The following is a 44,367-nucleotide window of genomic DNA, read 5'->3' on the forward strand; positions in this document are numbered from 1 at the left end:
CGCCGCGTACACCATCGGCTCGTCGATACGGGCCCAGGTCGGGTAGAGCGCCACCAGCCAGTCGAAGAGGTTGTGGTCGGTGGCCAGACCTCGGGTGATCCACTGGTAGAAGTGGTGATGGGTGTTGACCAGGCCGGGGGTGGCGAGGTGCCCGGTCGCGTCGATGCGGCGCACGACGTTCTCCAGGCCCTCGGGGGCCCGCCCGGCGCCGACCGATTCGATGCGGTGACCGGCGAGGACCAGATGGCCGGTCGCGTGCTCGGTGCCGTCGGCGTCTACGGTGGCGATCGCGCAGTTCTCGATGACGGTGCGCGGAGCTGCTGCCATGATGCGTCCTTCTCGCTTCGCGGACTTCGGGTGAGGCACGGCAGGGCCCCGGATGAGTTCGAGTGCCGTGACCGGGGATGGTTTCCCCGGTCACGGGTGCCGAAAGAGGGTGTACGGCAATGCGGGTGACGATCCGTCAGGGAACGTACCGTCAGAGGTTGCTGAGGTCCACCGGGATGGCGGGTTCGCAGCCGTCGCGCAGCACGGTCGCCTCGATGAGGCCGTACGGGCGGTCGGCGGCGAAGTAGACCTCGTTGTCGTTCTTCAGCCCGAACGGCTCCAGATCGACCAGGAAGTGGTGCTTGTTGGGGAGCGAGAAGCGGACCTCGTCCACCTCCGCGCGCTCGTCGATGATCCGCGCGCCCATCCGGTACAGCGTCTGCTGGAGCGAGAGCGAGTAGGTCTCCACGAACGCTTGGAGCAGGTGCCGCCTCACCTCGGCGTACGACGTCTCCCAGTCGGGCATCTCCCTGGCGTCGTCGGTCCAGTTGAAGCGCCAGCGCGCGGAGACCGAGGTGGCGAGGACGCGGTCGCGGGTCTCCTTCAGCGTCGTGTACTTGTCCTTGGCGTAGCCCCAGAACTCGGAGTCGGTGGAGTTCATGACGGTGAGGTCCTTGAGGCCGGAGATCACCTCCCAGCGTTCGCCGTCGTGGAAGACCTGGGTCAGCCGGGTCTCCTGGCCGGTGCGGACGAAGGAGTGCCGGGGGCCGCCGGGGGGCTCACCGGGACCGGCGGGCTCGATCCGCTCCCAGGCGTACTCCTCGATCCGGATGCGCGCGGTACGGATCGCCTCCTGGGAGGTGACGAAGTGCCGGGCGAGGTGGATGCCGAACTGTTCGGCGGAGTCGATGCCGTACTCCTTGGCGAACGCGTACACCGTGTTCTTGGTGGTGTCGGTCGGCAGCACGTTGGTGTTGGAGCCGGAGTAGTGCACGTCCGCCATGTCACCGCTGAGGCTGACGGAGACGTTGAGGTCCTTGATGTGGTGGGTGACGCCGTCCCGCGTGATCCTGACGACCCGGTTCTCCGCCTTGCCGTACTGGTTCTGTCCCAGGATGGTGGGCATCTGTGCTAGCTCCCTCGGTATACGGAGTAGCCGAACGGATTGAGCAGCAGCGGCACGTGATAGTGCTCCCCCGCCGCGACGGCGAAGGTGATCGCCACCTCGGGGAAGAACGCGGGGCCGGTGTCCCGGTTCGCGGGGGCGTCCTGCTGCGCATCATCGGCTTGCGTCCGGCCTTGCGGGTGGTCCGGCTCCTGCCCTTGCGGGTGGTCCTGCTTCCCGCCCTGCGGGGCGTCCCGCTTCCCGCCCTGCCGCCGGTCCTGCGCCTGGTCCTGCTCGAAGTACGCCTCCACGGCGAAATCGAGCCGTACGTGGGTGGTGCCCTCCGGTGGTGCGGGGAGGTCCCTGCACCGGCCGTCGGTGTCGGTCGCGGAGCCGCCCAGGTCGCGCCAGTCGGCGTCCCGTCCGGCGCGGGCGGCGATGCGGACGGCGACGCCCCGGGCGGGGCGGCCCACGGAGGTGTCCAGGATGTGGGTGGACACGGAGGCGGTGCGGGTGGTGCTCATGGGACGGGCGTCCTCTTCCGGGAGTGCGGCGAGCCGGGCCAGGCGGATGCGGTTGATCCTGCCCAGTTCGGTGCGGACGGTGTCCCATTCCCGGTCCGGCGGGTTGCCGAGCCGTTCGCGGACCGCGTCCCGCATCCGCTCGGCGCTCAGACCGGTGGCGCAGATGAGGAAGACATGGCCGAATCTCTCCTGGTAGGCGAGGTTCAGTTCGAGCATTTCCGCCTTCAGCTCGGCGGAGGCACCGGCCATGCCGCGCTGTTCACGGGCGGAGTCCGGGTCGCCGGGCCGGGGGCGGCCGATGGGCGGGTGACCGGCCATCGCCTCGCGCAGATCGGCCGTGGTCAGGGCGGCGGTGGCCGTCTCACCCGCGGCGCAGAGGTCTTCAGCAGTGGCGTAGGGCCGGGCGGCGAGCAGCCGCCGCACCCACTCCGTGGACGCGCAGACCTCGTGGAGCGCGGCGCGGGCCTCGGGTTCCGCCGCGCCGTTGAGCCGGGCCAGGCCCGGTGGCGTGGGAGTCGTGGTCACGTCAGCCTCCGTGGCCGGAAACGGCCGTCGTGCGGATCGGGCTGCCGCCAGCTAACGCCCTGAAAAACGGGGCGTCAACAGTTTGTTGAAAAATCCGTGTAACAAGCGGGGGTCACGGTCACCGAGGGCCGGAAACGGAGCAGCACCGGCCCCGCGCGGTCCCCGGCAACCCTGCACTGCACCCCGCGCGGTCAGTCGCCCTTCTCCCGGTTCAGGTAGTTGTAGACGGTGAAGCGGCTGACCCCGAGCGCGCTCGCCACCGTTTCCACCCCGTGCCGCACCGCGAACGCGCCGCGCGCCTCCAGCGACCGTACGACCTCCTGCTTCGTCCTGCGGTCCAGGTCGGCGAGGGGCCGGCCGTACCGGCGCTGCAACGCGGCCAGGATGTGAGCGAGGGAGTCCGCGAGCTGCGGCAGCCGTACGGCGATCACGTCCGCGCCCTCCCAGGCGAGCACGACATCCTCGGGACCGGCCTCGCCGGGCGGGAGCAGTTGCCCGCCCATCGCGTCCACCAGGGGTTTCACCGCCGCGACGAAGGACTCGTCCCCGGTCACCCGCGACGCTCCCCGGCCGGGTCCTGGACCACGTTGACCTGGAGCGAGATCCGGGTGGCCCCGGCTTCGAGGGTGCGGCGCAGCAGCGCGTCCACGGTGTTCAGGACGCCCTCGGCGCCACCCACCGCCGTGTTGCCGAACGGGCCGACGTCGATCGCGTCAAGGTCGGCGGCCTCGATGACCTCGCGGGCGACGACGGCGTGCGCGGGGGCCTCGTCGAGGTCGAAGGGCTCGGTCGTGAACTCCACTTTCAATCGCACGCGCACAACCTACCGCCCACCGCCTCGACGACCGGCGTATATCGACGGCGATACTCCATCAGGCAGAAGTAGCATTCCACCATGCGGAATGAGATTCCTCGTCACTCCCGACCGGAGGCAGCGCGGTCCGGCGGGGATGCGCGGACCGGCGGCTCGCCGTCGGTTTGTCGATTCTCTTCACCTGAGGCTGCGAGTCCTCGGCCCGTCCCGGCGGGTTCCCCGCTCCCCCGCGTGGCACCCCGGCCGCCGACGCGGGACGCTGGACGCATGAGCACTCCGGCACGGCATCCGCACATCGTCGTCCACGCCCCCGCGCTGGACGGTTCGCGGCGGGTGACCGAGGGGGACGTGACCCTGGGACTGGCCTCGCACCTGGACGACGTGGTGGAGATCCTGCGACTGGCCGATCTGGACCGGGTCGAGGTGGAGGAGACCGATCTGATCGACTGGCAGGGCGGCGGCCCGGAGGAGTGGCCGGGGCTGACCGAGCACGATGTCCGGACGCGCGGCGCCTGACCGCGCCGGGGGCACACAGTCGTCTTTCGCGGGTACTCGGGCGGCGGACGGTCGGAGAGTCGAACGGTGTGGAGGTGGCCACGGTGCGGGTCGGACTGCTGAGGGTCCTGGGAGCGGCGACCGCCGTGTACGGAGGCGCGGTCGCGTACCGCCCGGCGGTGCTGGCCCGCCCGGTGGGGCTGGTGGACGCGGACGGCACCGTGCCGCCCGACACGGCGCTTCTGGTACGGGCCGTGGGCTGGCGGGACGTGACCAGCGGGCTGGCCATGCTGCTGGCCCCCGGCCCGCGCGCGCTCGCCGTCACCACCGTCGTACGCGTCGCCCTGGACGCAGGTGACGGCGTGCTGTTCGGCACCCTGCTGCCCGGCCGCGCCCAGCGGATCAAAGCGGCTGCGGCGGCCGGGAGTTGGGGCGCGCTCGCGCTGGCCGGACTGCTCGGCCGCGCGCGTCGCACCTGAAGCGGGCGGCATCCGCGCCGACGCCCGGCGCGTCGCCTCCCCCGAGCCGGGATGCCGCGGAGGACCACCGGAAGGCAGGTCCTCCGCGCACCGGGCGTTGCCCGGCCCGACGTGGCCTCAACTCCCGTACGTCTGGCGCAACTCCACCTTCCGCACCTTCCCGGACACGGTCATCGGGAAGCCGTCGAGGATCTCCACCCGGCTCGGCACCTTGTAGTGCGCGAGCCGCCCCCGGCAGAACTCCTGGACGTCGGCCAGGGTGGGCGGGGCCGCCGGATCGTGCGGGACGACGCAGGCCAGCACCTCCTCGCCGTACCGCTCGTGCGGCACCCCGACCACCTGGACGTCCCGGATGCCGGGGTGGCCGTAGAGGAACTCCTCGATCTCGCGCGGGTAGACGTTCTCGCCGCCCCGGATGATCATGTCCTTGATGCGGCCGACGATCTCCACATAGCCGTCCTCGCGCATCACCGCGAGGTCCCCGGTGTGCATCCAGCGGCCCGTGTCCACGGCCTCGGCGGTCTTCTCCGGCTCGTCCCAGTAGCCGAGCATGACGCTGTAGCCACGGGTGCACAGCTCACCGGCGGTGCCGCGCTCCACGGTGACCCCGGTGGCCGGGTCCACGACCTTGGCCTCCAGATGCGGCAGGACGCGGCCGACGGTGCCGGTGCGGTGTTCGAGGTCGTCGTCGATGCGGGTCTGGAGGGAGACGGGCGCGGTCTCGGTCATGCCGTAGCAGATGGACACCTCCGCCATGTGCATCTCCGCCACCACCCGCTTCATGACCTCCACCGGGCAGGGCGAGCCCGCCATGATGCCGGTGCGCAGCGTGCTCAGGTCGTACGAGGCGAAGCCGGGGAGGTTCAGCTCCGCGATGAACATGGTGGGCACGCCGTAGAGCGAGGTGCAGCGCTCCGCCTGGACGGCCTCCAGGGTGGCCGTGGGGTCGAAGGAGGGTGCCGGGATCACCATGCAGGCTCCGTGCGAGGTGGCCGCGAGATTTCCCATCACCATGCCGAAGCAGTGGTAGAAGGGAACGGGAACGCAGATGCGGTCCTGTTCGGTGTAGGCAACCAACTCACCAACGAAGTAACCGTTGTTGAGGATGTTGTGGTGCGAGAGCGTCGCGCCCTTGGGGAAGCCCGTCGTGCCCGAGGTGTATTGGATGTTGATGGGGTCGTCGCAGGACAACTCAGCCTGTCGGGCTCTCAGTTCGTCCTCGTGCTCGGGGCGGGCGCGGTCCAGCAGGGCGGCCCAGCCTGGGTCCCCGAAGTACACGGTCTCCCGCAACTCCGGGCACCGGCCGCGCACTTCCTCCACCATCGCCCGGTAGTCGCTGGACTTGTGGTGCGGCGAGGCGAACAGCAGGGTCACACCCGCCTGGTTGAGCACGTACTCCACCTCGTGGGTGCGGTACGCCGGGTTGATGTTGACCAGCACGGCGCCGACGCGGGCGGTGGCGTACTGCACCAGCACCCATTCGGCGCAGTTGACGGCCCAGACGCCGACCCGGTCGCCCTTGGCGATGCCGCTCGCCAGGAGCGCGCACGCCAGCCGGTCGATGTCGGCGGCGAATCGGGCGTAGGTCCAGCGGCGTCCGGTGGGCACGTCCACCAGGGCCTCACGGTCGGGCCAACGGGCCGCTGTGCGGCTGAGGTTGGCGCCGATGGTGTCGCCCAGCAGGGCGGTCGTGCCTGTGCCGTGCGCGTAGGACGGGTCGGGGGTCACCGGTGGTCCTCCTCGCGGTACTCGTGCGCCGAGCCCTGCGCGGTCGCCTCGCGCAGTTCGATGCGGCGGATCTTGCCGGAGACGGTCTTGGGCAGGGCGCCGAACTCCAGCCTGCGGACGCGCTTGTAGGGCGCGAGGACCTGCCGGGAGTGCTCGAAGAGGGCCTTCGCGGTGTCCGGTCCCGGCTCCCAGCCCTCGGCCAGCACCACGTACGCCTTCGGCACCGCGAGCCGCAGTTCGTCCGGCGCGGGCACCACGGCCGCCTCCGCAACCGCCTCGTGCTCCAGCAGCGCGCTCTCCAGCTCGAAGGGGCTGATCTTGTAGTCACTGGCCTTGAACACGTCGTCGGCGCGGCCCACATAGGTGAGGTACCCGTCGGCGTCCCGCGAGGCGATGTCCCCGGTGCGGTAGTAGCCGTCGGCCATCGCCTCGGCCGTGCGCTCGGGGTCGCCGTGGTAGCCGGTCATCAGGCCAACGGGGCGGGCGGAGAGGTCGAGGGCGATCTCGCCCTCGTCGGCGCCGGGCGCGCCGGTGACCGGGTCGAGGAGTTCGACGCGGTAGCCGGGGCTGGGGCGGCCCATCGAGCCGGTCTTGAGCACCTGGCCGGGGCTGTTGGAGACCTGTACGGCGGTCTCGGTCTGCCCGAAGCCGTCCCTGACGGTGACGCCCCAGGCACGGCGGACCTGTTCGACGACCTCGGGGTTGAGCGGCTCACCGGCGGCGACGACCTCGCGCGGGCGGTGCGCGAGACGGCTCAGGTCAGCCTGGATGAGCATCCGCCACACGGTGGGCGGCGCGCAGAACGTGGTGACCCGGGCCCGGTCCATCTCGGCCATCAGCCGGGTCGCGTCGAACCGGGTGTAGTTGTGCAGGAACACGGTCGCCTCCGCGTTCCACGGCGCGAACAGATTCGACCAGGCGTGCTTGGCCCAGCCGGGCGAGGAGATGTTCAGGTGCACGTCACCGGGCTTGAGCCCGATCCAGTACATGGTGGCGAGATGCCCGACCGGGTACGACGTGTGCGTCTGCTCCACCAGTTTGGGGCGGGCGGTGGTGCCCGACGTGAAGTACAGCATCAGCGGGTCGTCCGCGCGGGTGGGCCCGTCCGGGACGAAGTCGGCGGGGGTGGTGTACGCGTCCGCATAGGGTGCCCACCCATGTGCGGGCACCCCACCGACGGCGATCCGGGTGTAGTCGCCGGGCACATCGTCGAACTTGCCGGTGTCCTCGGACCGTACGACCACATGGGCGACGCGACCGCGCTCCACCCGGTCGCGCAGGTCGGCGGGGCCGAGCAGCGGGGTCGCCGGGATGACGACCGCGCGGAGCTTCATCGCCGCGAGGGCGGTCTCCCACAGCTCGGCCTGGTTGCCGAGCATGACCAGGACACGGTCACCGGCCGCGACCCCCAGGGCCCGCAGATGGTTGGCGATCCGGTCGGACCGCTCGGCCAGTTCGGCGAAGGTCAGCCGGGTCTCGCCGCCGTCCTCCTCCACGATGTGCAGCGCGGTGCGGTCGTTGTCCCGCGCGATCACGTCGAACCAGTCCAGCGCCCAGTTGAAGTGCTCGGGGCGCGGCCAGGTGAAGCCCGCGCGGGCGGCTGCGTAGTCCTCGCGGTGCGCCAGCAGGAAGTCCCGTGCGGCGCGGAACTGTTCGGTGGCCGTCGTCATCGGTGTCCTCCGTCGTTCTGCGGTGCGTCGTCCGGCGCGGTGTCCGCGCCCGGTGCGCGCGACCCGTCGGCGCGCACCCGGCTCCGGACCATTGCCGGGCGGCTCCCCCGCATCGTCTAATCCGTGATGCGGGTCTCACTACCCCCGAACGGGGGTGTGGTCCCGCCCCCTGTGTGGCGGGCGGGTACGGACGGCCGTGCCGAAGGAGCGGAACAGTGGCAGCAGAGGCCGTGGCGGCGGCGGAGATCCGGGGTGCGCTGGTCCGGCTGCGGCACGCCACCGGGCTGCCGGTCGCCTTCGGCGGACCGGTCGAGCCGGGTCGGCCGCGCGTCCGGATCAGCGAGCTGAGCGGTACCTCGACGGCCGCGCTGCGCTCGCTCGCGGTGGTGTCGGGCAACGGCCTCGGCGGCAGGGCAGTCGCGCTGGCCCGGCCCTGCGCGGTCACCGACTACGCCGGTTCCCGGCGGATCAGCCACGAGTACGACGCCCCGGTCGCCGCCGAGGGGCTGCGCTCGGTGCTCGCGGTCCCGGTGGTCGTACGGCGCCGGGTGCGCGCGGTGCTGTACGGGGCGCTGCGCTCGGCGGAGCCGCTGGGCGACCGGGTGCTGGGTGCGGCGGTGGCCGCGGCGCGGGACGTGGAACAGGCGCTGGTGGCACGGGAGGAGGCCGGTTCGCTGCTGGCGGCGGCACTGGCGGCGACCGGGGGACCGGAGACCGGCGGGGAGCGGGTGCGGGATGTCGGCGGCGAGCGGGTGCGGGAGGCGCACGCGGCCCTGCGCGCGCTGGCCCCCCGGATCGGTGACCCGGCGCTGCGGTCGGAACTACTCGACGCCTGCGCCCTGTTGGCCGTGCCGCACCCCCCGGCCGCCGCCGTGAGCCTCGCCCCGCGCGAGCTGGACGTGCTGTCCTGGGTGGCGTCTGGTGCCACCAACGCGGCGGTGGCCGACCGGCTGGGACTGCGCCCGGAGACGGTGAAGGGGTATCTGCGCTCCGCGATGCGGAAGCTGGGCGCCCACACACGGGGAGAGGCGGTGAGCGCGGCCCGCCGGTCGGGACTGCTGCCGTAGCGTCCATCGGGGTTGGGGGGGACCACATGGGCGGAGCGCACCTGGACGTAGACCATGTGGGCCCAGCACATGTGGACGCAGTACATGGAGGCCGTAGCCCATGTGGACGCGGCGCACATGGGCGTCGCGCACACGGACGCGAGGCACATGGAGGGAGTGGTTTTCGGCCCCGCCGCTCCCCCTTGTGGCGAGTCCCCGCACGACCGTCAGGAAACCTTCCCATTCCCGATCCGAAACGCCGAATTTACGAATGAGTGAAGGTTTGTTATTTGCCTCACCACCGCTTCCGTCGGCATTCCAGGGATCGTTGCCTAGAATTTGGCCCGAACACGACATGCGAGGGGAACGGTGACCGTGCGACGGGACTTCAGGGAAACTGCCCGATGCCGCACCGACCTGCTCATCGGCCGCGAGGACGTGTTCACCGCGGCCCGCGACGCGCTCGCCTCGGGTGGCAGCGTGCTGCTGCACGGCCCGGCCGGAATAGGGAAATCCACGGTCCTGCGCGCATTGGCCGATGAATACGGCGCCACCGCCCGCACCGTGCTGCGCTGCTCCGCCACCGAGTCCGAATCCCACCTGCCGTTCCTGGCCCTCGCGGACCTGCTCGGCCTGGTCCTCGAAGACGTCGCCCCGAAGCTGCCCGCGGCCCAGCGGACCGCGCTGGAGTCGGCGCTGACCGGCCGTGCCGAGTCCAGCCTGCTCCACGACGGCCTGGCACTGCGTCTCGCCGTCCTGTCCGCGCTGCGGGCGCTCGCCGCCGACGGGCCCGTCCTCCTCGTCGCGGACGATCTCCAGTGGCTGGACCCGGCCAGCGCCGAACTCCTCGGCTTCGCCGCCCGCCGCCTGGAGGGCACCCCCGTCCAACTCCTGTGCGCCACCCGCACGGAGGGCCGGGAGAGCCAGGAGTACGACCGCCATCTGCGCGCCTGTCCACCGGACACCCTCGCGGTCCGGCTCGGTCCGCTGAGCCGCGTACAGACCGCGCGGTTGCTGGAGCACGGCGGGCACGGCGCCCTGCCCCGCTCGACCGTGCGAGACATCCACCGCACCAGCGGCGGCAACCCGCTGTTCGCCCTGGAACTCGGCCGCGCGCTCGCGGAACGCCCCGATCCGCCCCGGCCGGGCGAGCCGCTGCCGGTACCGACCTCACTGCGCGCCCTGGTCCTCAGCCGCCTGGACATGCTCTCCGTGGAGGCCCGCCGCACCCTGCTGGTGGCCAGCGCGGGCGCCCGGCCGACCGCCGCGCTGCTGCACGCGGCCGGGCGGGAGAACGCCGAGGCCGAGTGCGCCCAGGCCGCCGAACTCGGCCTGCTCGCCACCGACCAGGAGGCGCCCGCCGTACGGTTCGCGCACCCGCTGATATCCGCCGCGCTGTACGCCGAGGCACCCGCGCGGGAGCGGCGGGCCGCGCACGCGGCGCTGTCCACGGCCGCCTCCGACCCGATCGAACGCGCCCGGCACCTCGCGCTCGCCGCGACCGGCGCCGACCCGGAGGTGGCCGCCCGGCTCGCGGAGGCGGCGGCACTCGCCCGCGACCGGGGCGCCCCGTCGGTCGCCGCCCACCTGGGCCTGCTGTCCGCCCGGCACACCCCGCCGGGCAGCGCGCCGAGCGCCGACGAGCGGCGGTTGCAGGCCGCCGAGGACTCCATCACGGCGGGCGAGGTGGACCTCGCGCGGGACATCGCCCGCGAGGTGCTGACCCGCGCGACCGTGCCCGCCGACCGGGTGCGGGCCTGGATCGTCGTGGTGGACACCGCCGGGCACACGATGGCCGAGGTGGACGCCGTCTTCCCGCAGGCCCTCGCGGACGCGGGCGACGACCCGCGGCTGCTCGCCCTGGTCCACTACCAGCTGGCCTGGCGGGCGCTGATCGTGGAGGGCGACTTCACCGAGGCGCGGGGCGCCGCCGCGCACGCGGCCCGGCTCGCGGAGCGCGGCGGCGACCGGCGCACCGAACTGCTCGCGCTCGCCTTCCAGGCGCAGACCGAAACCCTGATGGGCCACCCGGACGCGCCCCGCACCATCAAACGCGCCCTGAAGGAGCCGCAGGACCCGAAGGTGGCCGGGCATCACAACGGCGCGGGCAGCGCCCGGTTCCGCTGGCTGGTCATGGGCGACCAGCTCGCGGAGGCCCGCGCGACGGTGACCGCGCTGCTGCGCGAGGTGCGGCGGCGCGGCTCGGTGGAGAGCGAGGTGCACTTCCTGCGCGGCCTCGCGGAGACCGAACTGCGCGCCGGACACTGCGGGCGCGCCCTGGACCTGGCCCGCGAGGGACTGCGGCTGGCACGGGACAGCGGGATCGGGGAGACCGCGTCCGCGATGCTGACCTCGCTCGCGGAGGCGTCCGGCGGCGAGGTGGACCGCGCGCTGGCGCTGGCCCGCGAGGCGGTCGGGCAGGCCGAGGAGGACGGCGACCAGATGTATCTGTCGCGGGCGCTCGGCGCGCTGGGCCACGCCCAGCTCGTCGCGGGCGACCCGGCGGGCGCGGTGCGGTCGCTGCGCCGGGTGCGGCAGCTCGAACTCGCGCTCGGCATCACCGACCCGGCGCGCGGGCGCTGGCACGGCGATCTCGCGGAGGCGCTGGTGCTGACCGGCGAGACCGCCGAGGCGCGGGACGTCATCGGCACCAGCCGGGAGCACGCGCTGCGGCTGGACCGGCAGAGCGTGCTCGCCGTCCTCGACCGGGCCGAGGCCCTGGTCCGCGCCGCGCACGGCGACCACGAGGGCGCCGTGGCCCAGTTGGTGTCCGCGCGGGACCGGCTCGCGGCGCTCGGGTACGGCCTGGAGGAGGCCCGTGCCGCGTTGGCGCTGGCCCAGCTCCGTGCCCGGCACGCGGAGGGCGGGGCCCGCCGTACGGCCGCGTACGACGAGGCGACCCGGCTGTTCCGGCGCTGCCGCGCGCTGCCCTGGCTGCGCCGGGTGGAGGAGGCACCCGCCGCGCCCGGTCCGGAGCCCGCGCTCCCGGCGCCGGAACCGCTGGACGCGCTGGCCGGGCTCGCCGCGATGGAGCGTCAGGTGGCCGCGCTGGTCATGGAGGGCGCCACGAACCGGGAGATCGCCTCACGGCTGTTCGTCAGCGTGAAGACGGTCGAGGCGACCCTGACACGGGTGTACCGGAAGCTGGGAATCCGGTCCCGGGTGGACATCGTCCGTTTGGCCGCCGCACGGCGCGCGAAGTGACGGCGCGCCAGGTTAACTGAGCCGGACCGAGGGTTTTCCCTCACCCGGCCCGTTAGGGGGTTCCCTCATTGGGAGCCGCGGGTGCCGGGTCCTAGCGTAAGGGCGTGCCGCTCGCTCGGGCACACGGGGTCCGGAACCACGGTCCCCGTGCATACCGCCACCCCCCACACACCCGTGCGACCCCCACCGGCAACCCCACTGAGGAGACTCATGTTCGGGCTCACCCGTGCCAGACGCACCGCCGCCACGATCGTGGCCACCGCCGCGGCGGCGGCGGGCGCGCTGGTCGCCGCCCCCGCGGCGACCGCAGCTCCCCAGCCCATCGTGGGCGGTACGACGACCACCACCACGTCGTACCCCTACGTCATGCAGATCACGGACGCCTCCGGCGGCCAGTTCTGCGGCGGCACCCTCGTGGCGCCGAAGAAGGTCGTGACGGCGGCGCACTGCATGGTCGGCGAGACCACGGGCAGCGTCCGCGTGGTCGGCGGCCGTACCCTCCTCAACGGCACCAACGGCACGGTGAGCCGCGTCAGCAGGATCTGGGTGAACCCGGACTACACCGACGCCACCAACGGCGACGACGTGGCCGTGCTGACCCTCTCGACGGCGATGCCGTACGCCCCGGTGTCGTACGTCTCCCCGTCCCAGACCGGCGTGTACGCGGCCGGTACCACCGCCCGTGTGCTGGGCTGGGGCACCACCTCGGAGAACGGCGGCTCCTCCAACCAGCTCCGGACCGCGACCGTCCCGGTCGTGTCCGACGCGAGCTGCCGCGGCTCCTACGGATCGGACTACGTGCAGTCCGACATGGTCTGCGCCGGATTCTCCTCCGGCGGCGTTGACACCTGCCAGGGCGACAGCGGCGGTCCCCTGATCATCGGGGGCGTCCTGGCAGGGATCACTTCCTGGGGTGAGGGGTGTGCGGAGGCCGGGTTCCCCGGCGTCTACACCCGCCTCACCACCTTCTCCAGTCTGGTGACGGCGCAGGTCAACTCCTGACCGCGCGGGCCGTACGGCCCGAGAAGGACGAGTGAGCGACACCCCAGAGAAGCCAGGGGGGCGTTGCGGGCCTCCACGAGCGGCCCGCAACGCCCCCCTATCCATGTGACGGGCACCCGTGTGGCGGACGTCCATGTGCCGGGCGCCCATGTGCTGGGCGTCCATGTGGTGCGGCCACATGTGGTGCGGCCACATGTGGCGTACCCCCACACCTCATCGGTCTCAGGGGTCCCGGTCGCACACGGACGGCAGCCACGTCAGCGAGCGGTCACCGGCCAGCCGGTCCAGGTCCCGCAACAGCCCCTCCAGCCGGTCCGGGTCCGCGAGGAACTGGAGAGTGGCCTCGGTGAAGGCGTCCCGCACCGAGGGCGGCATCGCGTCGGACGCGTCGAAGCAGTGCACCGCACGCGGGTCCAGCAGGGTACGGGCCAGCGAGCGGTGCCAGGACCCGGCGGCACCGTCCGCCGCACCGGCCGCCGGATCGGTACCGGCCGCCACCGAGAACCCCGACTCCCGCGCGGTCCACGCCTGTTGGGCGCCGGTGGACGCGAGATACCGTACGAGCTTCCGGGCCGCCGGGGTGTCGTGCAGCAGCGCCACGAGGTCCCCGGAGACCTCCCAGGTACCGGCGGTGGACGGTCGGGCGCCGGGGATCAGCGCGGCCGACGGCAGATAGGCGCCCCGCGCGTCCCGCCAGGCCGGTGCGGAACGGACGAAGGACGCCTGGTGCTCCAGGGTGCAGGCGGGCGGGTCACGGTCCAGCAGCCGGGACGCGTCCTGGTACTCGGTGCGCAGCGCCCGTGCCGTCAACTCCCGGTCCCCGCCCGCGCCGACCAGCGCGGCCCAGGTGCGCCACGCCTGCCGTACCTCGTCGGAGCGCCAGGGCAGCCTGCCGCGCGCCCAGCGGTCGTAGGCCTGCCATCCCGAGCGCTGGAGCAGGATGTCCTCGATCCAGTCGGTGCCGGGCCAGCCGCTGGTGGCGCCGGAGCCCATGCCGAGGCACCACGAGCCGGGCCGGGCCGCCGCCGCGCGCACCTCCCGCTCGGAGCTGGCGCCGGGGTACCAGACGACGCTCTTCACATCGGCCTTGAGCGGGAACCAGTACACGTGCCCGTCGAGCGGTGTCGCCCAGGACGCGCCGAACCGACCCTCGGGCAACAGTCCGTCCAGCGGGACAAGTCGCTTCTTCCGTGCGTAGTCAGCGAGTTCACCCGGTCCGGTGAGCACGACCACGTCCGGCGGGGTGCCCGCCTCCACGTCGGCGCCGAGCACCTGGCTCTCGGCGGAGCTGCCCTGGTAGTCCACGCGGACGTGCCGGGACCGCTCGAAGGGGGTGAGCACGGACTGCCGCAGGTGCCGGGCGTCGTCGCCGGTCCAGTTGGCCAGCAGCGTCACGGTCGGCTCCTGGTCCAGCACCCGTACGCCCACGACGGCCGCCGCCGCCAGCACGGCGAGACAGGTGGCCAGCAGAACCAGCACGCGCGGCACGCGCCGGGCGCGCGGAACTCCGGTGCCGGGGGCGCTCACCGGGGCCTGAACCGGTACTCGGCGATGTGCGGGCGCAGTCCCGCGTCGGACAGGGCCATCAGCAGCAGACCTCCCAGCGGAATCCACCCGGCAGCGGCGGCGCGGAACCCGGTGTGCGCGAGATAACCGGCGGTGCGGCGGCCCGCCTCGGGAACGGCGGGCCCCGGCGGCGCCGCGTCGAGCAGGGCCCGTGTGTCGGCCATGCCCCGGTACGTCCAGACGGTGAAGAGGAGTACGACGGCGAATCCGGCGGCGAGTACGACGGCGGCGGCCAACAGCCCCCGGTTGTACCGGCGTCGGAACCGGCGGCGCAGAAAGAGCTGGGTCTCCGCGAGCCCTGCCGCGAGGGCCACGGCCAGCAGCGCGGTCGTGCTCCACCCGGCCAGGAGCAGCGGCCCGAACGCGGTCTGCCGGTCCACGGCCACGAGCTGCTCACGCTGCCACTCGCGCAGCCGGGCCTCGATCCCGGAGTCCTCGGACTTCAGGATGGTGGTCGCGTAACTGAGGTACGCCTCCCGCAACAGGCTTCCCTCGGGCTCCACTTGGGCCTTCTGCACCATGCCGGTGTAGCCGGTGATGAGCCCGGCCACCGTCTGCACGGCCTGCCGTCCGGCCGCTCCCCCGGCATCACCGGCCGCCGCCCGGGACACGCTCTGCGCGGCCACCGACACCTGTCTCTGGAACTCGCTGAAGGACGGAGGCGATCCGGTGGCACGCGCCTGCGCCTGGTCGAGCGCGTACAGCGCGGTGTCGAGCGCGAGCACCGCCGGGGCACTGGACGTCCGCAGCGGCCCGGCGTCGGCGTGCACGCCCTGGTAGGAGGCGAAGAGGGCCAGGGTGAGCAGGGCGGAGAGGGTGAGGAGGAGACGGCGGCGGAGGGTGAGGTCGTGGGCGGTGGTGCTGGTGGGGGCGGCCGGGGCAGAGGTGGGGGTGGCCGGGGCAGAGGTGGGGGCGGCCGGGGCAGAGGTGGGGGCGGCCGTGAACAGGTCTGTTCGCTCGCGGAGTTGGCGGGAGTCCGGGGCTGCCGTCCGTCCGCCGGTTCGCCCGGTGTGCTCCCCAGGCCCGCTCATGCCGTCCCGCCGAGCGGTCGGCCCAGCGGCCGTCCGCAGTCGCCGCCGCAGTAGGCCGAGTCCGCCGGGCCGATCCAGCCGCAGCCCGGGCACTCGGTCAGTTCGGCGGGGCCGTCCGCGCCGCCTGTGCCGCCCGTACCGTCCGTGCCGTCCTCGCTGGCCGCCGGTTCCGTCTCGCGGGGCGACCCGGCGGGCGACGGCTGCCGTGGTGGGGTGGTGAGGGCGCTGGAGAGGATCAGGTGCTGCCAGTCCACGTCCTTGAGGCCCGTGCGGATCTTCCCGGTACCGGCTGTGACCTCGATCCGCCGTAGTGCGCCGAGGAGTTGGGTGTCGCCCAGTTCCGCGGCGAGGGCGAGGGCCCGGCCGAGTTCGCGGTCGGCCTCGTCGGCGCCCTCGGCGCGTCGCAGCCAGGCCCGGTAGGCGCGGGCCACGGCGGCACTCGCCTGCTGGTACAACTCGTGGCGCCGCACCCCGGGATGCTGTCGTGAGGCGTCGTACGGGTCGTCGGTCCAGCGGACCAGCACGGGGCGCGGATCGGGCAGCAGCACCGGGCGCCCGAAGTCGGGCACGACGACTTCCACGGCGGCGAGTTGAAGGTCCTCACCGATATCACGGCCGCTGGGGTCGGCGGTCAGGACGACCTGGAAGTGCCGGGTCTCCTCGCTCCAGGCGCGGGTGACGTACTCGGCGCCGCGCTCCCTGAACGGGGCTGCCACGGGCGCGAGTTCCTGTTCGTTCGGCACGACCTGGGTGACCCGACGGATGACCGTGCCCGGTGTCGGGGTGAGCCTGATGCGCAGCTCGGGCACGGCCGTGCCGAGCAGTCCGTTCATCAACTCCTCGTATACAGAGGCGAGTTCGGACACGTCACGGACGGCGCCCGCCCGGCCGTGCAGGCGGCGGGTGATGCGCAGCAGCAGGTCGGCGTCCCAGTCCTCGCCGATGCCCCAGGCGTCGCAGACGAACCGTCCGTCGCACGCCTCCAGCGCGGTGTCCAGGCCGATGTCCGCGCGGCGATCGTGCTCGTTGCGTCCGTCGGTGAGCAGCAGGACGTGCTTCACGGGGGCGGTCCGCTCGTTGAGCAGCCGCCGGGCGAGGTCGAGCCAGGGTCCGATGGCGGTGCCGCCGTCCGCGTCCAGCAGGCGTACGGCGCGTTCGGCGGCCTCGCGTTCGGCGGGCCCGGCGAGTGCCATCGACTCCCGGCCGGGGCCGGGGTGGACGACTCCGGCGCCGAACCGGCCGGACAGTACGGCGAACGCGCTCCCCTCGGGCAGCCGTCGCAGGGCGGCGACGGTGGCGTCCTTGGCCGCGTGCAGCTTGTCCGGCGGGTGCAGCATCGAGCGGGAGGTGTCCACGATCAGCACCTCGGCCAAGGCGGGGCCGCCGGGTCCGCCCGTACCGGACGCCGCGAGGGGCGGGGTGTCGTGGCTGCGGACGCCGATCTCCACGATGGCGTGCATCGCGCGGTCGCCGGTGACCGGCAGTTCGGGGCGCTGGCCGACGGCGAGGGTCACGGCGATGTGCGGACCGGCGCCGGGTGCCGGGGCGGTCCGGGCGCCGGTCTCCGCGTGTTCGCCGTTCATGGGCGGGGTCCCTCTCGCCAGTGGTGTCGGGCCTCAACTGTGCTGCGTGAATGGTTCGTTGGTCTGGCCCTTTCGGGCGGGCGTGGTGTCAGAAGGTCGTCATGGGGCGTACGGCGTGGGCCAGGTCGAGGAGTCGGCCGTGTTCGTCGGCGGTGCGCGCCTGGGCGGCGAGTTGCCGGAACGACTGCTCCAGCAGGGCGCGCAGCGCGGTCTCGTCGCCCGGGCCGAGCAGATCGCCCGCCGGGATGCCGTCGCCGGGCGGGTGGTGGAGGACGTTCTCGCGGATCTCGGCCACCAGCCGGGCGCGCGACTCACCGTCGGCGGCACCGCCGTCCAACCGCAGTGCGGCCAGGCGCCGTTCGGCGTCTCGCAGATCGTCCCCGGTCGGCGGGCGGTCGTGCAGGACTCCCGCGCGGACGCGTACGGCGGCGATGCGGGCGGTGTCGTGGTGTCGGGAGGTGGCGGGCACGTCGTCCAGCACGCGGACGGCCGCGTCCCGGTCGCCGCCCGCCAAGTGGCCGCGTGCCAGACCGAACGCGGCGGCAGTGTGCGCGAAGTCCCGCGCCCACACGGCCTCGTGGAAGCTCATGGCCTCCGACTCGGTTCCGTCTGACGTGTGTTCGGCGCAGTAGCCGAGGGCGAGTTTGGGGACGTACTCGCCGGGGAGCGCGCGGTGGACTGCGGCGAAGCAGGCACCGGCGCGCCGGGGGTCGCCGCCGCCGAGGTGGAGGACGCCCCGGTGCCAGGCGATGCGCCAGTCGTGGGAGGCGGCGCGTTCCCCGAGCAGCGTCTCGGCCTCCGTCAGCCAGGTCTCGGCCGCGTGCCGTTCGCCCCGGCGCAGATGGGCGCGGCACAGCCACAGCGCGGTCTCGGGGGTGCCGAGCCGGGATTCGCGGGGCCACTGGCGGGCGACGCGGTCGGGGGCGTCGGGCGGGAAGGTGTCGAGCAGCAGGGCGGCGCCGTCGGCGGGGTCGGGCAGCGGTTCGGGCAGGGCGCCCGCCACGTCGGCGGGCCGGGGCGGGGACACGTCGAGCCCGGTGGGCGGCCCGGCGGCGCGCCGGGTCCAGTGCTCCAGCGCGGGAATGGCGCCGAGCCCGGCGTCGAGGCCGGCCTCACCGGTGCGGAACCGGGTGGAACTCTCCGGCAGTTGCTCCCCGAACGTGAGCGAACGGAACTCCCGCAGGACTTCCCAGAGTTGGCGGGACATCTCGGCAGCCGTACGGAACCGGGCGCGGGGTTCGGGGTGCGTGGCGCGCTCGACCAGCCGCCGGAAGGAGTCGGCGGCGAGCCCCCGCGCCGGTTCGGTGACCCGCGCCAGCGCCTGGAGAGTCGTACCGACGGTGTAGAGATCGCTGTCCACGTGCCAGCCGCGCCGGTCGATCTCCTCCTGGGGCGGGGCGAACCCGGCGGTGTGGACGTACGCCGACTCCCGGTCCCCGATCGCGCGGACGGCGCCGAGGTCGATGACCTTCACGGCCCGGCCGAAGTGGATGACGTTGGCGGGCTTCACGTCGCAGTGGAGTAGGCCGCGTTCGTGCATGTACTCCAGTGCGCCGAGGATCTTGCAGCCGTAGGTGAGGACGTGGTCGAGGCGCGGGCGGCCCTGGAAGAGGCGCTCCACGTCGTCGGCGTCGAACAGCTTCTGCAGGGACCGCCCGCCGATGTAGTCCATGACGAGGTAGCCGGTGGACGGGCGGCCGGGCGTGAGGTGTTCGGGCGTGGGGTGTTCGGCGTACGTGATGATGCGGACGATGTCCGGGTGGTGCAGGTCGGTGAGCGACCGGCGCTCCTCGACGGCGGCGCGGCGGGCGAGCGCGTCATGGACGTTGATCAGTCCCTTCAGTACGACGCGGTAGCCGTCGGCGCGGGTGTCCTCCGCCAGGTACACCCATCCCAGGCCGCCGCGCGCGAGGCAGCCGAGGACGCGGTAGTGCCCGGCGACCACGTCGCCCGCGTCGAGCTGCGGGAGGAACGAGTACGGGGTGCCGCAGCGGGGGCAGCGGCCGGTGGCGCGGGCGGGCTGGCCGCCGTAACCGACACCCACGATCATGGTGCAGCCGTTCGCCCCGCACCGCCGTCCGCCGGTGGGCGGGGCGGGATCGGTCAGCAAGTCCCCTTCGGGCAAGGGAACTTCGGGCAGCAGCACCAGTCCGTGCTGGTCCAGTTCCCCGACCCCGGCCACCGCGTGCACGGCCTGCGGCGCGGGAGCGTGTTCCGGGCCGGACTCGGCGCGGGACGCGGGCGGGCCGTCGGCCTCCCGGTGGCGGTGGCCGCAGGTGTCGCAGTATCCGGTGCGCATGATGTGACCGGCGCAGCCGGGGCGGGCGCAGGGGGTCGTGGGGCTGCCCTGCCCCGGCACGACGTGCGGCAGCGGCTCCCGGCGGCTCACCGCCCGCCTCCCTTCTCGTCCCCCGGCTCGTCGCCTTCTTGGTCTCCTCGACGGTCGCCTCGCCGGTCGCCTCGCCGGTGTCCTCGCCGGTGTCCTCGCTCGTCTCCCGGCTCGTCCTCGGCCGTGTCTCCGGAGCAGAACTCCATGAAGCCCCGGGCCGCCGTCTCGGCCGCTTCCAGGTCGCAGGGCGGGTGACGGAGGAGGGTGAGGGCCTCCTCGTAGAGCGTGTACGCCGTGAGGGTGCGGGCCTGGTCCGGGGCGGGGACGCGGTCGCGGTACAGGGGCCAGGCGGCGGTGACGCGGCCGAGGAGTTCGTCGCGGCGCCGCAGCCGGGCGTCGAGGGCGGCGAGGGCACGTTCGAGTCGGCGCTTGCGGCGCGTGACGGCATCCTCGAAGGCGAACAGGGTGTCCGCCGCGTGAGGTTGGCGTTCACGGTCGGGGGTGTGGGCGATCCAGGCTCGCAGCATGCGGGTACGCCGCACACCCGCCCGCGCCTGTTCCAGCAGGGGGCGCCCGCCGGGCTCAGGGAGGACGCGGTCGCGGCGTGCGTCGAGCGCCGGTCCCAACTCATCCACGATCACGACGATTTCACGGTGGAGCCGGTGCCAGCGCTCGCGCACGGGCGCCCGGACGAACGACTCCTCAGCCGCCTCGGCACGCCCGCCGTCCCGCCGGAAGACGAGCAGCAGCCGCACGCCCCGCCGGGCCAGCCGGTCCAACACCTCCAATAGGGCGTCGGGTTCGGCGGACCGATCGACCCCTACCAGTACGGCGGACGGCGGCACGCGCAACGCGCCGAGCCGTTCGGGCATATCGGGTGCGTCCGCCGCCCCGGGTACGGAGGCTCCTCGGATGCCGAGCCGCCCGGCGAAGCGGTCCAGAATCTGATGAGTCGTCATATTGGTGACGTCGAGGGCGAGATCGTGACCACCCGCCGGGGGTACCGTCTCGGGCGGGTCGTGCCGGAAGGCGCTCGTGTTGTGCTGGGTGCGCAGTTCACGGTCCGCGAGGGTGATGGCGCGGGCGAGGGTCCAGGCGCGTTCGCCGTCCGCCGGTACGACGGTGACGAGCACCGGCCAGCCCTCGCCCCGGAACCAGCGCGCGAGTTCGGTGGCGAACGGCACGTCGAGCCGACCGGTGGCTCCCGTGCTCGCGGTGCGCAGCGCGGGATCGACGGCCTCGGTGCCCTCGGTCCAGGCGGCGGCCTGCGGGAGGTGGCTGAGGATGGTCTCGGCGGGGCTCATGTAGCTGAACGTGGAGTCGCCGCCCTCGTCCACGCTGAGCACGATCCCGATCACCTCGTCGGTACCGTGATCGACCACACCTCCGCCGCTGAAGCCGGGTGCCGCCAGCTCGCCGGGACTGTGCGGGCGCAGCTGCACCTGGCTGTCCCGGCCGCGAGCGGCGACCAGGGTGGCGCCGTGCCAGCGTCCGCCGTCGTCGCCGTCCGGGAAGCCGTACATGCTGACCGGGCCGTGCGGTGAGGCGAGCCGGTAGAGCCGGGTGGTGTGCGCGGCGGACAGCGGGCGCTCCAGCCGGAGCAGCGCCAGGTCGCCGCTGCGGTCACCGAAGGCGTCCTTGCGCTGCGGGACGTGCTCGTCGGGGCGTACGGTCGCGGCGACTCCGGGTACACCGGGGATGCCGACGAAGTGGACGACGTAGGGCCGTCCGGGCGTGACGACATGGGCGGCGGTGAGGACCCGGTCGGGGGCGAGCAGCACCCCGGCACCGAGCACCCCGCCGTCCGGGACCTCGATCCGGGCCACCCAGGACGGCGTACGCAACCGCGACTTGACGGCTCGCTCCCCCGTGCGCGTCATGTCCCCCGAGATTACTCCGCGTACCGGGCCGGGACCACTGGTGTGCACGGGGTCGCTTCGACAGGTTTGCGTCAACTCGGCCTGCCTGAGCGCGCGTTCAGTCGGCGCGCCGTGCTGTCCATCCGGTCCACCGGCGTACGGACACGGCGATCACCGCTCCCTCCGGGGGGTGTTGGCGGTACTGGGGGTACTTGCGGCACAGCTCCCCGAGCGCGATGCCCCTCAACTCCACCTCACCGGTGGGCAGTACGCGGGCGTCGCCGTCGGCGCGGGCCCACCAGAGACGGTCCCAGTCCTCTTCGTAGTCGTCCGCGAGAAGAGAGACGGCAGGGTGGGCGGTGATGTCGGTGAGGCGGCGGAGGTGGGTGGTGGTCTTCGGCTTGTGATCGACGGCGGTGACAATCAGGTCGGCGCCGTCGTACCGGCACAGGGCGAAGACGACGGGCACCAGCCGGGGCCGCCCCTCCGGTCCGACGGTGGCCAGCCGGGCGACACGGGCCCCGCCGAACCGACGCCGCGCCTCCACCTCGGAGAGACCGGGCATGCTCGCCTCCAGGGGGGCCGGGGTCGGGGTCGGGGGTCGGACGTACGTTTTCGATGATCGGATGCCTGGAGAGCGGGCGCGAGCAGGGTGCACCTGGGGAGCGGAGGTGAGGGGCGGCCGGGGCCGACCGGCGGGGAGGCGACGGCGTGTAGGCCGAGCAGGTGACCCGGCCGCGTACGCGCCGGTCGGCGGCCTCCGTTTCCTACGATGGTGCCGTGCCTGTCTTCACGCTCGAACGGACCGTCCCGCTCTCCTTGGAGGAGGCGTGGCGCCGCCTCACCACATGGTCGCGCCACGGCGAGGTGGTGCCCCTGACCCGTGTCACCGTCCTCACCCCCGGCCCGACCCGCGTGGGCACGGAGTTCGTCGCCCGCTCCGGCCTCGGCCCCCTCTCCTTCGACGACCGCATGGAAGTCACCGTCTGGCAGCCGCCCCTCTCCGGCGAACCGGGCCTCGTCCGCCTGGAGAAACGCGGCCGAGTCGTCCTCGGCTGGGCCGAACTCTCCGTCCACCCCGGCCCCGGCGGCCGAACCCGCGTCAACTGGCAGGAGGAGATCCGCCTCCGCCTGCTTCCCGGAGCGGCGGACCCGCTGATCTCGGTGACGGCGAACTCAGTGTTCGGGCGTGCGGTGAACAAGCTGCTGCGGATGCCGTGAGCCCCCGGCGCTGTGGATGGCCCACCTCGATCGATTGACACCGTCAAGGATCAAGACCGGGCACCGTCTCCGGGCGTCGGCCCCGCAGCACACCACGACCTCCGAACCGCTGACGGCCGAGGCGCTTCCCGCTCCGGCCGGGTCGGGCGCCGTCGCACCGAGGCTCCGGGACCGGAGCCACTACGACGGCGGTCCCGCTTTCGCGGCACCGGTCTGCCCAGCGCGTTGGTGGACATCGGGCCGCCGCTGCTCGCTCCGCCCGTGGACAGTTGCCCCCGGCCGCCCGCACCCCTCAAACCCCGGCCCCCACCCACTCCCCCACCCCATGATGAATCGGCGTACCGCCCCCGCGCAGTGGGGCGCCTGAGCCGCCTCGTCTCGTTGCCACGATCTCCGCCGCGATCGAGAGGGCCGTCTCCTCCGGGGTGTGGGCGCCGAGGTCGAGGCCGATGGGTGAGTGGAGGCGGGTGAGTTCGTGGTCGGTGAGGCCGGCGGCGCGGAGGCGGGTGGTGCGGTCGAGGTGGGTGCGGCGGGAGCCCATCGCGCCGACGTAGGCGACGGGGAGGCGGAGGGCGAGTTCGAGGAGGGGGATGTCGAACTTGGGGTCGTGGGTGAGGACGCAGAGGACGGTACGGGCGTCGGTGCCGGTGCGGGCGAGGTAGCGGTGGGGCCAGTCCACGACGATCTCGTCGGCCTCGGGGAAGCGGGCACGGGTGGCGAAGACGGGACGGGCGTCGCAGACGGTGACGTGGTGGCCGAGGAACTTGCCGACGCGGACGAGGGCGGACGCGAAGTCGATGGCGCCGAACACGATCATCCGGGGCGGGGGCACGGCGGACTCCACCAGAAGGGTCAGCGGGGTGCCGCAGCGGGAGCCGTCCGCGCCGATCTCCAGCGTGCCGGTGCGGCCCGCGTCCAGGAACGCGCCCGCCTCCGCCGCGACCGCGCGGTCCAGTTCCGGGTGGCCGCCGAGGCCGCCGGTACGGGTGCCGTCCGGGCGGACCAGCAGGGCCCGGCCCAGCAGACCGGCGGGGCCGGAGACCACGCGGGCCAGCGCCACCGCCGTACCGTTCGCCGCCGACGCCACCGCCTCGGCCACCACCTCCCGGTCGGCGCTGTCCCCGCGTACCGGAGTGATCAGGATGTCGATGACGCCGCCGCAGGTCAGACCGACGGCGAAGGCGTCGTCGTCGCTGTAGCCGAACCGTTCGAGGACGGTACGGCCGTTCTCCAGGGCCTCGCGGCACAGTTCGTAGACGGCGCCCTCGACGCACCCCCCGGAGACCGAGCCGACGGCCGTGCCCTCGGCGTCCACGGCGAGGGCGGCGCCCGGCAGGCGGGGGGCGCTGCCGCCGACGGCGACGACCGTGGCGACGGCGAAGTCGCGGCCCTGCTCGACCCACCGGTGCAGTTGCTCGGCGATGTCCAGCATGGTCGGTCTCCTCACAGGGCTGGTGCGTACCGTGGGGTGGCGTGTCGGTGGACGAGGGAGATCACTGTCAGCCTCCCCGTGGGGGCGCCGGTGTCGCGGGCGACGGGTTCCGGGCGGCGTGCCGGAGTGTGTGACGTTTCCGCGCCGCCCGGAGTGCACGGGGTGTCACGCCGTACCGGTCAGGTGCTCGGGCCGTACCGGGGTGCGGTTCAGCTCCAGCCCGGTCGCGTTCCGGATCGCCGCCAGGACGGCGGGAGTCGAGGACAGGGTGGGTGCCTCGCCGATGCCGCGCAGTCCGTACGGGGCGTGGTCGTCGGCGAGTTCGAGCACATCGACGGGGATGGTCGGGGTGTCGAGGATGGTCGGGATGAGGTAGTCGGTGAAGGAGGGGTTCCTGACCTTCGCCGTCTTCGGGTCCACGATGATCTCCTCCATCACCGCGATCCCGAGGCCCTGCGTGGTGCCGCCCTGGATCTGGCCGACCACGGAAAGCGGGTTCAGGGCCTTGCCGACGTCCTGGGCGCAGGCCAGCTCCACGACCTTGACCAGGCCGAGTTCGGTGTCCACCTCGACCACGGCGCGGTGCGCGGCGAACGAGTACTGCACATGTCCGTTGCCCTGTCCGGTGCGCAGGTCGAACGGCTGGGTCGGCCGGTGCCGCCACTCCGCCTCGATCTCGACGCCCTCGTCCTCCAGCACGTCGGCCAGCGTGCCGAGCACCTCGCCGCCGTCGGTGACCACCTTGCCGCCCTCCAGCAGGAGTTCGGCGGTGGCCCAGGCGGGGTGGTGGGTGCCGAACTTGCGTCGGCCGATCTCCAGGACCTTCTCCCGGACGAGTTCGCAGGCGTTCTTCACGGCGCCGCCTGTGACGTAGGTCTGCCGGGAGGCGGAGGTGGAACCGGCCGAGCCGACCTGGGTGTCGGCGGGGTGGATGGTGACCTGGGTGACGCCGAGTTCGGTGCGGGCGATCTGCGCGTGCACGGTGACGCCGCCCTGGCCGACCTCGGCCATCGCGGTGTGCACGATGGCGACGGGCCGGCCGCCGACGACCTCCAGCCGGACCTTGGCGGTGGAGTAGTCGTCGAACCCCTCGGAGAAGCCGACGTTCTTGATGCCGACCGCGTAGCCGATCCCGCGTACGACGCCTTCGCCGTGCGTGGTGTTGGACAGGCCGCCGGGCAGTTGCCGTACGTCGGCGCCCTCGCTGGACTCCCACTGGCGCTCGGGCGGCAGCGGCATCGCCTTGACGCGGCGCAGGAGTTCGGCGACCGGCGCGGGCGAGTCCACGGCCTGCCCGGTGGGGAGCAGGGTGCCCTGTTCCATCGCGTTGATCCGGCGGAACTCCACGGGGTCCATGCCGAGTTGGGCGGCGACCTTGTCCATCTGGGCCTCGTAGGCGAAGCACGCCTGGACGGCGCCGAAGCCGCGCATCGCCCCGCAGGGCGGGTTGTTGGAGTAGAGCGCGAGGGCCTCGATGTCCACGTCCTCGACCACGTACGGCCCGACGGAGAGCGAGGAGGCGTTGCCGACGACGGCCGGGGAGGCGGAGGCGTACGCGCCGCCGTCCAGGACGATCCGGCAGCGGACGTGGGTGAGCCTGCCGTCGCGGGTGGCGCCGTGCTCGTAGCTGAGCCGGGCGGGGTGGCGGTGGACGTGTCCGAAGAAGGACTCGAACCGGTTGTAGACGATCTTCACGGGTTTGCCGGTGCGCAGGGCCAGCAGGCAGGCGTGGATCTGCATGGACAGGTCCTCGCGCCCGCCGAAGGCGCCGCCGACCCCGGCGAGCGTCATGCGCACCTTGTCCTCGGGCAGGCCGAGGACGGGGGCGATCTGGCGCAGGTCGGAGTGGAGCCACTGGGTGGCGATGTAGAGGTGGACGCCGCCGTCCTCCTCGGGGACGGCGAGCCCGGACTCGGGGCCGAGGAACGCCTGGTCCTGCATGCCGAAGGTGTACTCGCCGCGCACGATGACGTCGGCGCGGGCGGCCGCCGCGTCGGCGTCGCCGCGCACGATCGGCTGGCGGTGCAGGATGTTGGGGTGCGGGACGTGCGCGAAGTGGTGGTCGTCGCGGTTCTCGTGGACCAGGACGGCGTCGGGCGCGGTGGCGCTCGACTCGTCGGTGATCACGGGGAGTTCGCGGTACTCGACTCTGATCCGCGCGGCGGCGCGGCGGGCGGTCTCGGGGTGGTCGGCGGCGACCAGGGCGACGGGTTCGCCGTGGTGGCGGACCTTGCCGTTGGCGAGGACGGGGGTGTCCTGGATTTCCAGGCCGTAGTTCCGCACCTCGGTGGGTAGGTCGTCGTAGGTGAGGACGGCGTACACGCCGGGCTGGGCGAGTGCCTCGGAGGTGTCGAGGGAGACGATCTCGGCGTGCGCGACGGTGGAGCGGAGGATGTGGCCCCACAACATGTCCTCGTGCCACATGTCGGAGGAGTACGCGAACTCGCCGGTGACCTTGAGGGTGCCGTCCGGGCGGAGCGTGGACTCGCCGATGCCGCCGCGGGTCCGGGACCCCTGGGTGATCCTGGTGGGTGCGCCGATGGCCGGCATGGTCAGACCGCCTCTCCCTGCCGGGCGGCCGCGAGGCGGACCGCGTCCATGATCTTCTCGTAGCCGGTGCAGCGGCACAGGTTGCCGGAGAGGGCCTCGCGGATGTCGGCGTCGCTGGGGTTGGGGTTGCGTTCCAGCATCTCGTCGGCTGCGACCAGCAGTCCGGGGGTGCAGAAGCCGCACTGGACGGCACCGGCGTCGATGAACGCCTGCTGCACCGGGGCGAGTTCGGTGCCGTCGCCGGTGTGCGGGTCGGCGCCGTGCGCCCGCCAGGCCCGCGCCGCGTCCAGCGGCGTACCGGCCGTGCCGGAGGCGCCCGGGCCGGACCCGGACGGGTCGGACGCGCCCGTCGTGTCCGAGGTGCGGGGGGCGGCGGCGCGGGCGCGTTCGCGGGCGTGTTCCGCGAGCCCCTCGACGGTCACGATCTCGCGCCCCTCGGCCTGCCCGGCGGCGACCAGGCAGGAGCAGACGGGCACGCCGTCGAGGCGGACGGTGCAGGAGCCGCACTCGCCCTGTTCGCAGGCGTTCTTGGAGCCGGGCAGGCCGAGCCGCTCGCGCAGCACGTACAGCAGGGACTCGCCCTCCCAGACGTCGTCGGCCTCCTGCGGGCGCCCGTTGACGGTGAAGGTGACGCGCATCAGGCTGCTCCCTCGGTGGTGCGGCGTGCGCCGCGGTACGACTCCCAGGTCCACATCAGCGTCCGGCGGGCCATCACCCCGACGGCGTGCCGCCGGTAGCTCGCGGTGCCGCGCACGTCGTCGATCGGGTTGCAGGCGCCGGAGCAGAGCTGGGCGAACTGCCGGGCGACGGACGGCGGTACGGTCTTCCCGCTCTCCCAGTGGCCGCCCTCCTCCAGCGCGGCGGCGAGGAACTCCTCGGCGGCGGCGGCCCGTACGGGGGTGGGCGCGGCGGAGCCGATGCCGGTGCGCACGGTACGGGTCTCCGGGTGCAGGGCGAGGCCGAAGGCGCAGACGGCGATGACCATCGCGTTGCGGGTGCCGACCTTGGAGAACTGCTGGGGCCCGTCGGCCCTGCGCACGTGCACGGCGCGGATCAGCTCGTCGGGTTCCAGCGCGTTGCGCTTGACGCCGGTGTAGAAGGCGTCGATCGGGATCATGCGGGTGCCGCGCGCGGCGGAGGCCACCTCGACCTCGGCACCGGCCGCGAGCAGCGCGGGGTGGGCGTCACCGGCCGGGGAGGCGGTGCCGAGGTTGCCGCCGACGCCGCCCCGGTTGCGGATCTGCGGGGAGGCGACGGTGTGCGCGGCGAGCGCGAGGCCGGGCAGGTCGGCGCGGAGCTCGGACATGATCCGGGTGTACGGCACCGAGGCGCCGAGCCGCACGCTCCGCTCGCCGCGCTCCCAATCGTACAGGTCGCCGATCCGGGTGAGGTCGAGCAGGTGGCCGGGGCGCCGGTGGTCGAAGTTGATCTCCACCATGACGTCGGTGCCACCCGCGATCGGCACAGCGGTGGGGTGCTCGGCCTTCGCGGCGAGCGCCTCCTCCCAGCTGGCGGGGCGAAGGAAGTCCATGACCGGCTCTCTTCTTCGTCGTGTGCGTCGTACGGGGCCGCACGTGGGGTCACACCGGGGCGAGCGCACGGCGGTTCGCGCGCGGGCCGTGTGTGCGCCGTGCGCGGGTCGCACGGATCGAACCAATCCGTGTGCGGCGGGCCGGGCTCGTTCATGTCCTTTTTACGCGCAGTGACCTCAGTACACCGTCACGTGCTCCGGCGGTGTCAGTCACCGAAACCATGAAGGAGTTGGCTGGCCACGGCGGTCATCTTGTAGATTCGTATGAACGGAGGCGATCGGAAACCTCGCTGTTTCCCTCAGGAAACGCGGCGGACCGTCCGGCGCTCTCCGCAGTGCGGCCCGTGCGCCCCCACCGGGGGGATTCCGCCCCGGTGACCCACAGGGACCATCGTAGATTTCTAGACAAGGAAACGGCGGCGACGAGATGCGGCTGCGCGCACTGCTGGAGTCCGACGCGCTGGGGCTGCGGCTCCTCGGCGGGGCGGACGAGCTGGACCGCCCGGTCCGCGGGGTGATGACCACCGACCTGCGCGACCCGAGCCGCTATCTCTCCGGCGGGGAACTGGTGCTGACCGGGCTCGCCTGGCGGCGCGGCCCGGAGGACTCCGAGCCGTTCGTCCGCATCCTCGCGCAGGCCGGGGTGGCGGCCGTCGGGGCGGGCGAGGCCGAGCTGGGCGCCGTACCGGAGGATCTGGTGGTGGCCTGCGCGCGGCACCGGATACCGCTGTTCGCGGTGCACGAGTCGGTGTCCTTCGCGGTGGTCACCGAGCATGTCGTACGGCAGGTGTCCGGCGAGCGGGCGGGCGATCTGGCCGCCGTGGTGGACCGGCACCGCAGGATGATGACGTCCGGCCCGGCGGGCGGCGGCCCGGACGTGGTGCTCGACCTGCTCGGCAGCGACCTGGACCTGCGGGCCTGGGTGCTCTCCGCCACCGGCCGGCTGATCGCCGGGTCCGGCGTGGGCGGTCCCGCCCCGGCGCCGGAGACCTGCGCGGCGCTGGCCGCCGAGCATCTGGCGGCGGTGCGCGCCGGACGCCGCAGCCCGCACCGGGTGGTGCTCGACGGCGTGCGGTACTCCCTGTTCCCGGTGGACGGCGCCGGGCGCGCGCCGGACGCCGAGCGGGATGTGCGCGAGACGGTGCTCTCCGACTGGCTGCTGGCCGTCGAGGCGGACGCGGGCGAGTGGCCCGAGGAGCGGCGCGACCTGCTCCAGGGCGTCACCCAGCTGATCTCCGTGGAGCGCGACCGCCGCGACGCGGCCCGTACGGTACGGCGACGGCTCGCGCAGGAGGTGCTGGAACTGGTGCAGTCGGGCGCCCCGCCCGCCGAGATCGCCGCCCGCCTCCGGGTCGCCGCGCCGGTGCTGCTGCCCGGCCTGGGCGCGGCCCCGCACTGGCAGGTGGTGGTGGCCCGCGTCGAGTGGGACGGCGGCGAGGTGCCGGGCGGGCCGGTGGCGCAGCGGCTGCTGGAGGAGATCCTCGTCGATCCGCGCACGACCGGACCCGAGCCGTCCGACCGGATGGCCGTGGCGCACACCGGGGACGAGGCGGTGGCGCTGGTCCCGCTCCCGGCGGTCGCCGCCGATCACGACGGCACCGGCGGCGGCCTGCTCGCCGACGAACTGCTGCGCTCGGTCGGCGAACCGCTCACGGCGGGTCTGGACGGCGACGGCCGCCTCACCCTCGGGGTCAGCGCGGCCGTGCACTCCGCCGAGGGGCTGCGCGGGGCGCTGGAGGAGGCCCGGCACGCCCGCCGGGTCGCCGCCGCCCGCCCCGGCCGGGTCTGCGCGGCCGGGCACCAGGAACTCGCCTCGCACGTCCTGCTGCTCCCGTTCGTCCCCGACGACGTCCGGCGTGCCTTCACCGCCCGGCTGCTCGACCCGCTCCAGGAGTACGACCGCCGCCACCGCGCGGAGCTGATCCCGACCCTGGAGGCATTCCTCGACTGCGACGGCTCCTGGACCCGCTGCGCGGCGCGACTTCACCTGCACGTCAACACGTTGCGCTACCGGGTGGGCCGTATCGAGCAGTTGACAGGACGGGACCTGTCCCGACTGGAGGACAAACTGGACTTCTTCCTGGCCCTGCGCATGAGTTGAGGCATCGCGGGGCGCGTGACGCGGTGGCCGTGCCACGACCGCGCCCCGCCCCTTTGTGAATTCTTTCACCCACCCCCTTGGCCCGGCCCGTCACTTGGTGCTGGAATGCCGCCACCACTCAACGGCTCGATGGCGTGCATGGGGAGGGCAACGTGGCGCATTCCGCCATGTCTGGTTCTGGAACGACCGCCGGTGACGATCCGCTCCAGACCGCGGTGTGGCGCTTGCGCTCACGGGCGTGCTGGGCCGACGCGGCGGCCCTGCTGCCCGCCGACACCCCCGCCGGGTCGCTCCAGCGGGCGGGGCTGCTGGTCGAACGGTGCCTGTACACCGAGCGGTTCTGGCCGGAGGCGGAGGACGCGCTGCGCACGGCGGAGGCGGTCGCCCACACCGACGAGGAACGCGGCGCGGCGGCCTGCGAGCGCGGCCAGCTGGCGTACACCTCCACGCTGCACGGCATACGGGACCGCGCCGACGAGGCACGCGCCGCGCTCGGCCGGGCCGCTGCCATGATCCCGCCCGGCTCGGCGGCCCGCGCCCTGCTGGACTTCCGCCGGGGCCTGCTCGCGGAGAACCTCACCCGCTCCCCGCAGGCCGCCCGCGCCGCCTACCGCCGCGCCCACGCGGGCGCCACCGCCCACGCCGACCCGCTGCTGCTCTCGTTCACCTGGCGCCATCTCGCCGGACTCGCCCTGCGCGAGGGCGAGTTGCACGAGGCCCGGCAGGGTTTCGCCGAGTCCCTCCGCATCCGCGAGGAGCTCGGGTATCTGGTGGGTACGGCGCCCGCTCTGGCGTCCCTCGCCGACGCGGAGTCCGAGCCGGAGGCGAGCCGGCTCCGTGAGGAGGCGCGGCGGCTCCACCGGCTCCTGGGCGGCATTCCCACCTGGCTGAGCCGGCACCTGCCGCTGGAGCCACCGGAGGCGGAGTCGGCGTAGCCGGACCCCTGCGGCCCTGTACGGGTCCCCGCGCAGCCCGGCCGGGGAACTCTCCTCCGGAGGGCGCGCGGTGCCGGTGTCCGGCCCGCGGATTCGGTGCTCGGCGCGGATCGCAGCGTCCCTGGAGGCCCCGGCGGCCGTCTCAGGGGAGCCGTGTCCCGGCATGGCCCGTGCCGGGCAGGGATTCGGCTCGTATCAGCCAGCTTCGGGAGGGGCCGCGGCGTTCCCGGGGCTGGACGGTGAAGGGCCAGTCGGCGTGAGTGGCGTCCGGCTCGCCGGGTTCCCGGACGTCGGTGGGCCGCCAGCCACGCGCGGTCAGATAGTCCTCGGGCTCGTCGGTGCCGAACAGCCACGGAGTACCGTCCGCCTCCAGGCCGCGGCGGAACTCACGGGAGAAGGGGCTGCGCAACAGGGCCTGGCTGACGAGGTCCACGGCGAGCCGACTGCCGGGAGCCGACGCCGAGCCGAGCGTGCGCAGCACACCGTCCGCCTGGTCCGGCGTGAGGAAGAACATCAGCCCCTCGACGATCCACAGCACCGGTCGCGTCCGGTCGAACCCCGCCTCCTCCAGCGTCGGCAGCCAGGGTCCGCGCAGGTCGGCCGCGACCTCGCGGCGGGTCACCCGCGGCCGGGCATCGAGCCCCGCCAGCCGTCGGCGCTTCTCGGCCAGCAGGGCGGGGAGGTCCACCTCGTACACGGTGGCCTCGTCGGGCCAGTCGAGCCGGAACGCCCGGGTGTCCATGCCCGCGGCGACGAGGACGACCTGCCGGACGGCGCCGTCGGCGAGGGTCCGCCGGACAGTGTCGTCCAGGTAGCGCGTGCGGATGGCGATGAACGCGGTCAGGCCGCCGCCCCGGTTCTTCTCCAGCAGTTCGAAGCCGCGCGGCGCGGCCAGCGTCCGGGCGTAGGGGTCCAGGAAGGCGGCCCGGTCGCCCCGTTCGGTCTCCAGGGCCCGTGCGGCGGCCGTCCACTGGGCCGTGTACGAGACCGCTTCCATGCTGTGGGTCCTCCGAATCGTCAAGCGGTGGTGAAGAAGGCCCGCTGGATGGCGGACAGGCTCTGGAAGTCCTTCAGGTCGATGGTGTCGAAGTCGATCTCCGCGCCGGTGGCGTTCTCGATGACGTAGACGAGTTCGACGAAGCTCAGCGAGTCCACCAGCCGGGTGCGGACGAGGTCCTCGTCGGGACCGATGCGGGCGCGTTCGGGGTGCCGGCTCAGAATCCAGTTCCGGACCACGTCGATTCCGTCGTTCACGGTCAAGGTGCGCTCCGCTCCTCGGAGTCCGGGGCCGTGAGCGCGACCGCCACGGCACAGGGTTCGTCATGGGTGATGGAGACGGAGACCGAGCCGATCCCGGCGCCGCGGGCCAGCGCGGCGGCCCGGCCGCTCAACCGCACCCAGGGCGCGCCGCTTTCGGCGCGCAGGATCTCGATGCCCTGCCAGGGCACGGTCTCCCCGGTGGCGTGGAACAGCTTGAACACCGCCTCCTTCGCGGCCAGTCGGCCGGCGATGCCCGGGACGTCCGGCTCGTCGCCGTCGAGGAGGAGACGCCGCTCGTCCGCGCTGAGCATGCGGCCGGCCAGCAGCCCGCCGCCCAGCAGGGCGCGTACGCGGGTGAACGGGACCATGTCGATGCCGATCCGGCCGGGTGCGGTCACCGGAGCGCTCCCGCGGCGGCGCGCACCGCCTCCGTCGCGCGGGCCGCCGTGCCGTGGGCGTCCAGCAGGACGGCGACCCAGCGTTCCAGGCCGAAGGCGACGCAGGAGGTGTAGGCGTACTCGGAGGTGCCCGCGAGCCGGATGCGGCAGCGTTCGCCGAAGAAGTTGCGGTGCGTGTTGACCGAGGCGAGGGCGAGGTCCCCGAACCGGAACTCGTGTTTGACCGGGCTGAGCCGGGACATCAGGGCACGCGCGCCGTCCCGTGCGAAGAAGGGGTCCGACGCGGCTTCCCGGGCGAGTCCGAGCCCCAGCGCGGCCCCGAACGCCGTGATCCGTTCCCCGGCCCGGTCCAGCAGCCGCTGCGTGTGCTCGTAGGAGCCGAGTGCGACGGTCTCCCGCATCTGGAAGGCGGCCTGGCGGCGCAGGGGCACGTAGTGGTCCTCGTTGCGGAAGCACCATTGGACCATCGTGAGGACGGTGTCCCCCGCGAGTTCGGAGTCCTCGTGGAACAGATACGCGCCGAGGCACGCGGAGTGCGGGAGGCCGAACCTGGCCGTTCCCAGGTCGGTGGTCGCGGGCGGGGGCTCTCCCTCGGTGACGCTCAGCGGAGCGGCGAGGAAGGCGAGTTGGGGGAAGTTCTGGTAGACGTCGAACTTCTCCAGGTCGGCCACGCCGTACAGCGGGGGCACGACGATCTCGCGCGCTCCTTCGGCGCGGGCCCAGCCGGTGAACCCGGCGTCCAGCGCGCGCAGGAGTTCGGTGCGGTCGGGGTCCAGGATGTCCGGCCGGTCCGTGGGCCGTTCGCGGGCGGGGGTCGGTTTCATCGCAGGAGGCCCGTCCTTTCGAGGTACGTCCGCGTCCGGTGGAACACGCTCCGCTCCAGCTCGGCGCGCTCCGGGGAGTCCAGCAGCTTCCGGCGCACCCCCAGCGGGTCGTCGAGTCCGGCGTCCCGGTAGACCCGCGGGTTGTAGAGCGACTCGAAGCTGTACGTCATGTAGCGGCGCACGTAGGCCGCCACGGCGTCGAGCTCCCCCTCGTCGGCGGTGCGCCGTACGTCCTCGAAGAGCAGGCCGACGAGTTCGCGGCCGAAGGCGATGTGCCGCGACTCGTCCTGGTGGTGGATGCGGTTGATCGCCCGGACGGTGTCGTGCAGCCGGGTGTCGCGTGCCATGAGGGAGTTGAAGTGGTCAACGAGTTCCTCGAAGACCAGGATGCGCACGAACACCAGCAGGCTCTCGGTCTCCTTCCGTTGCGGTGCGGCGCGTTCCCCGGCCGGCTGCTGCCGGTAGATGCGGCCGCCGTAGCGCAGGCAGAACTCCGCGAAGAACCACATGTGTTCGTTCTCCTCACCGATGAAGTGGTGGAAGAACCGCGACGGCTCCTCGTAGCCGCTGGTGTGGATGCGGCGGGTGACCTCGATGAGGAGGTCCCGGATGCCGTGGACGTTCAGGCTGTAGAAGTTCAGGCTCTCGTACTTGGAGAGGGCGCGCAGTTGGGCCTCGGACAGTCCGGCCGCCACCGCAGTGCCGTGCGTGGTGGTCAGTTCCGGACTCATCCACCACATGTCGTCGGGCAGGCTGTCCGGCCACTCCAGGAGCCGGTAGGGGTTGTAGTAGTCGTCCACGGCCTTGGTGCTGAGTCGGTCGAGCACGTGCTGGAACCGGTCCCGGCTGTCGTTCACTCCGGGGTGTCCTCTCATCTGGTCCTACCTGCGGTCGTTCGGCACGTCGGTGTCGGGTGCGGCCCGCGGTCCGGCGGCGCGCCGGATGCGCAGGCGCGGCTCCAGGTCCAGGTAGAGCCCCGCCACCGCCTTCTCGGGTGAGGACGGCATCGAGTTCAGCGCCTCGTCGTGTCCGGCGAGGACACCGGCGCGCGGGCCGTGGCCGCCGGGCCGCCGCATGCGGGCGGCCACCTTGTCCAGCGCCTCCCCGCCGTCCCGGCTGTCGTCCAGGTCCTCGACGCCGGTGACGATGTGCAGGAAGGACTCGTAGAGGTTGAGCATGTGCCGTTCGCGCCGGGTGAGTTTGTCCGCCTCGAAGAACTGCGACTCGCGGTTGTAGCTCTTGTAGAAGAACGACACGACGACCAGCAGGCGTTCGTAGGACTGGCGGTACGCCCGCTCGAAGAACGCGGTGGCCTCGTCCTCCGCCAACTCGCCCGTGAGGACGGCACCGATGGCGGCGGCGGCCAGCAGGGCGCTGAACATCGCCAGGTGCACGCCGGTGGAGAGCAGCGGGTCGAGAAAGCAGGCGGCGTCGCCGATCAGCAGGCAGCCGGGCAGGGCGAAGCGGTCGGCGGTGTACGAGTAGTCCTGCTCGACCCGGAACCCGGACACCCGCTCGGCGCCCTCTGTCATCGCGGCGATGCGCGGGGCCCGCGCCAGCGCGTCGGCGTATACGGCGTCGATGCCGCCGAGCCGGTCCCGTTCCCGCTGCCACACGCTCTTCTTGGCGACCAGGCCGATCGAACGCGTGCCGTCCCCGAGCGGGATCGCCCAGAACCAGCCGTACGGCACCGAGCAGACGGCGATCGCGCCCGCCGGCCCCCGGTCCAGCGGGGCGGTCCCGCGCCAGTAGGACCAGACGGCGATGTTCCGGAAGGCTTCCTGGTACTGCCGGCTGCCGAGGTGGCCGGTGGCCATGACGCCGGTCCGGCCGGAGGCGTCCACCAGGAAGTCGAAGCCGATCTCCCCGCTCTCGGAGCGGTCCCCGGCGCGTCTCCAGCGTGCGCTCACCGGGCGGCCGTCGCGGAACTCGACACCGGTGACCCTGACGCCCTGCCGTACGTCCACTCCGAGTTCGGCGGCGTGGTCGAGGAGGATCTCGTCGAACTCGGAACGCGTCACCTGGTAGGCGTGGCGGCCCGCACCGGTCAGGTGGTGGAAGTCGAGGTTCCAGTTCTCCGGGCCCCACTCGAAGTAGGCTCCCTCCTTGCGGACGAACCCGGCCCTGTCGATCTTCTCGCGCACGCCCAGCAGGTCGAGCACCGGGAGGACCGAGGGCAGCAGGGACTCCCCGATGTGGTAGCGCGGGAAGACCGCGCGCTCCAGCAGCACGACCCGCACGCCCTGCCTGGCCAGGAGTCCGGCGACCGTGCTGCCCGCCGGGCCGCCGCCGATGACCAGCACCTGTGTGTGCTCCTCCATGTCGCTCCTCGATCGGGACGGGCCGGGACGCCGGCCTCCGGGTGCGATGTGGTGTACGAGAGTCTCTCCCCCACACGAGATGGACGGCAGAAACGGTTCAGCAGGTCCGGGATTCCCCGCCACGCGAGGGGCTGTGTGATGATCGGCGGCACGCCGGCGGTGGTGGTGGTCACGCGGCTCCGGACGGCCCTTCCCGACGCCTGGTCCCGGCCCTGTCCGGAGCACCGGAACCCTCAAGCGACACGGAATCGAGTTGCTCATGACTGGTCGGGGCGCACAGCCCGCACGCGATCCCGCACTGCCCGGACGGCTGTTCGGGGCGGAGCTGGAGTCTCTGGTGCCAGTGTTGCGGGAGTGCCCCGATGCCGGCTTCGGCAGACCGGTCGCCGCGTGTCCGGGCTGGACGGTACGGGACGTGCTCGCGCACTGCTCGGGCGATCTCACCCAGGTCGTCAACGGCGACTTCGGCGACGACCTGGGCTCGCCCGAGGCCAACGAGCGCGACATCGCCGCCCGTGCGGACTGGCCGCACACCCGGATCGTGGACGAACTGGAGCACGGCCTGCGGCACGCGGGCCCGGCCGTCGCGGCGGCCGGGGGTCCACTGGACAAGGTCGCGCTCGGTGTGTGGCTGCACGGAGGAGACGTGCGCGACACGCTCGGTGTCCCCGGCGCGTACGACGGCCCCGGTCTGCCGGACGCGCTGGCCCTGCTGTCCCGGCTCACCCACGAACGCGGCCGTCCGCTCGTGCACGCCTGCTTCGACGGTGCCGGGGCCCCCTTCGTCCTCGGGGCCCCGGCTCCCGGCGTCCGGCCGGTCCGCTTCCACGGCGACGCCCCCACCCTGATCCGCCTCTGCTCCGGCCGCGCCACGCATGCCACGTACGAGTTGTCCGGCGGGGTGGCGGAGGCGCTGAACATGTTCGGCTGAGGGGACCGGCCGCCGCGGGTCGGGTCAGGCGCGGGCGGGGGGCGCGGGTGTAGGTGCAGGCGGGGGTCGGGAGTCGGGAGTCGGGAGTCGGCGGGACAATGCGTCAGGACTCCAAGACCCTTGATCCGCACGGCAGTCCGCACCGGCTCACAGCCAGCCGTCGAGCACCGCCACGAAGCACTCGAAGTCGTTCCGGTGCAGGGTGTGGCCCGCTCCGGCGAGGGTGCGGATCTCGAAGCCGCTCCGGGACAGTTCGGCTGCCTCCGCGGGTGGCACCAGGTAGCTGGGGCCGGGGAGCACGACCAGCGACGGCAGCCAGCGACGGCAGGTCAACACCGACGACCCGGTACCCGCGTGCGGCGAGTTCCGGTCCCACGCGGCGCCGGGTGCGGTGGTCGGACATGGCTCCGTGCACCAAGCACGGGGGTACGCGCCCCGGCGCCCCAGGCATGGGTGGGCAGCCTCATACGCGGCCCCTTGCGGTGCGATGTCGGGCTGACCATTGGCGTCAACTGATCTGTCAAGAAGCCGAATCGCCCGGCCGCCGGGCCCGTGCTCTCGAAGGCACCGGACCCGGCGCGGCCGAACCGCGCGAACCGGGACCGCCCCGCGCCAGGGCGGGACCCACCCGCGCGGACCGGCAGGGACCGAGCAACTCCCCCTTGGGACGCGGGCGTCACCGCGAGCGGCGACCATGCGGTGGCCGCCGTGAACCCCCCGCTCAGCCGCCGGCGAAATGCTCGGCCACCAGCGAGGCAACCGCGTCCGCGTCCCGGTCGATCAGCGCGTCCAGCAAAGCCAGATGCTCCCCCGCGTCGGCGACCAGTTCCGCCCGGCACATCCGCGAAGCGCCCCCCGTGAGGGGCAGTTGGGCCCGCCGCAGCAAGTCCTCCGCGATACCGACCAGTTGGCGGTTGCCGGAGAGCCCCAGGACGGCGCGGTGGAAGGCCCGGTCGGACTCGGCGTAGGTGGCGGGACACCCGCTGGACGCCGCACGCAGCGTCTCCTCCGCCAGGGGCCGCAACTCCACCCACCGCTCGACCGGCACGGTCCGCGCCAGCCGCAGCATCACCGGCACCTCGATGAGGCTCCGCACCTCGGCCAGTTCCGCCAACTCCCGCTCACCGCGCTGGAGTACCCGAAACCCCCGGTTGGGCACGACCTCGACGGCCCCGTCCAGGGCGAGCTGCTGCATGGCCTCGCGGACGGGCGTGGCGGACACCCCGAATCGCTCCCCGAGCGCGGGCGCGGAGTACACCTCGCCGGGTGTCAGTTCGCCCGTCACCAGCGCCGTGCGCAACGCGTCGAGGATCTGCCCGCGCACGGAGGAACGCCGTACGGCGACACGCGGCCGGGGCAACGGCAGTTCGGCGTGGGTGTGCTCGCCCCGCGCACCGGCCCCCGCGTCGTCGTGGGCCCCGGACCGCGCGACCGGCACGCCGCGCCCCTGCCCCTGCGCGGGCACGCGAGCCGCTCCCTCGGCGCCCCACACATCACCGGGGGCCGCCGCACCGACAGAACCGGGGTAACCCCGGGCACCCTGCTTCACGGCTCTCCTCCGGCTTGTCGGCACATGGGTCATTAAACGGGGGGTTGTCGCTTGTACGTCAAGCACGATAGGCGGCCAAGGCGGCAGTTCAAACTCCCGACGAGGGGGGTAAGGTAAGCCTTACCTGCGAAAGCCAGTCCGCGATCAAGGATCGGTGGTTCCGCCATGCCCGCTGCGGCCTCGCCGCTCACCGCCGCGTACGCCCGTCTCTCCGAGGTGTGCTCCGGCTTCCTCTCCGTCGAGGTGCTGGACCCGGCCGACCCGCAGCCGCGCACCGGCGACTGGGTCGATGCCGCAGGTCTGGCGGCCGGAGGCGCGGAGCTGGACGCCTTCCTCGCCTGGGACGCCGCGCAGGTGCTGCGGGACTACGGACAGCCCGCCCGCCCGGACGTGGTCGCCAGCTTCGCCCTGCACCGCTACGCCTGGCCGGCCTGCCTGATGATCACCGCGCCCTGGTTCCTGGAGCGCCGGGTCCCCCGCCTCCCCGTGACGCACCTCTCGTACGACCGGACGGCCGGGCGCATGGCGGTGCGCCCCGGCTCCTTCGCCTGTCTGCCGGACGACCCGGCCGCCGGACTGCCCGGCGCGGTCGTGGTCCCGGACGAGGAGGCGCTGCGCGCCGAGGTCCGGACGGCCGTGGCCGACCATCTGGAACCGGTGCTGGCCGCTTTCGGGCCGCGCATGCGGCGGCGCGGGCGCGCACTGTGGGGCATGGCCACGGACGAGATCGTCGAGAGCCTCTGGTACGTCGCCGGGCGACTCGGCGAGACCGAGGAGGCGCGGGCGATGCGCGAGCTGGAGCGGCTGCTGCCCGGCTCGACGCGGCCGTACGTCGGCTCGGCCGCGTTCCGCGAGCTGCGGGGTCCGGACGGGCGGGCGGTCGCCACCCGCGACCGGGTGAGCTGCTGCATGTTCTACACCCTGCGTCCGGAGGACACCTGCGCCTCCTGCCCGCGCACCTGTGACGCCGACCGGATCACCGGGACGACGGCCGCCGCGGCGGCTTGACCGGCCGTCAGGTCACGGGCGGTACCCCGTCCGGGCTAAGATCATCGGGATCGGACCGCCCGTCGGGGGTCGGGGGACGCACCATGTCTCCGCCCGCCTCGGCACGCGCTCGGGGAACCACCCGTACGGGTAGTCTTATTCGAACTCAACTCCCGCTCCTCACGCGGCAGTTCGAGCAGAACGTCGCCCTGGGCATCCCCTTGCACCTCCTTGGCGGCCTCTTGCCCCGAAACCCCCTGAGGCCCGTCGGGAGTGGGCCACTATGGCGGGCGTTACGCCCTATCCCAATGCAAGGGACCCCTGATGAGACTGACCGACATATCGCTGAACTGGCTGCTTCCTGGCGCCGTACTGCTCCTGGGGATGCTGGCGGCGGTGGCGGTGCTCGCGCGCGGAAAGCGCTCCTCCGGGGAGAACACGGACGACTCCTGGGAGCGCAGCGAGGAACGCCGCCGACGCAAGGAGGCCGTCTACGGCACCGCTTCCTACGTCCTCCTCTTCTGCTGTGCGGCGGTGGCAGCGGCCCTGTCCTTCCACGGTCTGGTCGGCTTCGGCGAGCAGAACCTGGGACTGACCGACGGCTGGCAGTATCTGGTGCCGTTCGGCCTGGACGGCGCGGCCATGTTCTGTTCCGTCCTCGCGGTGCGGGAGGCCAGCCACGGTGACGCGGCACTCGGCTCCCGGATACTCGTGTGGCTGTTCGCGGCGGCGGCTGCCTGGTTCAACTGGGTGCACGCCCCGCGCGGCCTCGGCCACGACGGCGCGCCGCAGTTCTTCTCCGGCATGTCCTTGTCGGCGGCGGTGCTGTTCGACCGGGCGCTGAAGCAGACCCGCCGGGCCGCGCTGCGCGAACAGGGCCTGGTACCGCGTCCGTTGCCGCAGATCCGCATCGTGCGCTGGATGCGGGCGCCCCGCGAGACCTACCACGCCTGGTCGCTCATGCTGCTGGAGAACGTGCGCAGCCTGGACGAGGCGGTCGAGGAAGTACGCGACGACAAGCGGCAGAAGGAGCAGGCCCGGCAGCACCGGCGCGATCAGCAGCGCGTGGAGCGCGCGCAGTTGAAGGCGATCAGCCGGGGCCACCGCGGTTTCGTGGGCCGGGGTGCCGCCCGGCAGGTGGAGGTGCAGGCGGTGGAGCGCGGTCCGGCGCCCGCCTCTGCGGAGCCTGCCATATCCGCGCCGGAACAACTGCCCGTACGCTCCCGGCCCTCTCTTCAGCCGGTCCGCAAGGGGACTGACGCCGTCACCGTCGATCTCACCGCCGAGGACGACACGGCGGCGCTCCCCCGGCTGGACTCGCTGGAGCGCAAACTGAAGGATCTGGAGCAGCAGTTCGGCTAGGCCCCGGTGGTATCAGGGGTGTTCAGGGAGTGAGGGCTCGGCCACTACGGCCGGGCCCTCGCTCCGTTTCGCCAAGTCCCCTTGCGCGCACAGCGGATGAGTTTCCTGTGCCGGATGAGTGCCGTACGGCGGATGGGACCCGGACGTCGGACGGGCCCCATGCGTCGGATGACCGGATGTCCGCGGGCGCGCCACTCAGGCCGCCTCCGCCCCCAGCTCGAACCACACCGACTTGCCCGCCCCGTGCGGCCGTACGCCCCACGCGTCCGCGAGGGACTCCAGCAGCAGGAGTCCCCGGCCGCCGGTGTCCTCGGCGGCCACCGGGACGCGGGGCAGCGGCCGGCGGGGCACGAAGTCCCGTACCTCGACGCGCAGTCCGTGCTCCGAGACGACGGCGATCAGCACCGCGTCGTCGTCGGTGTGGACGAGCGCGTTGGTGACCAGTTCGCTGGTGAGCAGTTCGGCTATGTCGGAGCGGCCCGGCCGCCCCCAGTGCCGGAGCAGCTCGCGCAGTTCGCGGCGTGCCTCGGGCACCGCCGCCAGGTCCGCGCGGCCCAGTCTCCGTCTGAGCTGGGGCGCGTGTCCCCGCTCCGTCGTCGTGTCGGCCTCGTCCCCCGCCTGGGCCGAGGAGGCCCCTGCGGCAACCGGGCCGCCCCCTCGTGCCTGACCTCTCATGACCCCCGCCCGCACGGTCTTCCCCCGCCTCTTCTGGTCGAACAGGTTCACGGGAATCCATGCCCAACGGGTCGGTGGCCAGTCATGGCCCCCGGGCGACGACCGGTCTTCGGCCACCGCCGCCCGCGCCGCCGTACGGTGTCCCACGGCGCCCCACGGCGAGGCCGCCCCGCTCGCGGGCGGACGGCGACCCTTGGCAGCCATCCGTGCACGCGCCGTCACCACTCGGGAAACTGGCCGGAAGTCGTCGGCCGGAGGCACGAATTCCGGCCTCCGGCCGAGGGACCGACAGATCCGACCGGCAGATACGAACGGCACAGGCGACGACCGGCACCTGCGCGGCGAATCTCAGGGACGCGGCACGTTGCGCACGTTGGAGCGGGCCATCTGGAGCATCCGGCCGACACCGCCGTCGAGCACCATCTTGGAGGCGGACAGCGCGAACCCGGTGACCATCTCGGCACTGATCTTCGGCGGGATGGACAGCGCGTTCGGGTCGGTCACCACGTCCACCAGCGCCGGACCCTTGTGGCTGAAGGCGTCCTTGAGCGCGCCGGGCAGGTCCTTGGGCTTCTCCACCCGCACCCCGTAGGCACCGCAGGCGCGCGCGACGGCCGCGAAGTCGGGGTTGCGGTTGGTGGTGCCGTACGACGGCAGACCCGCGACCAGCATCTCCAACTGGACCATGCCCAGCGAGGAGTTGTTGAAGACGACGACCTTGACCGGCAGGTCGTACTGGACCAGCGTGAGGAAGTCGCCCATCAGCATGGCGAATCCGCCGTCACCGGAGATGGAGACCACCTGCCGGTTGCGGTCGGTGAACTGGGCGCCGATCGCCATCGGCAGCGCGTTGGCCATCGAGCCGTGCGAGAACGAACCGATGATCCGGCGGCGGCCGTTGGGCGAGATGTAGCGCGCGGCCCACACGTTGCACATACCGGTGTCCACGGTGAACACGGCGTCGTCGGCGGCGACTTCGTCCAGCACCGAGGCGACGTACTCGGGGTGGATCGGGACGTGCTTCTCGACCTTGCGGGTGTACGCCTTGACCACGCCCTCCAGGGCGTCGGTGTGCTTCTTCAGCATCCGGTCGAGGAAACGCCGGTCGGTCTTCTCCTTGACCCTCGGGATCAGACAGCGCAGCGTCTCGCGCACATCGCCCCACACCGCGAGGTCCAGCCGGGAGCGCCGCCCCAGCACCTCGGGCCGTACGTCCACCTGCGCGATCTTCACGTTGTCCGGCAGGAACGCGTTGTACGGGAAGTCGGTGCCGAGCAGGATCAGCAGGTCGCACTCGTGGGTCGCCTCGTAGGCCGCGCCGTAGCCGAGCAGACCGCTCATGCCCACGTCGTACGGATTGTCGTACTGAATCCACTCCTTGCCGCGCAGCGCGTGGCCCACCGGGGACTTCACGCGTCCGGCGAACTCCATCACCTCGGCGTGCGCCCCGGCCGTGCCGCTGCCGCAGAACAGGGTGACCCGCTGGGCCCGGTCGATCAGATCGACCAGCTTGTCGATCTCCTCGTCACCGGGCCGCACCGTGGGCCGGGAGGTGACCAGCGCGCTCTGCAGCGGCTTCTCCGGACCGGGCTGGGCAGCCACGTCACCGGGGAGCGTGACCACGCTGACCCCGCGCCGCCCGACCGCGTGCTGAATGGCGGTCTGGAGCAGCCTCGGCATCTGCTGGGGGCTGGAGATCATCTCGCTGTAATGGCTGCACTCCTGGAACAGCCGGTCGGGATGGGTCTCCTGGAAGTAGCCGAGGCCGATCTCGCTGGACGGGATCTGCGAGGCGAGCGCCAGCACCGGCGCCATCGACCGGTGCGCGTCGTAGAGGCCGTTGATGAGGTGCAGGTTGCCCGGCCCGCAGGAACCGGCGCACGCCGCGAGATTGCCGGTGACCTGGGCCTCGGCACCGGCGGCGAAGGCGGCGGTCTCCTCGTGGCGGACATGGATCCAGTCGATGTCGGAGCTCCGGCGGACCGCGTCCACGACCGGGTTGAGGCTGTCCCCGACGACGCCGTAGAGCCGGCGCACGCCGGCGCGGACGAGGATATCGACGAACTGCTCGGCTACGTTCTGCTTGGCCATAGGATCGTCTGCCCCTTCGGTCTGCTCGGATACCGGCACTCCTCCTCCCCATGAGGCCACACACGCGCCGGTTACGCCTCCCAAACGGCCGCCGCCGTCCGGTCGTCCGCGTACCCCTTGACCCGCACCTGCGCGTCCGCGAGGAACCCGGCGAGACCCGGCGGGGTACGGCCGGACCAGTGACGGGCCAGATGCGCGCGGAGCGCGGGCTCGCCGCGCAGCGGCTCCGCGAGACCGGCGGTGGTCAGCACCAGCACATCACCCGGCCGGGCGGGCGCGGCCCGGAACCGGAACGGCGGACGGGGCGGCGGGAGCGCCGGTTCGTACGGGCTCGGCGGGGTCGGGATGCCGAGGTCCATCGTGAGCCGGTCCCCCTCCGGGGTCTCGGCGGGCAGCGCGGCCGGGTCGGTGACGGCGGGGAGCGGGGGCTCCACGTCGTCCCAGGCTCCGTCCCGCAGCCGGAACAGGCCGCCGTCGCCCACCCCGAAGAAGACACGGGTACGGCAGTCCGGGTCGGCGGGCAGCAGCAGACAGCGCAGCGTCGCCGTGTACGCCTCGGGGTCGAGGCCGCGTCCGCCCGCGTCGGCACGGAGCTGCCCCAGGGCGCGGTCGGTCAGGCGTTGCAGGCCCGCCTTGAGCTCACCGCGCCGGGCCGCCGCGAGGTCCTCGACGAGCCGCCCGTGGCTGCGGCCGACCGCGGCCGCGATCAACCGGCACGCCTCGGCCGCCGCGAGATGCGCGCCGGGCGTGCCCCGCGCCCCGGTGGCCACCGCGACCAGCACCAGCGCCGCCTCCCCCGTCCCGAACCGCGCCGTCAGCAGCGCGTCCCGGCGCGACTCCCCCCGGTACCGCGCCGAGTCCCCGCGCATCGACACCGCCCGCACCGTGCACGCCCCGTACCGGGCGCCGTCCAGCACGGTGTCCGGCACGAGTTCGTCCAGCGCCTCGACGTCGGCGGCGGGCAGGGCGGTG

At 73.1% G+C, this 44,367-nt stretch carries 39 protein-coding genes (1 of these 39 cut by a window edge); 11 read left to right on the plus strand and 28 right to left on the minus strand.

Annotated features, from left to right (window positions below; all coding sequences use genetic code 11):
* From KUM39_RS15190 to KUM39_RS15210, 5 genes are all read right to left on the minus strand, one after another.
* Positions 1-327 carry the 5' portion of an 8-oxoguanine deaminase gene (locus tag KUM39_RS15190; RefSeq protein ID WP_217786157.1) on the minus strand. Its footprint begins 1,053 nt before the window's first position, so only the first 327 of its 1,380 coding nucleotides appear in the window; its start codon is at positions 325-327; its stop codon lies beyond the left edge, outside the window.
* A 151-nt stretch (positions 328-478) separates the two neighbouring features.
* A complete protein-coding gene (gene pucL / locus KUM39_RS15195) occupies positions 479-1,393 on the minus strand; it encodes a factor-independent urate hydroxylase (protein ID WP_217786158.1) in 915 nt (304 codons plus the stop codon).
* 5 nt (positions 1,394-1,398) lie between these two features.
* Positions 1,399-2,421 (minus strand): 2-oxo-4-hydroxy-4-carboxy-5-ureidoimidazoline decarboxylase, encoded by a 1,023-nt coding sequence (gene uraD, locus KUM39_RS15200; RefSeq protein ID WP_217786159.1) that lies wholly within the window; start codon positions 2,419-2,421, stop codon positions 1,399-1,401.
* Between the two features lie 191 nt (positions 2,422-2,612).
* A complete protein-coding gene (locus tag KUM39_RS15205) occupies positions 2,613-2,924 on the minus strand; it encodes a helix-turn-helix domain-containing protein (RefSeq protein ID WP_217786198.1) in 312 nt (103 codons plus the stop codon).
* Between the two features lie 47 nt (positions 2,925-2,971).
* Positions 2,972-3,235 (minus strand): hypothetical protein, encoded by a 264-nt coding sequence (locus KUM39_RS15210; RefSeq protein WP_217786160.1) that lies wholly within the window; start codon positions 3,233-3,235, stop codon positions 2,972-2,974.
* Between the two features lie 267 nt (positions 3,236-3,502).
* Here KUM39_RS15210 and KUM39_RS15215 point away from each other — a divergent pair, with 267 nt between their 5' ends.
* Both KUM39_RS15215 and KUM39_RS15220 read left to right on the plus strand, forming a co-directional pair.
* Positions 3,503-3,751, plus strand: a complete 249-nt coding sequence (locus tag KUM39_RS15215) for a hypothetical protein (RefSeq protein ID WP_217786161.1) — start codon at positions 3,503-3,505, stop codon at positions 3,749-3,751.
* Positions 3,752-3,825: 74 nt separating this feature from the next.
* Positions 3,826-4,209 (plus strand): hypothetical protein, encoded by a 384-nt coding sequence (locus KUM39_RS15220; protein WP_217786162.1) that lies wholly within the window; start codon positions 3,826-3,828, stop codon positions 4,207-4,209.
* Positions 4,210-4,326: 117 nt separating this feature from the next.
* Here the strand turns inward: KUM39_RS15220 and KUM39_RS15225 are convergent, their stop codons facing one another.
* Both KUM39_RS15225 and KUM39_RS15230 read right to left on the minus strand, forming a co-directional pair.
* A complete protein-coding gene (locus KUM39_RS15225) occupies positions 4,327-5,937 on the minus strand; it encodes an AMP-binding protein (protein WP_217786163.1) in 1,611 nt (536 codons plus the stop codon).
* On the minus strand, positions 5,934-7,607 hold the full coding sequence (locus KUM39_RS15230) for an AMP-binding protein (RefSeq protein ID WP_217786164.1): 1,674 nt from the start codon (positions 7,605-7,607) through the stop codon (positions 5,934-5,936). Before KUM39_RS15230 ends, KUM39_RS15225 begins: the two co-directional genes overlap by 4 nt.
* A 215-nt stretch (positions 7,608-7,822) precedes the next feature.
* Between KUM39_RS15230 and KUM39_RS15235 the strand changes: the two genes are divergently transcribed.
* The 3 genes from KUM39_RS15235 (at position 7,823) to KUM39_RS15245 (ending at position 12,859) form a co-directional block, all read left to right on the plus strand.
* Positions 7,823-8,674, plus strand: a complete 852-nt coding sequence (locus KUM39_RS15235) for a helix-turn-helix transcriptional regulator (RefSeq protein WP_217786165.1) — start codon at positions 7,823-7,825, stop codon at positions 8,672-8,674.
* A 348-nt stretch (positions 8,675-9,022) separates the two neighbouring features.
* Entirely contained in the window at positions 9,023-11,857 is a 2,835-nt protein-coding gene (locus tag KUM39_RS15240; protein WP_217786166.1) for an ATP-binding protein, read from the plus strand.
* 210 nt (positions 11,858-12,067) lie between these two features.
* Positions 12,068-12,859, plus strand: coding sequence for a S1 family peptidase (locus tag KUM39_RS15245; RefSeq protein WP_217786167.1), 792 nt, complete (start codon positions 12,068-12,070; stop codon positions 12,857-12,859).
* Between the two features lie 222 nt (positions 12,860-13,081).
* On the opposite strand, the gene KUM39_RS15250 is transcribed toward KUM39_RS15245, so the two are convergent.
* The 6 genes from KUM39_RS15250 to KUM39_RS15275 form a co-directional block, all read right to left on the minus strand.
* The gene (locus KUM39_RS15250; protein WP_308288140.1) at positions 13,082-14,338 is read right to left on the minus strand and encodes an extracellular solute-binding protein; all 1,257 of its coding nucleotides are present in this window, start codon (positions 14,336-14,338) and stop codon (positions 13,082-13,084) included.
* Between the two features lie 44 nt (positions 14,339-14,382).
* Positions 14,383-15,456 (minus strand): GlnX family signal transduction membrane protein, encoded by a 1,074-nt coding sequence (locus tag KUM39_RS15255; RefSeq protein ID WP_217786169.1) that lies wholly within the window; start codon positions 15,454-15,456, stop codon positions 14,383-14,385.
* Complete coding sequence (locus tag KUM39_RS15260; protein WP_217786170.1) at positions 15,453-17,039, minus strand: vWA domain-containing protein; 1,587 nt, start codon at positions 17,037-17,039, stop codon at positions 15,453-15,455. The genes KUM39_RS15255 and KUM39_RS15260 overlap by 4 nt, the downstream gene beginning before the upstream one ends.
* 88 nt (positions 17,040-17,127) lie before the next feature.
* Complete coding sequence (locus tag KUM39_RS15265) at positions 17,128-19,428, minus strand: serine/threonine-protein kinase (protein ID WP_308288141.1); 2,301 nt, start codon at positions 19,426-19,428, stop codon at positions 17,128-17,130.
* Positions 19,425-21,248: a S1 family peptidase gene (locus KUM39_RS15270; RefSeq protein WP_217786171.1), complete on the minus strand. Its 1,824-nt coding sequence runs from the start codon at positions 21,246-21,248 to the stop codon at positions 19,425-19,427. The genes KUM39_RS15265 and KUM39_RS15270 overlap by 4 nt, the downstream gene beginning before the upstream one ends.
* 97 nt (positions 21,249-21,345) lie before the next feature.
* Entirely contained in the window at positions 21,346-21,792 is a 447-nt protein-coding gene (locus tag KUM39_RS15275) for a TIGR03668 family PPOX class F420-dependent oxidoreductase (RefSeq protein WP_217786172.1), read from the minus strand.
* Between the two features lie 215 nt (positions 21,793-22,007).
* Between KUM39_RS15275 and KUM39_RS15280 the strand changes: the two genes are divergently transcribed.
* Positions 22,008-22,448, plus strand: a complete 441-nt coding sequence (locus tag KUM39_RS15280; RefSeq protein ID WP_217786173.1) for an SRPBCC family protein — start codon at positions 22,008-22,010, stop codon at positions 22,446-22,448.
* Positions 22,449-22,740: 292 nt separating this feature from the next.
* Here the strand turns inward: KUM39_RS15280 and KUM39_RS15285 are convergent, their stop codons facing one another.
* The 4 genes from KUM39_RS15285 to KUM39_RS15300 form a co-directional block, all read right to left on the minus strand.
* Positions 22,741-23,880: an XdhC family protein gene (locus tag KUM39_RS15285; RefSeq protein WP_217786174.1), complete on the minus strand. Its 1,140-nt coding sequence runs from the start codon at positions 23,878-23,880 to the stop codon at positions 22,741-22,743.
* 165 nt (positions 23,881-24,045) lie between these two features.
* Positions 24,046-26,430, minus strand: a complete 2,385-nt coding sequence (locus KUM39_RS15290; protein WP_217786175.1) for a xanthine dehydrogenase family protein molybdopterin-binding subunit — start codon at positions 26,428-26,430, stop codon at positions 24,046-24,048.
* A 2-nt stretch (positions 26,431-26,432) separates the two neighbouring features.
* The gene (locus tag KUM39_RS15295) at positions 26,433-27,068 is read right to left on the minus strand and encodes a (2Fe-2S)-binding protein (protein ID WP_217786176.1); all 636 of its coding nucleotides are present in this window, start codon (positions 27,066-27,068) and stop codon (positions 26,433-26,435) included.
* A complete protein-coding gene (locus tag KUM39_RS15300) occupies positions 27,068-27,961 on the minus strand; it encodes an FAD binding domain-containing protein (RefSeq protein ID WP_217786177.1) in 894 nt (297 codons plus the stop codon). The genes KUM39_RS15295 and KUM39_RS15300 overlap by 1 nt, the downstream gene beginning before the upstream one ends.
* 427 nt (positions 27,962-28,388) lie before the next feature.
* Here KUM39_RS15300 and KUM39_RS15305 point away from each other — a divergent pair, with 427 nt between their 5' ends.
* Positions 28,389-30,062 carry a PucR family transcriptional regulator gene (locus KUM39_RS15305; RefSeq protein ID WP_217786178.1) on the plus strand — a complete coding sequence of 558 codons (1,674 nt, stop codon included), beginning with the start codon at positions 28,389-28,391 and terminating at the stop codon, positions 30,060-30,062.
* 167 nt (positions 30,063-30,229) lie between these two features.
* The gene (locus KUM39_RS15310) at positions 30,230-30,997 is read left to right on the plus strand and encodes a hypothetical protein (protein ID WP_217786179.1); all 768 of its coding nucleotides are present in this window, start codon (positions 30,230-30,232) and stop codon (positions 30,995-30,997) included.
* Between the two features lie 142 nt (positions 30,998-31,139).
* On the opposite strand, the gene KUM39_RS15315 is transcribed toward KUM39_RS15310, so the two are convergent.
* The 6 genes from KUM39_RS15315 to KUM39_RS15340 are packed head-to-tail and all read right to left on the minus strand — an operon-like array spanning position 31,140 to position 35,800.
* Positions 31,140-31,994: a class I SAM-dependent methyltransferase gene (locus KUM39_RS15315; RefSeq protein WP_217786180.1), complete on the minus strand. Its 855-nt coding sequence runs from the start codon at positions 31,992-31,994 to the stop codon at positions 31,140-31,142.
* Positions 31,995-32,014: 20 nt separating this feature from the next.
* Positions 32,015-32,251 (minus strand): phosphopantetheine-binding protein, encoded by a 237-nt coding sequence (locus KUM39_RS15320; RefSeq protein WP_217786200.1) that lies wholly within the window; start codon positions 32,249-32,251, stop codon positions 32,015-32,017.
* Positions 32,252-32,253: 2 nt separating this feature from the next.
* On the minus strand, positions 32,254-32,655 hold the full coding sequence (locus tag KUM39_RS15325; RefSeq protein WP_308288142.1) for a holo-ACP synthase: 402 nt from the start codon (positions 32,653-32,655) through the stop codon (positions 32,254-32,256).
* Positions 32,652-33,479, minus strand: a complete 828-nt coding sequence (locus KUM39_RS15330; RefSeq protein ID WP_217786181.1) for a class-II aminoacyl-tRNA synthetase family protein — start codon at positions 33,477-33,479, stop codon at positions 32,652-32,654. Before KUM39_RS15330 ends, KUM39_RS15325 begins: the two co-directional genes overlap by 4 nt.
* On the minus strand, positions 33,476-34,336 hold the full coding sequence (locus tag KUM39_RS15335) for a diiron oxygenase (protein WP_308288143.1): 861 nt from the start codon (positions 34,334-34,336) through the stop codon (positions 33,476-33,478). The genes KUM39_RS15330 and KUM39_RS15335 overlap by 4 nt, the downstream gene beginning before the upstream one ends.
* Before the next feature lie 24 nt (positions 34,337-34,360).
* Entirely contained in the window at positions 34,361-35,800 is a 1,440-nt protein-coding gene (locus KUM39_RS15340; protein WP_217786183.1) for an NAD(P)/FAD-dependent oxidoreductase, read from the minus strand.
* Positions 35,801-36,059: 259 nt separating this feature from the next.
* Between KUM39_RS15340 and KUM39_RS15345 the strand changes: the two genes are divergently transcribed.
* Positions 36,060-36,731 (plus strand): maleylpyruvate isomerase family mycothiol-dependent enzyme, encoded by a 672-nt coding sequence (locus KUM39_RS15345; RefSeq protein WP_217786184.1) that lies wholly within the window; start codon positions 36,060-36,062, stop codon positions 36,729-36,731.
* A gap of 147 nt (positions 36,732-36,878) precedes the next feature.
* Here the strand turns inward: KUM39_RS15345 and KUM39_RS28210 are convergent, their stop codons facing one another.
* Complete coding sequence (locus KUM39_RS28210; RefSeq protein ID WP_246620167.1) at positions 36,879-37,067, minus strand: alpha/beta fold hydrolase family protein; 189 nt, start codon at positions 37,065-37,067, stop codon at positions 36,879-36,881.
* A 385-nt stretch (positions 37,068-37,452) separates the two neighbouring features.
* Positions 37,453-38,280, minus strand: coding sequence for a GntR family transcriptional regulator (locus KUM39_RS15355; RefSeq protein ID WP_308288144.1), 828 nt, complete (start codon positions 38,278-38,280; stop codon positions 37,453-37,455).
* 165 nt (positions 38,281-38,445) lie between these two features.
* Between KUM39_RS15355 and KUM39_RS15360 the strand changes: the two genes are divergently transcribed.
* Both KUM39_RS15360 and KUM39_RS15365 read left to right on the plus strand, forming a co-directional pair.
* Complete coding sequence (locus KUM39_RS15360) at positions 38,446-39,288, plus strand: (2Fe-2S)-binding protein (protein WP_217786186.1); 843 nt, start codon at positions 38,446-38,448, stop codon at positions 39,286-39,288.
* A gap of 303 nt (positions 39,289-39,591) precedes the next feature.
* Positions 39,592-40,629 carry a DUF2637 domain-containing protein gene (locus KUM39_RS15365; RefSeq protein WP_217786187.1) on the plus strand — a complete coding sequence of 346 codons (1,038 nt, stop codon included), beginning with the start codon at positions 39,592-39,594 and terminating at the stop codon, positions 40,627-40,629.
* 195 nt (positions 40,630-40,824) lie between these two features.
* Here KUM39_RS15365 and KUM39_RS15370 read toward each other — a convergent pair whose 3' ends face one another.
* The 3 genes from KUM39_RS15370 to KUM39_RS15380 all read right to left on the minus strand — a co-directional run.
* A complete protein-coding gene (locus KUM39_RS15370) occupies positions 40,825-41,304 on the minus strand; it encodes an ATP-binding protein (protein ID WP_217786188.1) in 480 nt (159 codons plus the stop codon).
* Positions 41,305-41,652: 348 nt separating this feature from the next.
* Complete coding sequence (locus KUM39_RS15375; RefSeq protein WP_217786189.1) at positions 41,653-43,395, minus strand: pyruvate dehydrogenase; 1,743 nt, start codon at positions 43,393-43,395, stop codon at positions 41,653-41,655.
* A 71-nt stretch (positions 43,396-43,466) separates the two neighbouring features.
* Positions 43,467-44,367, minus strand: a 901-nt coding sequence (locus KUM39_RS15380) for a protein phosphatase 2C domain-containing protein (RefSeq protein ID WP_217786190.1), incomplete at its 5' end; no start/stop codon positions are given.

It is taken from the genome of Streptomyces corallincola (genome assembly GCF_019104725.1).
Classification (GTDB): domain Bacteria; phylum Actinomycetota; class Actinomycetes; order Streptomycetales; family Streptomycetaceae; genus Streptomyces; species Streptomyces corallincola.

What these genes read in the sequence shown, in the direction of transcription:
- pucL (WP_217786158.1), bottom strand. Translation starts at nt 1,393, where the DNA reads ATGCCCACCATCCTGGGACAGAACCAGTACGGCAAGGCGGAGAACCGG.
- KUM39_RS15205 (WP_217786198.1), bottom strand. Translation starts at nt 2,924, where the DNA reads ATGGGCGGGCAACTGCTCCCGCCCGGCGAGGCCGGTCCCGAGGATGTC.
- KUM39_RS15215 (WP_217786161.1), top strand. Translation starts at nt 3,503, where the DNA reads ATGAGCACTCCGGCACGGCATCCGCACATCGTCGTCCACGCCCCCGCG.
- KUM39_RS15230 (WP_217786164.1), bottom strand. Translation starts at nt 7,607, where the DNA reads ATGACGACGGCCACCGAACAGTTCCGCGCCGCACGGGACTTCCTGCTG.
- KUM39_RS15245 (WP_217786167.1), top strand. Translation starts at nt 12,068, where the DNA reads ATGTTCGGGCTCACCCGTGCCAGACGCACCGCCGCCACGATCGTGGCC.
- KUM39_RS15255 (WP_217786169.1), bottom strand. Translation starts at nt 15,456, where the DNA reads ATGAGCGGGCCTGGGGAGCACACCGGGCGAACCGGCGGACGGACGGCA.
- KUM39_RS15260 (WP_217786170.1), bottom strand. Translation starts at nt 17,039, where the DNA reads ATGAACGGCGAACACGCGGAGACCGGCGCCCGGACCGCCCCGGCACCC.
- KUM39_RS15270 (WP_217786171.1), bottom strand. Translation starts at nt 21,248, where the DNA reads ATGACGCGCACGGGGGAGCGAGCCGTCAAGTCGCGGTTGCGTACGCCG.
- KUM39_RS15275 (WP_217786172.1), bottom strand. Translation starts at nt 21,792, where the DNA reads ATGCCCGGTCTCTCCGAGGTGGAGGCGCGGCGTCGGTTCGGCGGGGCC.
- KUM39_RS15285 (WP_217786174.1), bottom strand. Translation starts at nt 23,880, where the DNA reads ATGCTGGACATCGCCGAGCAACTGCACCGGTGGGTCGAGCAGGGCCGC.
- KUM39_RS15290 (WP_217786175.1), bottom strand. Translation starts at nt 26,430, where the DNA reads ATGCCGGCCATCGGCGCACCCACCAGGATCACCCAGGGGTCCCGGACC.
- KUM39_RS15295 (WP_217786176.1), bottom strand. Translation starts at nt 27,068, where the DNA reads ATGCGCGTCACCTTCACCGTCAACGGGCGCCCGCAGGAGGCCGACGAC.
- KUM39_RS15300 (WP_217786177.1), bottom strand. Translation starts at nt 27,961, where the DNA reads ATGGACTTCCTTCGCCCCGCCAGCTGGGAGGAGGCGCTCGCCGCGAAG.
- KUM39_RS15305 (WP_217786178.1), top strand. Translation starts at nt 28,389, where the DNA reads ATGCGGCTGCGCGCACTGCTGGAGTCCGACGCGCTGGGGCTGCGGCTC.
- KUM39_RS15310 (WP_217786179.1), top strand. Translation starts at nt 30,230, where the DNA reads ATGTCTGGTTCTGGAACGACCGCCGGTGACGATCCGCTCCAGACCGCG.
- KUM39_RS15315 (WP_217786180.1), bottom strand. Translation starts at nt 31,994, where the DNA reads ATGGAAGCGGTCTCGTACACGGCCCAGTGGACGGCCGCCGCACGGGCC.
- KUM39_RS15330 (WP_217786181.1), bottom strand. Translation starts at nt 33,479, where the DNA reads ATGAAACCGACCCCCGCCCGCGAACGGCCCACGGACCGGCCGGACATC.
- KUM39_RS15340 (WP_217786183.1), bottom strand. Translation starts at nt 35,800, where the DNA reads ATGGAGGAGCACACACAGGTGCTGGTCATCGGCGGCGGCCCGGCGGGC.
- KUM39_RS15345 (WP_217786184.1), top strand. Translation starts at nt 36,060, where the DNA reads ATGACTGGTCGGGGCGCACAGCCCGCACGCGATCCCGCACTGCCCGGA.
- KUM39_RS15360 (WP_217786186.1), top strand. Translation starts at nt 38,446, where the DNA reads ATGCCCGCTGCGGCCTCGCCGCTCACCGCCGCGTACGCCCGTCTCTCC.
- KUM39_RS15365 (WP_217786187.1), top strand. Translation starts at nt 39,592, where the DNA reads ATGAGACTGACCGACATATCGCTGAACTGGCTGCTTCCTGGCGCCGTA.
- KUM39_RS15370 (WP_217786188.1), bottom strand. Translation starts at nt 41,304, where the DNA reads ATGAGAGGTCAGGCACGAGGGGGCGGCCCGGTTGCCGCAGGGGCCTCC.
- KUM39_RS15375 (WP_217786189.1), bottom strand. Translation starts at nt 43,395, where the DNA reads ATGGCCAAGCAGAACGTAGCCGAGCAGTTCGTCGATATCCTCGTCCGC.